This is a genomic window from Leucobacter sp. (genome assembly GCF_053528595.1).
The window spans coordinates 1-55,341 of sequence record NZ_JAIVPF010000085.1 but is presented as its reverse complement, the minus strand read 5'-3'; the positions used below and the strand labels follow the sequence as shown (position 1 = coordinate 55,341).

General features: G+C 71.9%; 48 protein-coding genes and 1 tRNA gene. 12 read left to right on the top strand and 37 right to left on the bottom strand.

Annotated features, from left to right (window positions below; all coding sequences use genetic code 11):
• Position 1 precedes the first annotated feature (1 nt).
• Genes ACWKZU_RS17170 through ACWKZU_RS17160 form a run of 3 tightly spaced genes read left to right on the top strand, consistent with a single transcriptional unit; the run spans position 2 to position 2,704 of the window.
• A complete protein-coding gene (locus tag ACWKZU_RS17170) occupies positions 2-979 on the top strand; it encodes a branched-chain amino acid ABC transporter permease (protein WP_449283550.1) in 978 nt (325 codons plus the stop codon).
• Positions 972-1,940: an ABC transporter ATP-binding protein gene (locus ACWKZU_RS17165; protein ID WP_449283549.1), complete on the top strand. Its 969-nt coding sequence runs from the start codon at positions 972-974 to the stop codon at positions 1,938-1,940. Before ACWKZU_RS17170 ends, ACWKZU_RS17165 begins: the two co-directional genes overlap by 8 nt.
• A complete protein-coding gene (locus ACWKZU_RS17160) occupies positions 1,937-2,704 on the top strand; it encodes an ABC transporter ATP-binding protein (RefSeq protein WP_449283548.1) in 768 nt (255 codons plus the stop codon). The genes ACWKZU_RS17165 and ACWKZU_RS17160 overlap by 4 nt, the downstream gene beginning before the upstream one ends.
• Positions 2,705-2,807: 103 nt before the next feature.
• On the opposite strand, the gene ACWKZU_RS17155 is transcribed toward ACWKZU_RS17160, so the two are convergent.
• The 6 genes from ACWKZU_RS17155 to ACWKZU_RS17130 form a co-directional block, all read right to left on the bottom strand.
• Entirely contained in the window at positions 2,808-4,100 is a 1,293-nt protein-coding gene (locus tag ACWKZU_RS17155; RefSeq protein WP_449283547.1) for an ABC transporter substrate-binding protein, read from the bottom strand.
• 229 nt (positions 4,101-4,329) lie between these two features.
• Entirely contained in the window at positions 4,330-8,064 is a 3,735-nt protein-coding gene (locus ACWKZU_RS17150; RefSeq protein ID WP_449283546.1) for a chromosome segregation SMC family protein, read from the bottom strand.
• Positions 8,065-8,132: 68 nt separating this feature from the next.
• Positions 8,133-8,687, bottom strand: a complete 555-nt coding sequence (locus tag ACWKZU_RS17145) for a TetR/AcrR family transcriptional regulator (protein WP_449283545.1) — start codon at positions 8,685-8,687, stop codon at positions 8,133-8,135.
• A gap of 29 nt (positions 8,688-8,716) precedes the next feature.
• Positions 8,717-9,115: a DUF4260 family protein gene (locus ACWKZU_RS17140; RefSeq protein ID WP_449283544.1), complete on the bottom strand. Its 399-nt coding sequence runs from the start codon at positions 9,113-9,115 to the stop codon at positions 8,717-8,719.
• A 97-nt stretch (positions 9,116-9,212) separates the two neighbouring features.
• The gene (locus ACWKZU_RS17135) at positions 9,213-10,388 is read right to left on the bottom strand and encodes a hypothetical protein (protein WP_449283543.1); all 1,176 of its coding nucleotides are present in this window, start codon (positions 10,386-10,388) and stop codon (positions 9,213-9,215) included.
• 155 nt (positions 10,389-10,543) lie between these two features.
• Complete coding sequence (locus ACWKZU_RS17130; RefSeq protein ID WP_449283542.1) at positions 10,544-11,119, bottom strand: GNAT family N-acetyltransferase; 576 nt, start codon at positions 11,117-11,119, stop codon at positions 10,544-10,546.
• A 57-nt stretch (positions 11,120-11,176) separates the two neighbouring features.
• Here ACWKZU_RS17130 and ACWKZU_RS17125 point away from each other — a divergent pair, with 57 nt between their 5' ends.
• On the top strand, positions 11,177-11,713 hold the full coding sequence (locus tag ACWKZU_RS17125; RefSeq protein WP_449283541.1) for a DUF1697 domain-containing protein: 537 nt from the start codon (positions 11,177-11,179) through the stop codon (positions 11,711-11,713).
• A 152-nt stretch (positions 11,714-11,865) separates the two neighbouring features.
• Here the strand turns inward: ACWKZU_RS17125 and ACWKZU_RS17120 are convergent, their stop codons facing one another.
• The 13 genes from ACWKZU_RS17120 to ACWKZU_RS17060 form a co-directional block, all read right to left on the bottom strand.
• The gene (locus ACWKZU_RS17120; RefSeq protein WP_449283540.1) at positions 11,866-13,068 is read right to left on the bottom strand and encodes a hypothetical protein; all 1,203 of its coding nucleotides are present in this window, start codon (positions 13,066-13,068) and stop codon (positions 11,866-11,868) included.
• 132 nt (positions 13,069-13,200) lie between these two features.
• The gene (locus ACWKZU_RS17115; RefSeq protein WP_449283539.1) at positions 13,201-14,643 is read right to left on the bottom strand and encodes a DUF6138 family protein; all 1,443 of its coding nucleotides are present in this window, start codon (positions 14,641-14,643) and stop codon (positions 13,201-13,203) included.
• 136 nt (positions 14,644-14,779) lie between these two features.
• Complete coding sequence (locus tag ACWKZU_RS17110; protein WP_449283538.1) at positions 14,780-15,802, bottom strand: NAD(P)H-dependent amine dehydrogenase family protein; 1,023 nt, start codon at positions 15,800-15,802, stop codon at positions 14,780-14,782.
• Between the two features lie 150 nt (positions 15,803-15,952).
• A complete protein-coding gene (mutM, locus tag ACWKZU_RS17105; RefSeq protein ID WP_449283537.1) occupies positions 15,953-16,939 on the bottom strand; it encodes a bifunctional DNA-formamidopyrimidine glycosylase/DNA-(apurinic or apyrimidinic site) lyase in 987 nt (328 codons plus the stop codon).
• Positions 16,940-16,944: 5 nt separating this feature from the next.
• Positions 16,945-17,607 carry a ribonuclease III gene (gene rnc / locus ACWKZU_RS17100; RefSeq protein ID WP_449283553.1) on the bottom strand — a complete coding sequence of 221 codons (663 nt, stop codon included), beginning with the start codon at positions 17,605-17,607 and terminating at the stop codon, positions 16,945-16,947.
• Between the two features lie 61 nt (positions 17,608-17,668).
• The gene (gene rpmF / locus ACWKZU_RS17095) at positions 17,669-17,872 is read right to left on the bottom strand and encodes a 50S ribosomal protein L32 (RefSeq protein ID WP_017885009.1); all 204 of its coding nucleotides are present in this window, start codon (positions 17,870-17,872) and stop codon (positions 17,669-17,671) included.
• A 13-nt stretch (positions 17,873-17,885) separates the two neighbouring features.
• The gene (locus ACWKZU_RS17090; protein WP_449283536.1) at positions 17,886-18,470 is read right to left on the bottom strand and encodes a YceD family protein; all 585 of its coding nucleotides are present in this window, start codon (positions 18,468-18,470) and stop codon (positions 17,886-17,888) included.
• Entirely contained in the window at positions 18,470-18,964 is a 495-nt protein-coding gene (coaD, locus tag ACWKZU_RS17085) for a pantetheine-phosphate adenylyltransferase (RefSeq protein WP_449283535.1), read from the bottom strand. Before coaD ends, ACWKZU_RS17090 begins: the two co-directional genes overlap by 1 nt.
• A gap of 10 nt (positions 18,965-18,974) precedes the next feature.
• A complete protein-coding gene (locus ACWKZU_RS17080; protein WP_449283534.1) occupies positions 18,975-19,667 on the bottom strand; it encodes a response regulator in 693 nt (230 codons plus the stop codon).
• Entirely contained in the window at positions 19,664-21,079 is a 1,416-nt protein-coding gene (locus ACWKZU_RS17075) for a sensor histidine kinase (protein WP_449283533.1), read from the bottom strand. Before ACWKZU_RS17075 ends, ACWKZU_RS17080 begins: the two co-directional genes overlap by 4 nt.
• Positions 21,080-21,128: 49 nt before the next feature.
• Positions 21,129-22,070 (bottom strand): ABC transporter permease subunit, encoded by a 942-nt coding sequence (locus ACWKZU_RS17070; protein ID WP_449283532.1) that lies wholly within the window; start codon positions 22,068-22,070, stop codon positions 21,129-21,131.
• 43 nt (positions 22,071-22,113) lie between these two features.
• Positions 22,114-23,019, bottom strand: coding sequence for an ABC transporter ATP-binding protein (locus tag ACWKZU_RS17065; protein ID WP_449283531.1), 906 nt, complete (start codon positions 23,017-23,019; stop codon positions 22,114-22,116).
• 134 nt (positions 23,020-23,153) lie between these two features.
• Positions 23,154-25,340, bottom strand: a complete 2,187-nt coding sequence (locus tag ACWKZU_RS17060; protein ID WP_449283530.1) for an ATP-dependent DNA helicase RecG — start codon at positions 25,338-25,340, stop codon at positions 23,154-23,156.
• A gap of 85 nt (positions 25,341-25,425) precedes the next feature.
• On the opposite strand from ACWKZU_RS17060, the gene ACWKZU_RS17055 reads away from it, so the two are divergent.
• Positions 25,426-26,025 carry an RsmD family RNA methyltransferase gene (locus ACWKZU_RS17055; RefSeq protein WP_449283529.1) on the top strand — a complete coding sequence of 200 codons (600 nt, stop codon included), beginning with the start codon at positions 25,426-25,428 and terminating at the stop codon, positions 26,023-26,025.
• A gap of 148 nt (positions 26,026-26,173) precedes the next feature.
• On the opposite strand, the gene ACWKZU_RS17050 is transcribed toward ACWKZU_RS17055, so the two are convergent.
• A complete protein-coding gene (locus tag ACWKZU_RS17050) occupies positions 26,174-27,643 on the bottom strand; it encodes an NAD-dependent succinate-semialdehyde dehydrogenase (RefSeq protein WP_449283528.1) in 1,470 nt (489 codons plus the stop codon).
• A gap of 35 nt (positions 27,644-27,678) precedes the next feature.
• Positions 27,679-29,016, bottom strand: coding sequence for a 4-aminobutyrate--2-oxoglutarate transaminase (gene gabT / locus ACWKZU_RS17045; protein ID WP_449283527.1), 1,338 nt, complete (start codon positions 29,014-29,016; stop codon positions 27,679-27,681).
• Positions 29,017-29,193: 177 nt separating this feature from the next.
• Here gabT and ACWKZU_RS17040 point away from each other — a divergent pair, with 177 nt between their 5' ends.
• The gene (locus ACWKZU_RS17040) at positions 29,194-30,780 is read left to right on the top strand and encodes a PucR family transcriptional regulator (protein ID WP_449283526.1); all 1,587 of its coding nucleotides are present in this window, start codon (positions 29,194-29,196) and stop codon (positions 30,778-30,780) included.
• A gap of 23 nt (positions 30,781-30,803) precedes the next feature.
• Here the strand turns inward: ACWKZU_RS17040 and thiL are convergent, their stop codons facing one another.
• On the bottom strand, positions 30,804-31,799 hold the full coding sequence (thiL, locus tag ACWKZU_RS17035; RefSeq protein WP_449283552.1) for a thiamine-phosphate kinase: 996 nt from the start codon (positions 31,797-31,799) through the stop codon (positions 30,804-30,806).
• 46 nt (positions 31,800-31,845) lie between these two features.
• On the opposite strand from thiL, the gene ACWKZU_RS17030 reads away from it, so the two are divergent.
• Complete coding sequence (locus ACWKZU_RS17030; RefSeq protein ID WP_449283525.1) at positions 31,846-32,328, top strand: DUF3515 family protein; 483 nt, start codon at positions 31,846-31,848, stop codon at positions 32,326-32,328.
• A gap of 94 nt (positions 32,329-32,422) precedes the next feature.
• Here the strand turns inward: ACWKZU_RS17030 and ACWKZU_RS17025 are convergent, their stop codons facing one another.
• The 7 genes from ACWKZU_RS17025 to ACWKZU_RS16995 all read right to left on the bottom strand — a co-directional run bounded on the left by ACWKZU_RS17025 (position 32,423) and on the right by ACWKZU_RS16995 (position 40,425).
• On the bottom strand, positions 32,423-33,535 hold the full coding sequence (locus ACWKZU_RS17025) for a D-alanine--D-alanine ligase family protein (RefSeq protein WP_449283524.1): 1,113 nt from the start codon (positions 33,533-33,535) through the stop codon (positions 32,423-32,425).
• Positions 33,532-34,653 carry an NAD(P)H-dependent glycerol-3-phosphate dehydrogenase gene (locus tag ACWKZU_RS17020; protein ID WP_449283523.1) on the bottom strand — a complete coding sequence of 374 codons (1,122 nt, stop codon included), beginning with the start codon at positions 34,651-34,653 and terminating at the stop codon, positions 33,532-33,534. The genes ACWKZU_RS17025 and ACWKZU_RS17020 overlap by 4 nt, the downstream gene beginning before the upstream one ends.
• The gene (locus ACWKZU_RS17015) at positions 34,650-35,426 is read right to left on the bottom strand and encodes a lysophospholipid acyltransferase family protein (protein WP_449283522.1); all 777 of its coding nucleotides are present in this window, start codon (positions 35,424-35,426) and stop codon (positions 34,650-34,652) included. Before ACWKZU_RS17015 ends, ACWKZU_RS17020 begins: the two co-directional genes overlap by 4 nt.
• A gap of 68 nt (positions 35,427-35,494) precedes the next feature.
• Positions 35,495-36,823 carry a UDP-N-acetylglucosamine 1-carboxyvinyltransferase gene (murA, locus tag ACWKZU_RS17010; RefSeq protein WP_449283551.1) on the bottom strand — a complete coding sequence of 443 codons (1,329 nt, stop codon included), beginning with the start codon at positions 36,821-36,823 and terminating at the stop codon, positions 35,495-35,497.
• A 92-nt stretch (positions 36,824-36,915) separates the two neighbouring features.
• A complete protein-coding gene (gene leuD, locus ACWKZU_RS17005) occupies positions 36,916-37,518 on the bottom strand; it encodes a 3-isopropylmalate dehydratase small subunit (RefSeq protein ID WP_449283521.1) in 603 nt (200 codons plus the stop codon).
• A 3-nt stretch (positions 37,519-37,521) separates the two neighbouring features.
• Positions 37,522-39,078, bottom strand: a complete 1,557-nt coding sequence (gene leuC, locus ACWKZU_RS17000; RefSeq protein WP_449283520.1) for a 3-isopropylmalate dehydratase large subunit — start codon at positions 39,076-39,078, stop codon at positions 37,522-37,524.
• 294 nt (positions 39,079-39,372) lie between these two features.
• Positions 39,373-40,425, bottom strand: coding sequence for a TerC family protein (locus tag ACWKZU_RS16995; RefSeq protein WP_449283519.1), 1,053 nt, complete (start codon positions 40,423-40,425; stop codon positions 39,373-39,375).
• Positions 40,426-40,844: 419 nt separating this feature from the next.
• Between ACWKZU_RS16995 and mgtE the strand changes: the two genes are divergently transcribed.
• From mgtE to ACWKZU_RS16975, 4 genes are all read left to right on the top strand, one after another.
• A complete protein-coding gene (mgtE, locus tag ACWKZU_RS16990; protein ID WP_449283518.1) occupies positions 40,845-41,930 on the top strand; it encodes a magnesium transporter in 1,086 nt (361 codons plus the stop codon).
• Between the two features lie 100 nt (positions 41,931-42,030).
• The gene (locus ACWKZU_RS16985) at positions 42,031-42,807 is read left to right on the top strand and encodes a TIGR00645 family protein (RefSeq protein WP_449283517.1); all 777 of its coding nucleotides are present in this window, start codon (positions 42,031-42,033) and stop codon (positions 42,805-42,807) included.
• A gap of 40 nt (positions 42,808-42,847) precedes the next feature.
• Positions 42,848-42,929 (top strand) — tRNA-Leu (locus tag ACWKZU_RS16980).
• Between the two features lie 77 nt (positions 42,930-43,006).
• On the top strand, positions 43,007-44,923 hold the full coding sequence (locus tag ACWKZU_RS16975) for a heavy metal translocating P-type ATPase (protein WP_449283516.1): 1,917 nt from the start codon (positions 43,007-43,009) through the stop codon (positions 44,921-44,923).
• Between the two features lie 16 nt (positions 44,924-44,939).
• Here the strand turns inward: ACWKZU_RS16975 and murD are convergent, their stop codons facing one another.
• From murD to rplS, 8 genes are all read right to left on the bottom strand, one after another.
• Positions 44,940-46,289, bottom strand: a complete 1,350-nt coding sequence (gene murD / locus ACWKZU_RS16970; RefSeq protein WP_449283515.1) for a UDP-N-acetylmuramoyl-L-alanine--D-glutamate ligase — start codon at positions 46,287-46,289, stop codon at positions 44,940-44,942.
• Positions 46,279-47,625 carry a hypothetical protein gene (locus tag ACWKZU_RS16965; RefSeq protein ID WP_449283514.1) on the bottom strand — a complete coding sequence of 449 codons (1,347 nt, stop codon included), beginning with the start codon at positions 47,623-47,625 and terminating at the stop codon, positions 46,279-46,281. Before ACWKZU_RS16965 ends, murD begins: the two co-directional genes overlap by 11 nt.
• 118 nt (positions 47,626-47,743) lie before the next feature.
• On the bottom strand, positions 47,744-50,839 hold the full coding sequence (locus tag ACWKZU_RS16960; protein WP_449283513.1) for an aminotransferase: 3,096 nt from the start codon (positions 50,837-50,839) through the stop codon (positions 47,744-47,746).
• Positions 50,840-50,990: 151 nt separating this feature from the next.
• Positions 50,991-51,596 (bottom strand): RdgB/HAM1 family non-canonical purine NTP pyrophosphatase, encoded by a 606-nt coding sequence (rdgB, locus tag ACWKZU_RS16955; RefSeq protein ID WP_449283512.1) that lies wholly within the window; start codon positions 51,594-51,596, stop codon positions 50,991-50,993.
• Positions 51,593-52,354, bottom strand: a complete 762-nt coding sequence (gene rph / locus ACWKZU_RS16950) for a ribonuclease PH (protein ID WP_449283511.1) — start codon at positions 52,352-52,354, stop codon at positions 51,593-51,595. Before rph ends, rdgB begins: the two co-directional genes overlap by 4 nt.
• A 23-nt stretch (positions 52,355-52,377) precedes the next feature.
• Entirely contained in the window at positions 52,378-53,040 is a 663-nt protein-coding gene (locus ACWKZU_RS16945) for a ribonuclease HII (RefSeq protein ID WP_449283510.1), read from the bottom strand.
• Complete coding sequence (lepB, locus tag ACWKZU_RS16940) at positions 53,037-53,753, bottom strand: signal peptidase I (RefSeq protein ID WP_449283509.1); 717 nt, start codon at positions 53,751-53,753, stop codon at positions 53,037-53,039. The genes ACWKZU_RS16945 and lepB overlap by 4 nt, the downstream gene beginning before the upstream one ends.
• A 147-nt stretch (positions 53,754-53,900) precedes the next feature.
• Positions 53,901-54,248, bottom strand: a complete 348-nt coding sequence (gene rplS, locus ACWKZU_RS16935) for a 50S ribosomal protein L19 (RefSeq protein ID WP_087015500.1) — start codon at positions 54,246-54,248, stop codon at positions 53,901-53,903.
• Positions 54,249-54,468: 220 nt separating this feature from the next.
• On the opposite strand from rplS, the gene ACWKZU_RS16930 reads away from it, so the two are divergent.
• A complete protein-coding gene (locus ACWKZU_RS16930; RefSeq protein WP_449283508.1) occupies positions 54,469-55,113 on the top strand; it encodes a hypothetical protein in 645 nt (214 codons plus the stop codon).
• Positions 55,114-55,341 lie beyond the last annotated feature (228 nt).

The window sequence follows — 55,341 nt, the reverse complement described above, 5'->3', positions numbered from 1 at the left end:
GATCGACCTGCTGCAGAGCATCCTGCAGACCGCAATCTCACCCACCACCGCTGCGTTCGTGCTGGCGGCGATCGGGCTCAACATCCACTTCGGCTTCACGGGGCTCATGAACATGGGCCAGGCGGGGTTCATGCTCATCGGCGCATACGGATTCGGCGTCTCGGTGTCCTTCTTCGGACTCGGCTTCTGGCCCGCGCTCCTCATCGCGATCGCCGCCGCGCTCGTCTTCGCCCTGATCCTCGGCATCCCCACGCTGAAGCTCCGCGGCGACTATCTCGCGATCGTCACCATCTCGGCCGCCGAGATCATCCGCATGACCGTCAAGCTCGCGGTGCTGCAGGATGTCACGGGCGGCCCCAGCGGCATCCCCGGTCAGCGGTACCGCCCCGTGTTCACCGAGTTGTCCCCCCTCCCGGAGGGGCGGACCTCCATCCTCGGGCTCGAGTACGCGAACACCGGCGTCGACGACTGGTGGACCAGGATCGTCGCGTGGGGACTCGTGGCGCTGTGCCTGCTCGTCACCTGGCTCCTGATACGCAGTCCCTGGGGTCGTGTGCTCAAGGGCATCCGCGAGGACGAGGACGCCGTGCGCAGCCTCGGCAAGAGCTCCTACGCCTACAAGATGCAGGCGCTGATGCTCGGCGGCGTGATGGGCGCGTTCGGCGGCATCGTGATGGCGCTGCCGGCGGCCATGCAGCCCGACTCCATGGGCAGGCCCACCACGTTCAACCTGTGGATGATCATGCTGCTCGGCGGAGCCGCGACGATCTTCGGGCCGCTCCTCGGCAGCATCCTCTTCTTCGTGGTCCGGCTCCTGCTCACGAGCCTCGCCGGAGAGTTCATCCCCGGCTCGCTGCTGACCTCCCAGCAGACCGAGCAGCTGGCCTGGATCCTGATCGGCATCTCGCTGATCCTGCTGGTCGTGTTCAGACCACAGGGCATACTCGGGAACAAGAAGGAGTTGTCGTTCAATGTCTGACGATCAGAACTACCCCTACGACCGGCAGGCCCTCCGCACGACGCTGCGCACGCTCGAGCAGGTCCCCGGCGTCGCCAAGCCCGATCCGATCCTCACGGTCGACCGCGTCGAGCGCCGCTTCGGCGGCATGACCGCGGTCAGCGTCGAGCACCTCGAGGTGCAGCGCGGTGCGATCACGGCGCTGATCGGACCGAACGGTGCCGGCAAGACGACCTTCTTCAACCTCATCACCGGCTTCGACCAGCCCTCGAACGCGCAGAAGCTCATCGGCGGCGGCGACGCGAAGTGGTCCTTCAACGGCAAGGATCTGCGTCGCACCGGCGCCTCCCAGGCGGCGCGCGCCGGCATGGTGCGCACGTTCCAGCTGACGAAGGCGCTCAGCCGGATGACGGTGATGGAGAACATGCTCATCGGCGCCAACAACCAGCCCGGCGAGAACCTGTTCGTGGGTCTCATCAAGCCGCTCTGGGCCGCGCGCGAGCGCGAGAACGTCGAACGCGCCGAGGAGCTGCTGACCCGCTTCAAGCTCGACGCGAAGAAGAACGACATGGCGGGCGATCTCTCCGGCGGCCAGAAGAAGCTGCTCGAGATGGCGCGCGCCCTGATGTCCGATCCGGCGATGGTGATGCTCGACGAGCCGATGGCGGGAGTCAACCCCGCCCTCACCCAGAGCCTGCTCGATCACATCCAGGCGCTCCGCGACGAGGGCACCACCGTGCTCTTCGTCGAGCACGACATGCACATGGTGCGCCACATCAGCGACTGGGTCGTGGTCATGGCCCAGGGCGAGATCATCGCCGAGGGCCTGCCCGAGGACGTCATGAACAGCGCTGCGGTGATCGACGCCTATCTGGGCGCCCACCACGACAAGGACCTCGGGGACGACGACGAGCTCACCACCGGGGTCATGCGCGCGATCGCCACCGAGGTGGCCGAAGAGGTTGAGGAGGAGACGCGATGACCGACTCGAATCTGGTGGTGAAGGCCGACGACGTCGTCGCGGGCTACCTGCCGGGCATCAACATTCTCAACGGCTGCACCCTCGAGGCGTACCGGGGCGAGCTCATCGGCATCATCGGCCCCAACGGCGCCGGGAAGTCGACCCTGCTGAAGGCGCTGTTCGGGCTCGTGAACATCCGCTCGGGCAGCGTCACGCTCGACGGCGAGGACATCACCAACGCCCCGACCAACCAGCTGGTGCGCAAGGGCGTGGGATTCGTGCCCCAGACGAACAACGTGTTCCCGTCCCTCAGCATCGAGGAGAATCTGCAGATGGGCCTCTTCCTGAAGCCCAAGGAGTTCGCGGGGCGCGCCGCGGAGATGTGGGAGCTGTTCCCGATGCTGGCCGACCGCCGCAAGCAGCGGGCCGGATCGCTCTCGGGCGGCGAGCGGCAGTCGGTGGCGATGGCGCGGGCGCTCATGATGGATCCCAAGGTGCTGCTGCTCGACGAGCCGAGCGCCGGCCTCTCCCCCGTTCGCCAGGACGAGACCTTCATCCGCACCCGTCAGATCAACAAGACCGGCGTCACGATCATCATGGTCGAGCAGAACGCCCGTCGCTGCCTGCAGATCTGCGACCGGGCCTATGTGCTGGACCAGGGCCGCAACGCCTACGACGGGCCGGGACGCGAGCTGGCGAACGATCCCAAGGTGATCGAGCTCTACCTCGGCACGCTCGCGACCGACGTGGAGGCGGCGGCGTCCACACACGAGCAGGAGCAGTAGCCGCGCGGGACCGGCGCGAGCGGCGGATGCCGCACGAGCGCCGGCTCCCGCGGACACGAAGAAGGCCGGTCCGAATGGACCGGCCTTCTCTGCGCTGCGAGATCTAGTTGGTCTCGCCCTCGACCGCCTTCTGGAAGACGGGGTTGTTCGAGGAGTCGTACTTGTAGATGCCGATGAACGCGGACGAGGGATCGTTGTTGTCGTTCAGGGGGCCGGTGCCCGCCTTGCCGACGTAGTGGATGTCCTGGCCGTCCTCGAGCAGCGTCTTGCAGTCGGCGAAGGTGGTGCACTCCTCGCCGCCGTCGGCGCCCGAGACCGCGTGCAGCTGCTCGCGGATCGAGTCGGCGTCGGTGGCGCCGGCCTTCTCGGCCGCGAGGGCCACGAGCATCACGAGGTCGTAGGCCTCGGGAGCGTAGGTGAAGCTCTCGAGGTCACCGCTGTACTCGGCGGTGTAGATCTCCTTGAGCTGCGCCTGGAACTCCTCGTTCGACTGCGCACCGGGGATCGAGCCCTGAGCGCCCTCGAGAGTGCCCTCGGGGAACTCCTCGCCGTAGCCGTTCGCATTGCCGTCGACCAGGTAGAACGAGGAGGTGTCGATCCCCTGGTTCACGGCCTCGGGCACGATCTGCTTGAACTGATCGTAGGTGACCACGACGATCGCCTCGGCGCCCGAGTCCTTCACCGCGGTGATCTCGGAGGCGAAGGAGGTCTGCTCGGTCGGGAACTCGTTGCCGTCGCCCTTGCCGCCGTAGACGACCTCTGCGCCGCCGGCCTCGACGGTCTCCTGGATCACGTCGCGCAGGCCCAGTCCATAGGGGTCGTTGAAGGTGAGGAACGCCACAGTGCCCTTGCCGTCGGCGAGGATCTGGTTTCCGAGCGCGTCACCCTGCACGGTGTCCGGCGGAGCCGTGCGGAAGTAGTTCGGGCTGATCCCGCTCAGGTCCGCAGCCGTGTTCGAGGGCGACCCCTGGAGGATGCCGGCCTCGGCGATCCGGTCGACGACGTGCGCGCTGCGGCCGGAGCCCATCGCGCCGAGCACGAACGCCGGGTCGGCGGCGATAACGTCATCGGCGCCCTTCTCGACGACCGTGAGGTCGGTCGCGTCGCCCTCATTGCCCTCGGCGACGACCTCGATCGGCTGGCCGAGCACACCGCCGGCGGCCTCGACATCCGCCAGGGCCTGCGCGATGCCCGCCTGCACCGGAGGCATCAGGAAGCCGAGCGACCCCGTCTGCGGCAGGAGCGTTGCGATCTTCAGAGCCTCGGTGCTCTGCTCGCCGCCACCCTCGGTGGGTCCCGGCTCCTCGGAGCCGCTGGACGAGCATCCCGACAGCACGAGCGCCGCGCTCGCCAGCAGTGCGAGCGCACCGGCCGTCTTCTTGGTGTAAACCTTCATTGGTTACGCCTTTCTCACATATGACAGACGCTCCACCGATGGAGCGCTAGAACCGAGACTATCCCTCCCCATACACTCCGATGCGCTCAACAGCACCGGCGCAACAAAGTTGTTAGAAAAGTCGGTCGCGGGGCCGTGGGCAATCGACAAACCCGGTCCTCCGGGCGGGCGATCGACGGGCTCGGCCCGCCTCGCGCCCGGTCGACCCCGCGCTCAGCGGCCCCGGTGCTCAGTCGTCCTCGCGGGCGATCCGCTGGCCCACCACGGCCGAGATCCCGTCCTGGCGCATCGAGACCCCGTAGAGCGCGTCGGCGATCTCCATCGTGCGCTTCTGGTGCGTGATGACGATCAGCTGGGAGTTCTCGCGCAGCCGCTCGAAGACCTGGAGCAGTCGCCCGAGGTTGGCGTCGTCGAGCGCCGCCTCGACCTCGTCCATGATGTAGAAGGGGCTCGGGCGCGCCTGGAAGATCGCGATGAGCCACGCGACGGCGGCGAGGGATCGCTCCCCGCCCGACAGCAGCGAGAGCCGTTCGACCTTCTTGCCGGCGGGCTTCACCGCCATGTCGATGCCCGTGTTCAGCAGGTCGTCGGGATCGCTGAGCGCGATCTCCCCCGCCCCGCCCGGGAAGAGGATCGGGAACACCTCCGCGAACGCGGCCTTCGTGTCCTCGAACGCCGCGGCGAAGATGCCCTGCATCTTCTGGTCGAGCTCCTCGATGATCGAGAGCAGGTCGGCTCGCGTCTTGGCGAGATCGGTCAGCTGGTCCGCGAGGAAGCGGTGCCGCTGCTCGAGCGCCGCGAACTCCTCGAGCGCCAGCGGGTTGATGCGCCCCAGCTGCGTCAGCTGCCGCTCGGCCCTCGCGAGGCGCCTCTCCTGCTCCGCGCGCACGAAGGGCACGGTCTCGGAACCACCGTCATCCGGCGCGGAGCGGAGCGGAGTCACAGGATCCGCCTCCTGCTCTCCCGCAGCGGTGATCCCCAACTCCGCAGCGAGCTCGGCCTCGAGCGCGTTCGCGTACTGCGGCTCGGGATCGGGGAATCCACCGCCGTCCTCCTCCGCGCGTCGCGCGTCGGCCGAGCGCGAGGACGCGCTCGGCGCCGTCGCCGCGCGAAGCGCTGCTTCGCCTTCGAACGGCCTGACGGGGATCGGCACGTCCGGACCGTACTCCGCGATGAGCACGTCCTCGACGAGGCCCAGCTCGTTGCCCGAGCGCTCGAGCAGGGCGGAGAGCTGCAGCTTGCGCTCGTAGCTCTTCAGTTCGGCGCCGTGCACGCGCTCGGTCAGCGCCTGCAGCTGCTGCCGCAGGCCCGACTCCTCCGAGCGCAGCAGGGTGAGCTCCTGGCTGTGCTTCGCCCGCTCCTGCTCCGCGTGCTGCTGCGCGAGCCGCGCCTCGGCGAGCGAGCGGTCGCAGGCGTCGAGGATCGCCGGGAGCAGCCCCGCGACGCGCTCGGCCTGCGAGACCTGGCGCGACCTCAGCACGGCCCGGCGGGCGGCCTCCTCGGCGGCGCGGCGCTCGGCCTCGAACTGCTCGGCCAGCGTCTCCCGGTGGGCGGCGCCCGCGCGGGAGCGCTCGCGCGCGGTCTCGAGCGCGAGGCGCGCCTCCATCTCGGCGGCGCGTGCCCGGTCGAGCTCGGCGACCAGGCCGTCGCGCTGGCTCGCGTCGAGGATCGGCCGGGGCTCGGCCTCGGCCTCGGCGTGGGCCTGGGCCGCGCGGGCCGCCTCCTTCGCCGCCTCCGCCGCGGAGTCTGCCACGGCCGCGATCGCCTGCCGGGCGCGCTCGGCCTCCGCCTGGGCCGCCTCGGCGCGCGCCGACAGCCGGTTGCGCTCCTTCGACAGCTCGGCGAGGCGGGCGTCGGCCGCGCGCAGCTCGGCGTAGGCCTGCTGGGCGTCGGTCTTCGCGCGGGCCGCCTCCGCCCGCAGCTCCGCGAGCTCGGCCTCGGTCTCGGCGATCCGCTCGGCCACCGCTGCCCGGCGCTGCTCGGCCTGCTCGAGCTCCGCGGTGAGCTCGATGCGCGAGGGCGCGAGACCCGATCCGCCGCTCAGCGTGTGCTCCGTGAGCACGTCGCCGTGCGCGGTGACGACGGTGAAGCCGACCCCGGGGAGCCGCGCCCGCAGCTCGTCGGCGGCAGCCACCGCGTCGGGCAGCTCGTCGGCGATGTAGCTGCGCGCCAGCACGCCGCGCACACCGTCGGGGGCGTCGAGGAGCACCTCGGCGACGCGGGTCAGCCCCGCGATCTCGGGGGCATCTGCGGGCGCCGAGCCGTTGCGCGCGATGACCGCCCGCATCCGGCCGAGATCCCGCTCCCGCGCGACGGCGACCGCCGTCTGGGCGGCGGTCTCGGTCTCCGCCAGCAACGCGTCGGCGAACACGCCGAGCGCGGCGCCGACGGCCGCCTCGTAGCCCTCGCGCACCCGCACGCGGTCCGAGATCCGCTCGCCGATGCCGCCGAGCCCCTCGGCGAGCAGTGCCCCCGACGCGTCGCGCTGATCCAGCGAGCGCGTCAGCGCGCTCACGCGGGCCTCGAGCCCCGCCCGCTCCTGCTCCAGCTCGTGCAGGCGATCCCGCGCCTCGTCGCGCCGCTGCTCGCTTCCGCCCTGCCGCTCCTGGGCCGCTCGGTAGGCGTCGTCGAGGCCGGTCTCCGGGGTCTCGCCGATCTCCTCCCTGGCCTCGAAGTCGGCGAGCTGCTGCCGCGCCTCCTCGGCCCGGGACTCGGCCTGGGCGACGGCCTGCTCGCGGCGGGCGACCTCCTGGGCCACCGTGGCGCGCTTCTGCTCGGCGGCCTCGGCCCGCCCGCGCAGCTGCGAGAGCTGCAGGTCGTGCTTCGACACGAGCTCGCTCTGCGCGGCGATGTGGTCGTCGATCGCGTCGAGCGACTGCTGCGCCTGCCGTGTCGCCGCGCCCGCCCGCTGCCAGGTGCTCTCGGCCTCGGGGATGAGCGCCTCGAGCCGCGCGGACTCCGCGGCGGCCTCGTCGACGGCCGTGCGGCTGATGCGGTTCAGCTGCTCCGGGGCCTCGGCCTGGGTGGCGAGGAAGGTGAGCCGCTGCTGGGTCTGCGCGTACAGTCCGCGCAGCTTGGACTGCACGGACTCGAGCCCCATCGTGACGCGCCGCGCGGCGTCGAGCTCGTCGCTCTGCTGATCCTGCTCGAGCCGCTGGATGCGCAGCTGCTTCTGCTCCACCTGCTCCTGCAGCACGATGCGCTCGGAGTGCTGCTCGGCCTCGTCCTTCGCGAGGTCGTCGAGCTCCCGGCGCAGCCTGAACACGTCGTCGGCGAGCAGGCGGGCCTTCGCGTCGCGCACCTCGGCCGCGATCCCCTGCGCCTGCTTCGCGACCTCGGCCTGCCGCCCGAGCGGCTTCAGCTGCCTGCGGATCTCGCCCGCGAGGTCGCCCAGGCGGGTGAGGTTCGTCTCCATCGCCTCCAGCTTGCGCAGCGTGCGCTCCTTGCGGCGGCGGTGCTTCAGGATCCCGGCGGCCTCCTCGATGAAGCCGCGGCGGTCCTCGGCGGTCGCCCGCAGCACCGCGTCGAGCTGGCCCTGGCCCACGATCACGTGCATCTCGCGGCCGAGGCCCGAGTCGCTCAGCAGTTCCTGCACGTCGAGCAGGCGGCATCCCTCGCCGTTGATCGCGTACTCGCTCGAGCCGTTGCGGAAGAGGGTGCGGCTGATCGTCACCTCGGAGTACTCGATGGGCAGCGCGCCGTCGCTGTTGTCGATCGTGAGCCGCACCTCGGCACGCCCGAGCGGGCCGCGCGTGGACGTGCCCGCGAAGATGACGTCCTCCATCTTGCCGCCGCGCAGCGTCTTGGCGCCCTGTTCGCCCATCACCCAGGCGAGCGCGTCGACGACGTTCGACTTGCCCGAGCCGTTGGGTCCGACGATCGCGGTGACGCCCGGCTCGAACTGGAAGGTGGTCGGCTGGGCGAAGGACTTGAAGCCCTTGAGCGTGAGGCTCTTGAGATGCACGCCGCCGCCTTTCCGTGTTCGAGTCGCTGCCGTCGGGTCTCCGGGTTCCCTCGCCGATCCCTACGACTTTACCCGGAGAGCGTGGCGGAGAGCGTGCGCCAGGCCGCATCGAGGTCGGTTCCGGCCGGGAAACGTCCGGCGATCTCGAGCGAGACGAGTCCGTGGGCCGCGGCCCAGGCGAGCCGCGAACGGGGGTGCCCGCCCTCGGATCCCTCGCCCCCGGATCTTTCGCCCTCGGATCCCCCGCCCTCGGATCCCTCCCCGAAGAGACGCAGCGTCGCCGCCATCGCCGCCCGCTCGGCCCCGGGCTCGAGCAGCGCGCGGTCGAGCGGGCCGTCGGTCGCGAGGCGGTACAGCTGCGGGGCGTCGAGCGCCACCGCGCGGTAGGCCGCGGCGAAGGCGGCGACCGACGGCTCGGCGGCGTCGAGCGCCGCGGCCAGGCGCCGGAACCAGCGCGAGATCAGTGCGTGCCGCAGATCGGCGGCGCCCGCGAAGTGCTTGTAGATGCTCGGCGGCTTGATGCCCGCCTCGCGCGCGAGCGCGTTCACGCCGAAGCCGGCGAGCCCCTCTCGCTCGAGCACCCGCTCGGCCAGGTCGAGCAGCTGCTCGCGACGCGCGGCCATGCGCCTGCCCCGCTCCGGATCCCGCCGCCTCAGCCGAGCCGGTAGCCGACCGGGATGATGCTGCCGTCGGGCGCCCGCAGCCCGAAGCCGAGGGCGCGATCCGCCGCGATGTGCACGAACCAGGCGACGCCGGCCAGCACGATGGGCCAGAACCCCCCGTCGAGGGCGCCGGTCACCGCGAAGACGATCAGGCCCACGACCAGCAGCACGATGGGATAGGTCATCGTGTGCAGCGTGTTGTAGAGGCGCACCCGGCTCGGCTTCAGCCGTCCTTCGCCAGCGAAGGCGCCGATGAGCGCCAGGTCGGGGAACAGTCCGAAGAACACCGCGACGAGCGTCGCCCACCATCCCCAGAAGACGCAGCACAGCACGATGACCGCGAACCAGACGAGGGCGCTCATGCCCCAGCTCACACGCATGAAGTTCATATGGCTAATGGTATTAGCTCAAGGCGGCGAGCGCCAGCGGCCAGCGCCGGCGGCGAGCAGGGGCGTCCTCGCGTGGCGCAGCCCGACGGGGCCCTCCTCATTCCTCGGAGATCTCCTCTCCGCTGCGGGCGTCGAAGCTGCGCGAGCTGTCCTCGTAGGTGCCCTCGATGCTCGCCTCGATGACGAGCCGACCGCCCTGCGGCCGAACGCCGACGTTCGAGACCGAGGCCCCGGGCGTCTCGGCGTAGACCCTCCCCAGCGCGTCCCGCACCGCATCGGGGTCGATCTCGTCGACCGTGAAGCGGCCCTCCGTGCCGGAGAGCACCGACGTCCACGACAGGCTCAGCACTCCGCCGCGGAACGCGTAGACGTCCTCCCCCTTCGGATCCGTCGTCGAGTAGGCGGCGATCGAGTAGTAGCCGTCGAACATGTACAGATACACGAGATCCCGGTCCCCGAGCTCCTCGCGCAGCTCCGCGAGATCCAGGTCGAGCTGCGCCGAGTCCCAGGTTCCGTGGACCTCTCCGGTCAGCCGCTGCGGCACCTCGGCGGCGACGGTCGTGAAGCGCTCGAAGCCTCCGAAGACGTACTGCACGGACAGCACGGCGCCGGTGGCGAGACAGGCCGCGACGAGCAGGAGGTTGAGTGCGGTGCGCCCTCCCGAGGCCGGACGTTCCGCCGCCGCGCCCGCCCCGTCCCCCGCCCGATCCGGCCGCGACGCCGGCGCGGACGGCGCGGGCACGCCGTCGTAGCGCTCGGGCGCCGCTCGCAGGGCGGCCGCCCATTCGAGGTCGGGAGCGGGATCCAGGCGCGGTCCCGGCGGGGTACCGGACTCCGCCGCCAGCACGACATAGCGTCCCGTGAAGAAGTTCGGCAGCTGGCCCATCGTGATCAGCTGGGAGAACGTCTCCGCACGCGCGTCGCCGCCCTCGGGGAAGACGGTTACCGTGAACTCGTACAGGTGGTGGAAGTTGCGGACCGTCACCCCCAGCTCGCGCAGCGACTCGATGCGTGCGATCTGCCGGGGCGCGTCCGACGCGGGCGGGTGCTCGGGCTTCAGGCGCGCGAGCGACCCGAGCGATCCGCCGTTCGGCGCCCGCACGCCCATGAGCAGCGCGAACGGCAGGATCAGGGCGGACGACACGGTGCCGAGCACGAACGGCAGCACGGCCCGTTCGGTCCAGCCCAGCACGAAGCCCAGCACGCCGACGAGCGTCGCCCCCGCTCCCACCCAGAACACGATCAGCATGGCCCGTCGAATCCACTTCCCCATGCTGCCAGCATAGGCAAGCGGCGCGACCGCGTCGGTGCGACCGGACGAGACCAACGGCGAGCGCGATGGCCGCGGCGTTGATCTCGCCCGATCCCTCGCACCGCTCCCTCGAGCCGATCGAACCGCCGTATCCGCGACGGCTTCCGTCCCGGCGCTCAGGAGAGTTCGCGTCGCATGACCACCCGGGGGAATCCCTCGAACACCGAACGGCTCTCGGCGACCTTGGCGAAGCCGGCGCGCTCGAACAGGCGACGGGTGCCGGCGTAGGCCATCGTCTGGCCGATGCGCGCGCCGTCGGCGATGTCGACCGGATAGCCCTCGATCGCCGGGGCGCCGGAGTTCCGCGCGTGATCGACGGCCCCCGCGATCAGCGCGTGCATGACCCCCCGCTTCCGGTATCCGGGTCGCACCCGGAAGCACCACAGCGACCACACGCCGTCGTCGTCGACGTGCGGGATCACCCGGCTCCGCGCGAAGCTCGTCTGCGCCTTCGGGTGCACCGCGGCCCACCCGACGGGCTCGTCGTCGAGGTACGCGATCACCCCGGGAGGCGGATCCTGCGCGCACAGCCCCCGCACCCGCTCCGCCCGCTCGGCGCCGCGCAGGGCGTTGTTCTCCTTGCTGCCGATCCGATAGCTCAGGCAGAAGCACACGTTCGAGGTGGGCTTCCTGGGGCCGATGAGGATCGCGACGTCCTCGAAGACGGTGGCCGGCCGAACGACGATGTCCATGCCACCAGTGTGGCAGAATCGCCGGGAGCATCGCCCCCGGCGCGCTACCCTGGACGGGTGAGCACCCCCGAGCGGCGCATCGTGCTGATCCGCGCGGTGAACGTCGGCGGCACCGCGAAGCTGCCGATGGCGGAGTGGCGCGCACTCGCGCAGGCGCTCGGCGCGCGCGAGGTCTCGACCTACATCGCCTCGGGCAACATGGTGTGCACGATCGACGGCGACCCGGCGGCGTTCGACCGCGCGCTCGAGGTCGAGGTCGAGACCCGCTTCGGCTTCCATCGCGAGGTCATCAGCCGCACCCGCGACGAGCTCGCCGCGGCGCTCGAGGCGCACCCGTTCGAGGTCGTCGAGCCGAAGCTCTCGTACATCTCGTTTCTCACGGGACGGCCGAGCGCGGAGGGCGTCGAGGCGGCGCGGCGGCTCGATACGGGAGAGGATCGCTGGGAGCTCGTCGGACGCGAGCTGCACCTGCGCTACGCCGACGGCGCGGGCAGGCCGCAGCTCAAGGAGCCGCAGCTGATGCGCGCACTCGGAGCGACCGGCACGTCCCGCAATCTCAACACCGTGCGCAGGCTCATCGATCTGGCCGCCTAGGGCATCCGCCGGCCGCCCCGCCCGGGCGCGGCCGGCGGGCTCGGAGCGCCTGATCCCGCGCGCCCCTCACGCGGCGAGCGGCGCGAGCGGCCTGGGGTCTCGATGCGTCAGGGGCGCCCCCGGTCTCAGCAATGTCGTACGGCAGTCGTCGGTCATGGCTTCTCACCCGCGTTCTCGAGCACGATGCGGGCGTGGGTGCGGATGACCTCGAACGCCGAGGCGAGGGCGGCGCGGGCGACCGGGATCTCGGCGGGCTCGAGCGTGCAGAAACCGTGGCCGGGCTTCAGCTCCTCTGCGAAGGCCGGCTCGAGCTCGGGGTGCTCGCGCAGCACGGTCTCGAGCGGGGCGTAGTCGAGCGGGCGGTGGGCGCCCCGGTCGCGGAAGGAGCGGAGCGGATCGCCGATCCCGCGCGCCACCACCTCCTCGGGCAGCTCGGAGACGCGCGCGAGGATCAACCCGGCCCGGTCCATGCGCGCGAGCGCCGAGGCGGCCCAGGCTCGCGCGTTCAGCTCCGCCTTCTCCCGTCGCATGAGCCCGTCGAGCGCCTGGACGACCTCAGGCGTGTCGATGTTGATCTCGGCGAGCAGCTTCGCGGCTGTCACGGCGCCTCGCGGGTGCTCCTCGCCCCGCACGACCCGCACCAGCGCCGGCAGCGCAACCTCGCCGCACGCCACCAGCAGACCCTGGTGCTCGCCGACGAGCGGCCCCCGATAGCTCGGTGCGACCGCCTCGGGCAGCAGCTCGGCCGCACGCTCCTCGACGGGCAGCGCCGCGAGCCGCCGGCGCTCCTGCTCGGCGGCGTCATACTGCGGGAAGTGCTTCAGCAGTTGCACCCTGGTGAGGCTCAGCGGCACGAGGTCGCCCGCCTCGTCCTCGGCGATCGCGATGAAGTGCTTGCCGGTGAGACCCTCGGACACGAGCTCCTTGCGCGCCAGCTTCGCAGCTCTCGGGAAGCAGTGCAGGAAGCGGTCGTAGGCGCGCTCCCACTGCTCGAACCCGCCGCTCCGCGACGCCGCAGCCTGCACCCCCGCTGCGAGCGCCTGCTCCGGCTCCCCCGGTTCGAAGGAGTGCACGAGGTCGGGCCCCGACCAGCGCAGCGATCCGTCCAGATCCTCGCCTCCCCCGTGGCGTGCGGCGTAGGCCGCGACGACCTCCGCCAGGGACTCCTCCGTGCCGACGGTGACGACCGGCCAGTAGATCACCGACCCGTCGCCGTAGAACTCGTGGAACATCGCCCCGTAGACGCGCTCCTCGGGGTTCCGCTCGCGCACCGCGCGCACCGCCGCGACCAACTGCGCTGCTGCGGCCGCCTCGATCGCCTTCCAGTCGGCGCCGCTCTTCTCTCGCTCAGCCATTGCTGCTCCGATCTCGATTCCGCAGCGCGGGCTGCGGTGGAAGGCCCGCCCTCGCCGAGCGTATCTGCACCGGCGACGAGTCCAGCCCGGTCGTCGGCTCGCTCACCCGGCGAACCGCATCGACTTCGCGCATCACTCCCCCTCGGTCCCGGCTGCGAACACCCGCTCGTAGAGCGGGCGCAGCCCCTCGGGCGCCGCGTCGATCACATTCGCACCGACGCGCCCCGAGGCATCGCGCTGCTCGGCGGCGTCGCCCCAGATCGCGGAAAGGGCATGCCGCCAGGCGTAGCCCTCGACCGGCACGCCCTCGAGGTTCGCGCGCAGCGCGGCGATCCCCGACGCCTCGCCTCGCGCCCCGCCCGCGGCCGCCTCGCGCACCGCGAGCAGCGCCTCGAGGCTCTCGCGGTTTGCGATCATCGCCGGGTAGGCCCTGCGATGCCGCATGTGCTGGATGTTGCCCGCGCACGCCACGAGGTAGGCGACGCCCAGAGCGGTGAAGCCGTGCGCGTCGAGGTGCGCCTCCACGAACCTGGCCTGCAGCTCCTGGTGCTCGCCGTCGACCTCGCGCAGGTAGTCGAGCACGAGCGGGGCGTAGTCGCCGCTGCCCGCGGCGGCGGACGCCAGGCCGAGCGCGAACACCGCGAAGCTGCCCGGCATCGCGCAGTGCTCGTCCTCGAGGTTGTCGTACCACTCGTCCTCGCGCATCGCGGCCCGAGCGTAGCGCTCGATCGCCGGCCACAGCGCGGGATAGGCCGCGGCACAGGCGAAGAGCTGGTTGACGCCCTTCTTCGGCAGACCCGCGATCGGCAGGTGCTGCTTCGTCGGCCCGCGGAACTCGATCGAGAAGGATCGGGGGAAGTCGGTCGTCTCGAGCAACCGGGCGAGATAGTCGAGGATCGCGGCATACGCTGCTTCGCCCTCCTCTTTCACCGTGAGGCGGATCACGGCGAGGGCGTCGTTCGCCTTCGCGGTCACACCCGCGGTTTCGCCCTCGCCCGCGAAATGCGCGAGCTCGGCGGGCAGTTCCCCCGTGCCGTGCTTCTTGAGCCGCGCGGGCAGCGTGCTGCCGAGCTTCGCCACCCAGTCGAAGATGCGGTTCGCGCTGACGGAGGCGTAGCTGGGGCCGTGCTTGAGCTCGCCGATCGCGACATAGCAGGCGAACTGGAAGAAGGCATCGGGCAGGTGGCTCGTGTCGGCGTCCGGCCTCAGCTGCCAGTCCTGGTTCCAATCGCTGCCGAGATTCTCGAAGTAGGGGTCACGCAGTCGCCTCTCGACCCACCGCTCGAGCGTGTAGTCGATATCGTTCCACCCGAGCAGCACCCGCATGCGCTCGGTGAATGCGCGAGCCTGCTCGTAGTCGAACTCGCCGGCGGGCACGAGCCCGATGCCGAACTCGAGCACGGCGGTACCGAGGATCCCCTGACCGTCGACGACGAATCCCATCGGGTAGTCGCCGTTCAGGCCCCGCGCGCGCAAGGTGCCGTCGTTCACCCGCTCGACCGCTCGGTCGAACACGGGTCGTACGCTCTCGTCCTGCAGCGCGTCGTCGAAGATCAGGTAGTTTCGCTGGTTCACGGCTCGGGCTCCTTCAGCCTGGGATCCCCACCCCGCACACACTCTATGGCATTTCGATGGGCGATAGGGCGCCGGCCCGCATACGCGTGCACGGGTGAGACGATCACCCCCGATGTGCTGCGGGCGGCGCGCGAATTCAGGCGAGGTGACTCGCGATCGGTCCCGCCATGTACCGCAGCCTCGGCAGTTCCGCGACCGACACGTAGCCCGGCTCGGCGTTCAGCACCTGCGGTATGCGGTTCACGAGCGTCGCGCAGGTGGTGAGGTGCGTCGGCAGCACCCGGTTCTCGAGATCGAGCGCGGGTTCACCGCTCAGCACCCAGGAGTTGCTGTCGGCCTCGCCCGGCGAATACACCTTTCCGGTCATCTCCATGACGAGCCGCGGGCCCTCTTCCGTGGTCACGACATCGATATCGGTGAACCCGATCACCCGACCGGCCGGCACGGTGGTGTCGAGTGCGGCGCAATACATGTCCTCGGCCGCGAACACGGGCTCGGTCTCGGTCGTGGAGTCCTCGACCGTCAGCCCGCTCGCCGCGGCGACGGCGTGCAGGCTGTTGCGGCCGAACGTGGGCGGGCGCTCCGCGGTGCCGAGCCAGGCCGCGAACTCCTCGGCGGTGTCGCCCACCTGCTGGTCGCGTGCGAGTTCGGGTCCGAAGTCGTCGACGTTCCACGAGGCCTTGCCGTGCACCTCATCGATGCGGTGCGCGGTGCCCATGAGCGTGGCGACGAGCTGGACCCAGTAGCCGTCCTGGTGACCCGAGCACGTGTAGGTGACGCCGTTCTCGCGCGCGACACGGTCGATCTCCGCGGTGTCTTCCGGGCTCGTGTGCCACGAATAGAGGTTCTCCTCGGCGAGCGAGATGACATTCGCACCGTGCCGCAGGCAGGTGAGCACCGGTTCCTTCACATCCTCCATGTAGCTCGCGATCGTCATCACGACCAGATCGGGCTTCGTGCGTGCGAGCACCTCGTCGATGCCCGCCTCGACCACCACCCGGGCAGCGTCGCCGCCCAGCGACGCGACCTCGCCGAGCGTCTTTCCGACGGTGCTCCGCGCGACCGCGCCGACGATCTCCGCATCTCGTTCGAGCAGCATCCTCGCGATGATGCTGCCCATCGCCCCGACGCCGAACATGACCACGGTGGGCTTCTGCATCGTTCGAACTCCCTTGTTCACGATCGTGACTCGACCCTACTCATCCGGCATCGAAAAGGGAATAGCGCAAGGGTGGATCCCGCGACTCGCAGGCTCGCGCAGGATGACCGAGGGTGATGCTCGCGCAGGATGACGGCGAGCGAAGAGACGCTACCGCCGCCGCTGGCACTTCGGGCAGAAGTGCGAGGAGCGCCCGCCGATCACGATGCGCCGGATCAGCGTGCCGCAGCGTGGGCACGGCTGCCCGGTGCGACCGTAGGCGTTGAGCGAGTGCGCGAAGTACCCCGCCTGGCCGTTGACGTTGACGTACTGCTCGTCGAAGCTCGTACCGCCCTCGGCGAGCGCCTGTGCGAAGACCTCCCGCAGGCGCAGCAGCAGCTCGCGCGCCTTGCGCGGGCCCAGGGCGCGCCCCGGGGTCTCGGGGTGCAGCCGTGCCCGCCACAGCGCCTCGTCGGCGTAGATGTTGCCGACGCCGCTCACGAGCCCCTGATCGAGCAGCAGCTTCTTCAGGCCGGAGGCGCGGGAGCGCAGCGCGGCGAGGAAGGCCTCGTCGTCGAACGCGGGGTCGAGGGGATCCCGCGCGATGTGCCCCGCCTGCCCCGGCACCGTTCCTCCCCCGACGGCCGGCGTGAGCGCGTCGAGGGCGAGGGAGCCGAAGAGCCGCTGGTCGGCGAAGTCGAGCCGCAGCTCGCCGTGGGCGGGGTGCTCGATCCAGAGCCGGATGCGCACGTGCCGATCGTCCGGCGCCTCGAGGGTGCGCAGCAGCAGCTGACCGCTCATGCCGAGGTGCGCGAGGAGAGCCTGGGAGGGCGCGGGCCGCGAGGTCTCGACCCGCTGCACCCGCTCGGCCGGCGGGGCCACCGGGATCCACAGGAACTTGCCGCGCCGCTCCGGCGCCGCGAGACGCAGCCCCGTGACCCGTCGCTCGAAGTCGGCGGCGCGCGCCGCACCGGCGGCCGCGGTCAGGGTGACGCCGTGGCCGCCGAGCCCGTCGTCCCCCGGCCGCCCGTCGAGGCCGAGCGGCAGGTGCCGCTTGAGGGCGCGGGGATCCCGCACCTCGGCTCCGATGACCCGGGCGCCGTCGACGGCGGGCGCCAGGCCGGCGCGCACCACCTCGACCTCGGGCAGTTCCGGCACGGCGGCTACTTCCCGTCGCGGGCGCGCAGCTGCTCCACCGCGTCGCGCGCGGCGGCCAGCTCGGCCACCTTCTTGCTCGTGCCCCTGCCCACGCCGGTCGCCCCGTCGAGGGTGACGCGCGCGGTGTAGCGGCGGTCGTGATCCGGGCCGCTGCCGGTGGTCTCGTAGGGCGGGTGCGGCAGCCCGCGCCGCGCCGCCTCCTTCTGCAGGGACGTCTTCGGGTCGAGCGACACCGTGAAGCGCTCCGGGTCGGCGAGGAGCGGCGCGATGAGGTCGAGCACGAAGCGATCGGCGACCGCGGGACCCGTCGACAGGAACACCGCGCCGATGGTCGCCTCGACGGCGTCCGCCAGGATCGAGTCCTTGTCGCGGCCGCCGGTGAGCTCCTCGCCCCGGCCGAGGCGCAGCGAGGCCCCGATCCCGAGTCCGCGCGCCACCTCGGCGAGCGCGACCGTCGAGACGAGCGCGGCGCGGCGCTTCGCGAGCTCGCCCTCGCTCAGCTCCGGATAGTCCCGGTAGAGCTTGACCGTGACGGCCTGGCCCAGGATCGAGTCGCCGAGGAACTCGAGACGCTCGTTGTGGGGCGCGCCCCCGTGCTCGTAGGCCCAGGAGCGGTGCGTGAGCGCGAGCTGCAGCAGCCCGGGATCGACGGAGAGCCCGAAGGGCACGAGAAAGCCGCCGGGCTCGCCCTGCGGCGTTCCCGACGGCTCTCGAGAGTTCGACGCCAACTTACGCGTCGGCGACCTTGCGGCCCTTGTACTCGAGGAAGAGGGCGTTGCCCTGCGAGTCCTCGACCACGCGGGCGCGGTGCGGGAGGCTGTAGACGGTGCGGCCGTTCTCGACGGTCTTCACCAGCTTCGGGGCCTCGGCCTTCCACGCCGAACGACGGTGACGGGTGTTCGAACGCGACATCTTGCGCTTGGGAACAGCCATGATGCTCTCTTTCCTACTTGCTTACGGACCCGGGAGTCTCACCCGAGCCAGGTTCTTCTTCAGCCTCTGCCGGAGCATTCTCGGCGCTGCTCGCCTCGAAACCGGCCAGCGCCGCCCACCGCGGATCGATATCCGCGTCGGGCACCGCCGCAGCCTCGGCCTCGCGCAGCTCACCGGACTCGGGATCGAGCCCCGGACAGTCCGGGCGACACACAGGCTGAAACGGTAGTGCGAGCACTACCGCGTCTCGGAGCGGGGGTTCAAGATCCACGTGATCACCGTGAACCCCGTACTCGTCGGCCTCCGTAGGAGTATACGCGAAAAGCTCCTGAAACTCGACTTGAAACGGCGTGGTGAAGACTTTCAGGCAACGACCGCACTCCGCGTGCACCGTCGTGCGCACCTCTGCGGTCACGAGGACCCCCTCGTGCACCGATTCGAGCCGCACGTCGAGATCGATCCGCTCGCCCTCCGGCACCCAGGCCAGTCCCTCGCCCAGCTTCTCGGGAGTCCGGAGCTCGTGCGAGCGCTCCCGCATCTCGCCCGGGCGGTGCAGCAGATCGCGGACGCTCTCCTGGAACACGCGCGCTCCCGGCATCAGACGGGCCTCGTCTTGTCGAGGAAACGGCCGACGGCCGGCGGCACGTACGGGCTCACGTCGCCGCCGAGCGAGGCCACCTGGCGCACGAGCGTGCTGGAGACGTGGGCGTGGGCGGGATCGGGCAGCATGAACACCGTCTCGACGCCCGCCAGGCTGCGGTTCATGAGCACCATGGGCGTCTCGTAGGCCACATCGATCTGGGAGCGGATCCCCTTCACCAGCACCGAGGCACCCACCTCCGTGCAGTAGTCGACCAGCAGTCCGACCGACCACGATGCGACGAGGATGTTCCCGGGCATCTCCGGGTCCTCCTCGATCGACTTCTGGATCAGGCCGACGCGTTCGCTGATCGGCAGCATCGCGTCCTTGCCCGGGTTGTGGACGACGAGGACGTGCACCTGGTCGAACACCCCCGCTGCACGGCGGATGACGTCGAGGTGCCCCAGGGTGACCGGGTCGAAGGACCCGGGGACGACGGCGATGTTGCTCATGCGCTCTAGCCTACAGCCCGTGCTGCTTGGCGAAGATCACCGCGTGCACCCGATCCCGCAGCTGCAGCTTGGCCAGCACGCGCCCGACGTGCGTCTTCACGGTCGACTCCGAGAGGAAGAGCTCCGCACTGATCTCGGCGTTGTTCCTCCCCTCCGCGATGAGCCGCAGCACGTCGAGCTCGCGCTCGGTGAGCGCGCCGAGCACCTCGTCGGGCGCGGGATCGTCGGCCGCGGCCGCCCCGATCCCCGGCGCTCCCCCGGCCTTGATCTGCTCGAGCAGCCGCCTCGTCACGCTCGGCGCCATCGCGGCGTCTCCGGCGGCCACGCGCCGGATCGCGTCGACGAGCTCCGTCGGCCGCGCATCCTTGAGCAGGAAGCCGCTCGCCCCCGCCCGGATCGCCCCCGTGGCGTACTCGTCGAGGTCGAAGGTGGTCAGCACCACGACGCGCGTCTCCGGGAACCCGGCCACGATCCGCGCCGTCGCATCGATGCCGTTCATGCCGGGCATGCGCACGTCCATGAGCGCGACGTCGCAGCCCGATCCATCGGCGCGCAGGCGGGCGAGCTCGGCGAGCGCCGCCTCGCCGTCCGACGCCTCCGCCACCACGTCGACCCCCGGCTCGCCGAGCAGCACCAGCCGGAACCCGGTGCGGATCAGCTCCTGGTCGTCGACCAGCATCACCCTGATCTGCTCGTCGCTCATGCGCGGTCCTCGCTCTCCGTCGTCGACTCGTTCGTCGCGCTCGTCGCGCCCGTCTCGTTGGTCTCGCGCGCGTCGGCATTCACCGGCAGCACCGCCCACAGCCGCCAGCCGCCGCCGGCGGACGGATCCACCGGGCCGGACTCGATGCTGCCGCCGAACACCCGGGCGCGCTCCGCGAGCCCGGCGAGGCCCCGGCCCGATCCCAGGCCCGCCACGGGGGTGGGCGCCCCGGGCGGCGTGCCGTAGTCGCGCACCTGCACCACCGTGCGGTCTGGCTGGCGCATCACCGTCACCTTGGCCCGGGCGCCGGTGCCCGCGTATCGCAGCACGTTGGTGAGCCCCTCCTGCACGACGCGGTAGACGGCCAGGTCCTGCCCGCGGTCGCCGCTCGCCTCCCCCGACACCTCGAGCGACACCGCGATCCCCGCGTCGACGAAGCCGCGCACCAGCCCGGGCAGGTCCTGCACCCCGGGCTGCGGCACGAGATCTGCCCGCCCCTCCGGCGAGTGCAGCGCGCCGAGCAGCCGGCGCATCTCGGCGAGCGCGGTGCGGCCGGTCTCGGCGCTGCGCCGCATCGCGTCCGCCGCGTCGTCGGGAGCCGCCGCGGCGGCGCGGGCGGCGCCCTCCGACAGCGCGATCATCACCGACACGGAGTGCGCGACGATGTCGTGCATCTCCCGGGCGATGCGGGATCGCTCCTCCGCGACCGCGAGCCGCGCCAGCTGGTCCCGCTCCCGGGCGAGCTGGTGCGCCCGGTCGATGATCGCCTGCAGGTAGCGGCGCCGGTTGCCCAGGTTGATGCCGAGCACGACGATCGCGAGGTACCAGATCGCGGTCATGACGCTGATCGCGATGAACTCGCCGATACTGCCGGCGCGCCCCGTCTCGGTGAAGAGCACGCTGCCCGGTGCGGAGTCGCCCCCGGCGGCCGCCCCCACGAGCGATTCCAGCCCGTAGCTCAGCAGGCTCGCGCCCAGCGCGATCCCGAAGCCGAGCCAGCCGGCGGCGACGCTGCGGTAGACCGGCACCGCGTAGAGCATGAACAGCAGGGCGACGCCGGTCGCGAGGCTCAGCGCCCCCTGCTCGCCGAACATCGCCAGCACCGTGACGATGAGGCCCGCGAGCGGATAGCGGCGGCGGAAGAGCAGCGCGGCGGCGACGGCGAGGATGCGCAGCACGGCGACGGGCCACCACGGCCACTCCAGGGAGCCGGGGATCGCGAACCAGGGGCCGTCGCCGTCGAGCGGCGCCGCGGCGCCCACGAAGTCGATGAACAGGCCGAGCAGACAGCCGATGAAGTACCAGACGACGATGAAGACGTCGACCGCGAGCGGGTGCGCGGCGAGCGCCCGCCGGAGGACCCCCGGCGGGCGCGGGAGGCGCACCTCCCCCTCGTTCGGCTGCTGGGTCACCCTCTCAGCCTATCCTCGCGACCGCGGGCCCGGATCGACGGCACCCGGCTCAGCGGGCGTCGCGGCGCTGGAAGGCGAGGGCCGCGGGGGCGACCGCGATCGCCGCCCAGCCGACCATCGAGACGAGCGCGAGCCAGTAGCCCGGGCCCGCGGGCGCGGCGGCGCCCTCGATCGTCGCCACCTCCGCGAGCGTCGACTCGGCGATGCCCTGCGAGAGCGTACTGCCGAGTTCGGCCGGCAGGTACGCCGAGACGGTCGGGACCCACTCCCAGCCGGTGAGCGTGAGCAGCTGGAACGCGATCGGCAGCACGAAGGTGAGGCCGGCCACCACCGCGATGCCGCCCGCGGTCGAGCGCAGCAGGCCGGCGACGCCGAAGGCGAGCAGGGCGATCAGCACGAGGTAGGCGACCGTTCCGAGCGCCCCCGAGATCACCGCGGTCGAGCCGATCTGCGCCGCGGCATCGGGCAGGAAGGCCACCGCTATCCCGAGACCGCCGAGCACGAGGGCCAGCGCCGTGATCGCGGCGATCGCGGCCGTCACCAGCGCCTTCGCGGCGAACACCGGCGAGCGCCTCGGCACGGCCGTGAGCGTGGAGAGGATCATGCCGCTCGAGTACTCGCTCGAGATGGCGAACACCCCGAGCACCCCGAAGACGAGGGCGAGGAAGGGAGCGGTGAACGTCGACACGATGAGCAGGTAGGTCTGCAGGCCCGCCGGATCGGAGCCGACCATCGCGCCCTCGCCGCCGATGTCGCGGCTCCAGAGCAGCGCGATCATCGCGCTCAGGCCGAGGCCGAGGAGCACGGTGATGAGCAGCGTGAGCCGGATGCTGCGCAGCGAGGTGAGCTTGATGCGCTCCGAGCGCAGCACGCCCGCGAAGCTCAGGCGGTACTGCGGGGTCGGGCGGGGCCCGCGCGCCGGGCGCGCGGAGGCGGCCGGGGTCGCGGGCTCGGGCGCGCGGCTCGCGTCGATGACGATGGTGGAGTTCATGATGCGTTCCTTTGCTGGGAGGTCGGTTCGGGGATGGCGGGGGTCACGCGGCCTGGTACTCGACCTGCTCGCGGGTGAGGGCGAGGTAGGCGTCCTCGAGGCTGGAGGCGACGGGGCTGAGCTCGTGCAGTTCGATGCCGAGCTGCGCCGCGGCGCGCCCGATCTCGGCGGCGGCGATGCCGCTCGCGGTGAAGCGCTCGTCGTCCTCCGGCTCGAGCTCGACCCCGGCGATGTTCAGCAGGGCGGCCGCGAGGCGCGCGGCCTCGGGGCTGCGCACCGCGACCCGGTCGCCGCCGCCGCGGGTGAGGATCTCGGCGATCGGGGCGTCGGCCACGACGCGGCCGCGGCCGAGCACGATCACGTGGTCGGCGCTCTGCGCCATCTCGCTCATGAGGTGGCTCGACAGCAGCACCGTGCGGCCCTCGCCCGCCAGGTGGCGCAGCAGCCGGCGCACCCACAGCACCCCGTCGGGGTCGAGGCCGTTGACGGGCTCGTCGAGGATCAGCACCTGCGGATCCCCGAGCAGCGCGGCCGCGATCCCGAGCCGCTGCCCCATGCCCAGCGAGAAGCCGCCCACGCGCTTGTTCGCGACCGCGGCGAGGCCGGTCTGCTCGAGCACCTCGTGCACCCGGCGGTCGGGGATGCCGTGCGTGGCCGCGAGCGCGGTGAGGTGGCTGCGGGCGCTGCGCCCGGGGTGCACGCCCTTCGCGTCGAGCAGCGCGCCCACCTCGGAGAGGGGGGCCGCCGCGTCGCGGTAGCGGTGCCCGTTCACCGTGACAGTACCGGCGCTCGGGCGGTCGAGCCCGACCGTCAGCCGCATCGTGGTCGACTTGCCGGCGCCGTTGGGGCCGAGGAAGCCGGTCACCTGGCCGGGGCGGATGGTGAAGCTGAGGTCGTCGACCGCGACCTTCTGCCCGTAGTGCTTGCTCAGGCCGCGTGCCTCGATCATGGGTCTCTCCTCGCGTTCGCACTCGCCGGGTTTCGGCGATGGTTCCACGCTAGGAGCGCACGGGTGCCCGGCGGATCGGCCCCCGGTGCTGTCCGGGATGGTACCTGGGTACCGTGTTCTCCGAGGATCCCGGGCTAGGACTTGGCGAGGTTGTCGAGGTGGCCGGCCTCGTGCTCGCGCGCGATCAGCGCTGCCAGCCCCGGCGCCTCGCGCAGCTCGGGATCGCGTTCGAGCAGCTCCGCGGCCAGCTCGCGGGCGCGGATGATGAGTTCGCCGTGCTCGGCGACGCGCAGCAGGCGGAGCGTCGAGCGCCCGCCGGACTGGGCGGTGCCCAGGATGTCGCCCTCGCGGCGCAGCTCGAGGTCGATCTCGGCCAGCGCGAAGCCATCGGAGGTGCTCGCCACGGACTCGATCCGCTCGCGGGCGACCGTGCCCTGCTCGGCGGTGGTCATGAGCAGGCAGAGGCCGGGGTGCTCGCCCCGGCCGACGCGGCCGCGCAGCTGGTGCAGCTGCGAGATGCCGAAGCGATCCGCGTCGCGCACGATCATGATCGAGGCGTTGGGCACGTTCACGCCGACCTCGATGACGGTCGTGGCGACGAGGATCCCGATCTCGCCGGCCGCGAAGGCCCGCATCACGCGGTCCTTGTCGGCCGAGCTCATGCCGCCGTCGAGGCCCGCGATCTCCACGCCGGCGAACTCGGGACGCCGGCGCAGCTCCGCGACCGTGTCCTCGACGTTGGCGAGCGGACGGTCGGCGGACTCGGGGTCCTCCTCCAGCTCGGGATCGGCGTTGCCCGCCGAGATCGCCGGGCAGACGACGTAGACCTGGCGGCCCGCGGCGAGATCCTCGGCGGCGCGCGCCCAGACCCGGGCGGCCCGGCCCGGCATCTCGAGCTCGGGCACCGTGAACGTCTCGATGCCCTGGCGGCCCCGGGGAAGCTCGCGGATCGTGAGCACCTCGAGGTCGCCGAAGGCGGTGAGCGCGACGGTGCGCGGAATGGGGGTCGCGGTCATGGCGAGCACGTGCGGCTGGCTGCCCTTGCGGCGCAGCGCCTCGCGCTGCTCGACGCCGAAGCGGTGCTGCTCGTCGACCACGATGAAGCCGAGGTCGTAGAACGCGACCCCCTCGCTGATGAGTGCGTGCGTGCCGACCGCGATCCGCGCCGTGCCGGAGGCGAGCGACAGCAGCGCGCGCTTGCGCTCGCCCGCCGGCATGCGCCCGGTCAGCAGCACGGGGTTGAGCTCGGCGGCGAGCTCCGGGCCCAGCGCCTCGGTGATGGAGCGGAAGTGCTGGGCCGCGAGCACCTCGGTGGGGGCGAGCAGCGCGCTCTGGCCGCCGGATCCGGCCACCTGCAGCATGGCCCTGAGCGCGACGAGGGTCTTGCCCGATCCGACCTCGCCCTGCAGCAGCCGGTGCATCGGGTGCGGCGCCGCGAGCTCCGCCGAGATGGTCTCGCCCGCGCGGCGCTGATCCCCCGTGAGCTCGAAGGGCAGTGCCGCATCGAATCGGGCGAGCGGGCTCAGCCCCTCCGCGTCGCCCGGGCCGAGGGGGCGCGGAGTGCTCGCCTCGAGGCCGGCGCGGCGCCGCCGATCGAGCAGCGCGAGCTGCAGTTCGAACGCCTCGCGGAAGAGCATGCTGTGCCGCGCCGCGCGCCAGTCGGCGTCGCGCTGCGGGCGGTGGATCAGCTCGAGGGCGCGACCGATCTCGACGACGTCCTCGGACTCGCGCAGGGCGGCCGGCAGCGGATCGGGCACCGGCCCCAGCGCGTCGAGCGCGAGCTCGACGGCGCGCTGCAGGGTCCAGCTCGGCATCTGCGCCGTCGCCGGGTAGATGGGCACGGGCGTCTCGGCCCAGGCCTTGGCCGCTGCCTCGTCGAGCTGCTCGCCGCCCGGCGCCTCGTCGCGGTTCTCGAACAGCTCGTACTCGGGGTGCTGCAGCTGCAGCTGGCCTCGGTACTCGCTCACCTTGCCCGCGAAGATGCCGCGGCGCCCCGCGACGAGGTCGCGCACGCGCCACTGCTGGTTGAAGAAGGTGAGCGTGAGCGTGCCGGTGCCGTCGGTGATGCGCGCCTCGAGCAGGCTGCCGTTGCGGCGCTGCATGCGGCGCTCCCGCACGTCGAGCACCTGCGCGACCACGGTGATCTGCTCCCCCAGCGGCAGGCCGCGCAGCGGGGTCAGCTCGCCCCGGCGCGAGTACCGCCGCGGGAAGTGGAGGAGCAGATCGCCCACCGTGCGCATCTCGAATGCGCGCTCCAGCGGTTTCGCCGTGCGCGCCCCGACGACCCCGTCGAGGGGTGTGTCGAGGGTGGCGCGGGTCATGCCTCCAGCGTAGCGGCGACCCCGGACGCCCGCGCGAGCTCCCCCGAGGCGCACCGCCCGGGTCCGGGCGCGCTACCCTCGTGGAGTGACCAGAGTAATCTCCGGGATCGCCGGATCCCTGCGCCTCGAAGTGCCCAAGTCGGGTACCCGGCCCACGAGCGACCGCGTGCGCGAGGCGATCTTCTCCGCGCTCGAGTCCTGGGGCCTGGTCGAGGGCTGCCGGGTGCTCGATCTCTACGCGGGGTCCGGCGCGCTGGGCCTCGAGGCCGCGAGCCGCGGGGCATCCGAGGTGGTGCTCGTCGAGAAGCACCCCGGCGCGGCGCAGGTGGCGGGGCGCAACGCCCGTACGGTGCTCGGCGCGTTCGACCGGGCCGCGGCGGCCGGACCGGCGCCCCGCATCGAGGTGGTGCGGCAGTCGGTGCAGGGCTACCTCGACGGAGCGCACTCGGGGCCGCGGGATCCCGGGCCGCTCTGGGACGTCGCGCTGCTCGATCCTCCCTACGACCTCGGGGAGGCCGAGCTCACCGCGAACCTCGCGGCGCTCGTGCCGCTGCTCACCCCCGACGCGGCCGTGCTCGTGGAACGCAGCAGCCGCTCCCCCGAGCCGGGCTGGCCCGCCGGCCTCGCCCGCGTGCGCGAGAAGCGCTACGGCGAGACCGCCCTGTGGTGGGCGGAAATCGCTTAGAGGCAACGCAACGCGTTGCGCGATTTCTGCCGCCGACAGGCGGCCCGCGCAGCGCTGAGGCGCTCGGAGCCCGCGCAGCGGCGCTGAGGGACTCCGAAGGCCCGGGACCCCCTCGAGAGGGATCCCGGGCCTTCGCGATGCGCCGCGCCTAGGAGCGCGGGATCAGGGTGTACTTCGTGGAGAGGAACTCGTGGATGCCGTCGAAGCCGCCCTCGCGGCCGACGCCCGACTGCTTGACGCCGCCGAACGGGGCCGCCGCGTTGGACACGAGGCCGGTGTTGAGGCCCATCATGCCGGTCTCGAGCTTCTCGATCATGCGGTGGCCGCGAGCGAGGTTCTCGGTGAACACGTAGCTCACGAGCCCGTACTCGGTGTTGTTCGCGATCTCCACGGCCTCGTCCTCGGTCGAGAACCGGATGATCCCGAGCACCGGCCCGAAGATCTCCTCGCGCATGATCGCCGCCTGCGGGCTGAGCTTGTCGATCACGGTCGGCTGGAAGAAGTGGCCCGGGCCGTCCACGATCTCTCCGCCGGTGACGATCGTGCCGCCGGTCTCCACCGCGTCGGCGACGAGGCGGGCAGTGTTGGCCACGGCCTTCTCCTCGACCAGGGCGCCGATGTCGTTGCCCTCGTCGGCGCCTCGGCCGATCGACATGGCCGCGACCTTCTCGCCCACGCGGCGCGCGAACTCGTCCGCGACCGACTCGTGCACGATGATGCGGTTCGCGGCGGTGCAGGCCTGGCCGATGTTGCGGAACTTCGCCAGCAGCGCGCCCTCCACGGCCTTGTCCAGGTCCGCGTCCTCGAACACGACGAACGGCGCGTTGCCGCCGAGCTCCATCGAGGTGCGCAGCACGTTCTGAGCCGCCGCCTCGAGCAGCTTCACGCCCACCGGCGTGGAGCCCGTGAACGACAGCTTGCGCAGGCGCGGATCCGACAGCAGCGCGCTCGACTGCGCGCTCGACTTCGAGGTCGGCACGACGTTGACCACACCCGCGGGCAGGCCGGCCTCCTCGAGCAGCTGCACGAAGTAGATCGTGGTCAGCGGCGTGAGGGCTGCGGGCTTGATCACCGAGGTGCAGCCCGCAGCCAGCGCCGGGGCGATCTTGCGGGTCGCCATCGCCAGCGGGAAGTTCCACGGCGTGATGAAGTAGCAGGGGCCCACCGGCAGGTGCGACACGACCATGTTGCCGGTGCCCTCCGGGTTCGGACGGTAGTCGCCCTGCACCCGCACGGCCTCCTCCGAGAACCAGCGCAGGAACTCGCCGCCGTAGACGACCTCGCCGCGGGCCTCGGCGATGGGCTTGCCCATCTCCATGGCCATCAGCAGCGCGAACTCCTCCTTGCGCTCCATCAGCAGATCGAAGGCGCGGCGCAGGATGTTCGAGCGCACGCGGGTGGGCGTGTTGCCCCACTCCTCCTGCGCCTCCACCGCGGCGTCCAGCGCGCGCACCGCGTCCTCGACCGTCGCATCCGCGATCGTCTTGATGACCTCGCCCGTCGCGGGATCGGTCACATCGAACGTCGCGCCGGAGGTCGAGGCCTCCCACTTGCCGCCGATCCCGAGACCGCTCTCGACGCGGTCGAGCAGCTCCTGCTCATTGGGCTTGAGTGCCATGTCTGGTGTCCTTTCGTGACGACCGACTGCGTCGGTCAGTTGGCGGCCAGGGCGTCGGCGACGATCTGCAGGCCCTCGCGCAGCAGCTCGTCGGAGATCGCCAGCGGCGGGAGGAAGCGGATCACGTTGCCGTAGGTGCCGCAGGTCAGCAGGATGACGCCCTGCTCGCCCGCGCGCTTCGCGATGGCGCCGGTGAGCGCCGCGTTCGGAGTCTTCGAACCGGACTCCACGAGCTCGATCGCCTGCATCGCGCCGCGGCCGCGGATGTCGCCGATGCGGTCGTCGCTCTTCGCCAGCTCGCCGAAGAACTCCTCGATGATGGCGCCGATCTCGCGGGCGCGCTCGGTGAGGTTCTCCTGCTGGTAGGTCTCGATCGTGGCGAGCGCGGCGGCGCAGGCGATCGGGCTGCCGGCGTAGGTGCCGCCGAGGCCGCCCGCGTGCGCGGAGTCCATGATCTCGGCGCGGCCGGTGACCGCGGAGAGCGGCAGGCCGCCCGCGATGCCCTTGGCCGTGGTCACGAGATCGGGGACGACGCCCTCGTGGTTCGCGGCGAAGAGGTCGCCGGTGCGGGCGAAGCCGGTCTGCACCTCGTCGAGGATGAAGACGACGCCGTTGGCGGTCGCCCACTCCTGCAGCGCGGGGAGGAAGCCCTCGGCCGGGGCGATGAAGCCGCCCTCGCCCTGGATCGGCTCGATGATGATCGCCGCGAGGTTCGATGCGCCGACCTGCTTCTCGATCTGGGTCAGCGCGACCTGCGCCGCCTCGGCGCCGGAGAGCCCGTCGCGGAAGGGGTAGGAGGTGGGCACGCGGTAGACCTCGGGGGCGAAGGGACCGAAGCCGTCCTTGTAGGGGATGTTCTTCGCGGTCATGCCCATCGTGAGGTTGGTGCGCCCGTGGTAGGCGTGGTCGAAGACGACGACGGCGTTCTTCTTGGTGTAGTGGCGGGCGATCTTGATCGCGTTCTCGACGGCCTCGGCACCCGAGTTGAAGAGCGCGGAGCGCTTCTCGTGATCGCCGGGGGTGAGCTCGTTGAGCTTCTCGGCGACCTGCACGTACCCGTCGTAGGGGGTGACGGTGAAACAGGTGTGCGTGAACCGCCGCACCTGCTCGGTCACGGCCTTGACGACGGCCGGGGCCGAGTTGCCGACGCCGGTCACCGCGATGCCGGATCCGAGGTCGATCAGCGAGTTGCCGTCGACGTCGACCATCACTCCGCCGCCCGCGGCGACGATCGAGACGGGGAGCGCCACGCCGACGCCGGCGGCGACCGCGGCGTTCTTGCGGGCCAGCATCTCCTGCGACTTGGGGCCGGGGATGCTGGTGACGAGCTTGCGCTCCTGCGGAAGCGAGGGACCGCCGATGACATCGACCATGATGATTCTCCTTGCCTGGGCCTGCGCCCTGAGACTCGATTGAACCCGCGCCCACGCGGCGCGGATTCGGATGATTCCGGATCAGCCTAGTCCGTGACCCCCACGGCGCTTCGTGCCACAATGGAGTAAATCTGCCGAGACTTTCGACAGAGTGGCTACACCGAGTCCGGGAGGACCATGGCAGAGGCACAGGGCCGCCCGGCAGCGTCCGAGAGCGCGACGCTCCCCCAGCCCACGATCGCGCTCGGCGAGCTGCTGCACCAGTACCAGCTCAGCCTGGTGCTCATCGCGGGATCCTCCGAGCACGCAGCCGACCGCGCCGTGCAGTGGGTGCACGTGAGCGAGCTCGAGGATCCCACGCCGTTCCTCCCGCCGCGCACGGTGCTGCTCACCACGGGCGCGCGATTCTCGGCCGTGGGCGATCAGGAGGACGCCGACGCGTACGTGCGGCGGCTGATCGATGCGGGCGTCACCGCCCTCGGCGTCGCGGTCGGCCTGCACTTCGACCGCGTGCCGGCCCGCATCGTGTCCGCCTGCGACCGGCTCGGCCTGCCGCTCTTCCGCGTGCCGTACGACACCGCCTTCATCGAGATCGTGCAGACCGCGGCCCGCCTGCTCGACGCCCGCGCCCGCGAGCGCGACCTGTGGGCGCTCGAGTCGCAGCGCGCCGTCGCCGCCGCGTCGCTGCACCGCGACGGGCTCGGGGCCGCCGTGCGCGAGGCCGCCGCCCGGCTCGGGCGCTGGGTCTGCGTGACCGACCGCTCGGGGCGCATCATCGAGTTCGCGCCGCGGGCCGCCCGGGCCGAGATGCAGCCCGAGTGGCTCCGGCGCGAGACCAGGCGCCTCATCGAGCGCGGCGTCAGCGCGGGCCGCATCGGCTCCGACGAGGGGTTCGGCATCCAGATGCAGGCGCTCGGCCGGCAGGGCCGCGTGCTCGGGGTGCTCGTGGTCGAGGATCACGGCGCCCCCGACACCGCTGAGCGCACCCTCATCGGTCTCGTCGCCGCGATCGCGACGGTGCAGCTCGAGCACCGCAGCGGCATCGACGACGCGCAGTCGGCGCTGCGCGAGGCGATCGTGCGGCTGCTGCTGGCGAAGGATTTCGCGCTCGCCGAGGCCCTCAGCCGCGGCGCGCTGTCCCGGCTGCCGCGCGGGCCCGTCGTGGTGGCCCGCTACCCCGCGGCCGAGCACCCGGACCCGGCGCTGCTGGAGGATCTGCACTCCTTGGACGCGGGGAGCCCGGGCCTCATCACGGCCTCGCACGGCGGCTCCGAGCTCATCGTCGGCGAGACCCGGCACCTGCCGGCGATCCGCCGCCTCCTCCTCTCCCACCGGGTGCCCTCCGGCATCTCGGAGCGCGGCACCCTGCAGCGGCTCGGGGAGCTGCTGGGCCAGGCCGACCGCGCGCTCGCCTACTCGCTCGCAAGCGGCGCGGAGGCCCCCGTCGACTACCTGCCCGCGCTGCACGACGGCGTGCTCCACCTGCTGAGCACGCACCCCGAGGGCCGCCGGCGCGCCGAGGGCCTGCTCGCCCCGATCCGGCACCACGACCGGCGCCACGACGACACCATCGAGGAGAGCCTCGCCGCCTGGCTCGCGCACCACGGACAGACGAGTCCCGCGGCCGCCGAGCTGGGGGTGCACCGGCACACCCTCAAGGCGCGAGTGCAGACGGCGGCCCAGCTGCTGCAGGCCGACCTCGACTCCCCCGACACCCGAGCCGAGCTGTGGGCGGCGCTGCGGCTGGCCACAGCCGCGGACTAGCCGCAGCCCCGAGCCCCTCGCGGCTACGACCCCGGCGGCCGCACCGTGTAGGGGTCCCAGCCGCGCGGCTCGATCGCCGCGTCGTCGAGCAGCACCCCCGATCCCTCGCCCACCGCGCCGATCGGCCGGAAGCCGTCCGGCAGTGCGGCGCTCGCGGGGAACGTCGCCAGCAGCCCGTGGTCCTCGCCGCCCGTGAGCATCGCCTCGACGGACACCCGCACCCCGTGCTGCTCGCCGAAACCCGACTCCAGCAGGGCGCCGTCGAGCCGCACCCGCACGCCGCCGGCGCGCGCGAGCCGGTGGGCGTCGATCGACAGCGAGTCGGAGACGTCCATCATCGCGCTCGCCCCGGCGCGCGCCGCGACCGGGCCGAGCGGGATCGGCGGCGCCGGCGCGAGCTGCGCCGCGAGCGCCTCGGGGTGCCGCGCCCAGAGCTCGGCCAGGGTGCGGTCGTGCGCGGTCCCATCGGGCTCGGCGGCCTCGGCGAACAGCAGCGAGAGGCCCAGCCCCGCGAGACCGAGCTCGCCCGCGTAGGCCACGACATCGCCGGGCCGCGCACCCGAGCGGAGCACCGGGGCGCGGCCGTCCAGCTCCCCGATCGCCGTCACCGCCGCGGTCACGGCGTGCGCCCGTCCGAGGTCGCCGCCGATCACGCCGCAGCCGGGCGCGAGCGTGCGGCAGGCGGCGTCGAGCCCCTCGGCGATGCGCTCGAGCAGGGCGACCGGCGTGTCGTGCGGCACCGCGAGGGCCAGCGTGAGAGCGGTGGGCACGGCGCCCATGGCGGCGACGTCCGAGAGGTTCGTGGCCGCGAGCTTCCACCCCAGCTCGAAGCCGTCGTGCCACGCCAGCCTGAAGTCGGGGCCCTCGATCATCGTGTCGGTCGTCACCACGGCGTCGCCGCGCACGCGCAGCACCGCGCAGTCGTCGCCCGGCCCGAGCACCGCCGCCCGAGCCCCGCTCAGGCGCGCCAGCACCCGACCGAGCACGCCGTTCTCCCCCAGCTCGCCCACGGTCTGCATCACCCTCCCAAACTAGTGCACAGGAGCGCCTCGCTAAGCTGGCAGCGTGAAGTCTCCCGTTCTCCGGATCCTCGCGCTGACCGCCGTGCTCGCCGGCGCGACCTCGCTGCTCACCGCCTGCGCGGGCGACGTGCCGATGGAGGCCGCCGAGAACGCGAACGACCCCGCGTGCGCCGACGTCATCGTGCGGCTGCCCGCACAGGTCGCCGGCATGGATCGACGCACCACCAATGCGCAGTCGACCGGCGCCTGGGGCAACCCCGCGGCGGTGCAGCTGCAGTGCGGGATCGAGCCGAGCGGCCCCACGACCGACAGCTGCGTCAACGTCAACGGCGTCGACTGGATCGTGGACGACTCGGCCGCGCCGATCTACCGCTTCGAGGCCTACGGCCGCTCACCCGGGCTCGCGGTCTTCGTGGACTCCGATCAGGTCAGCGGGACCGAGGCCGTGCTCGACCTGGGAGCGGTCGCGCAGCAGCTGCCCCAGCTGCGCCAGTGCACCAGCCTCACGGACACGCTCGATCTCTAGGCCGGGCGCGGCAGCGGTCGTTCTGCGCGCGGCGAAGCCGGTCGTGCCGCGCGAATCGCACGCACGCAGGATGGAGAGATGACCCCCTCCGCGCTCAGTACGCGGGTTCCCGCGCGATCGCCAGCTCGATGAGCTCCGTGATGAGCTCCGTGTATCCGAGCCCGGACTCCTCCCAGAGGCGCGGGTACATCGAGATCGGGGTGAATCCGGGAAGCGTGTTGATCTCGTTGAGCACGGGGCCGTCCGCGGTGAGGAAGAAGTCGATGCGCGCGAGCCCGGCGCACTGGGTGACCTCGAAGGCGAGCACGGCGGCCTCGCGGATCGCCGCGAACTCGTCCTCCGTCACCTTCGCGGGCAGCTCGAGCTCCACGCCGGCGGCGCCGAGGTACTTCGCGTCGAAGTCGTAGAAGTCGCGCCCGGTGAACACGATCTCGCCGATCACCGAGCTGGTGCGCGGCGCGGCGTCGCCGCGCCCCTCCAGCACCGCGATCTCGACCTCGCGGCCGGTCACGCCCGACTCGATCAGCACGGTGCGGTCCTCGGCGAAGGCGGTCTCGAGCGCGGCGGGGATGCCGGCCGTCTCGGTCACCCGGCTCACGCCGACGGACGACCCGGCGCGGGCGGGCTTCACGAACAGCGGGTACCGCAGCCCCTCGTCGAGGCGCTCCGCCAGGTACGGATCCCGAGCCAGCTGCTCGCGGGTCACGGTGCGCCACGGCGCCACCCGGATCCCCGCGTCGGCCAGCACCGTCTTCACCGCGTGTTTGTCCATGCACAGCGCGGATCCGAGCACACCGCTGCCCACGTACGGCAGGTCGACGAGGTCGAGCATGCCCTGCACGGTGCCGTCCTCGCCGTAGGGCCCGTGCAGCATCGGCAGCACCGCGTCGACGTGCCCGAGCGTGCGCAGCGAGCCGGCCTGGTCGATCACGGTGAGCGCACGGGTCGCGGTCGACGCCGGCCACAGCACCCGCGTGCCGTTGTCGCGCACCTCGGGCAGAGCGCCCGCCTCGAGCCGGTAGCCCTCGAGGTCGCTCTCGTGCATCAGCACGGTCGCGCCCTGCCGGGTGATGCCGACGAGGATCACCTCGAATCGGGAGCGGTCGATCGCGCGGAGCACGCCGGCCGCGGTGACGCAGCTGATGCCGTGCTCGCTCGACCGGCCGCCGAACAGGAGTGCGACGGTGCGCTTGGCGACGGTGTTCACGCGGGGGTTCCCTTCAGTCGGTCCAGCAGCCGGCGCCAGCGGCCGGGCTCGGGCCCCGCGAGGCTGAGCTCGGGCTGGGGCACGTCGTCCTCGGTCGCGAGGTGCGGGCCGAGGTTCTTCGGCGCCATGGTGCCGTTCAGCACCATCTGCACCTGCTCGACGATCGGCATCACGATGCCGCGCTCCCGCGCCAGCTCGAGCACGGGGTGCACGGAGGTGATGCCCTCGGCCACCTGCTGCATCTGCTCCCGCGTCTCCTCCTGCGTGTACCCCTGGCCGATGAGCCGGCCGGCGGTGTTGTTGCGCGAGAGCGGCGACTGGCAGGTCGCGATGAGGTCGCCCAGGCCGGCGAGTCCCGAGAGCGTGGCGGGATCCGCCCCCGACGCGACGGAGAACTCCGTCATCTCGGCGAGGCCGCGCGTGATGATCGCGGCCTTCGTGTTCTCGCCGTAGCCCACGCCGTCGACGATGCCGATGGCGAGCGCGATGAGGTTCTTCAGCACGCCGCCGAGCTCGGTGCCCACGACGTCCGTGTTGACGTAGGTGCGGAAGTAGGGCGCCGACGCGGCCGTGGCGATCTCCTGCGCCACTCCCAGATCGGCGCAGGAGGCGACGGCTCCGGTGGGCTGCTCCTTCGCGATCTCGAGCGCGATGTTGGGGCCCGAGACCACGGCGATGCGCTCGGGGCCGACGTCCAGCGCATCCGCGATGACCTCCGACATGCGCATCGTGGTGGTCTTCTCCACGCCCTTGACCAGGCTCACGAGCACGCTGCGGCGATCGAGGTAGGGTTCGAGGTCGATGAGGTTCTGACGCAGGGTCTGGCTCGGCACCGCCAGGAACACCAGGCGGGCCCCCTTGAGCGCCGCCCCCAGCTCGCTGGTGGCCTTGAGGTTCTTCGGCAGATTGATCCCGGGCAGGTACTGGCTGTTGCGCTTGGCGACCTGGATCTCGTTCGCCACCTCGGGCCGCCTGGCCCACACGGTCACGTCGCAGCCGGCGTCGCACAGCACCTTCGCGAAGGTCGTGCCCCAGCTGCCCGATCCGATCACCGCGACCTTGCGCCCGCGGTTGCGCGACCGGTTGCCCGTGACCACGGGGATGGGTTTGGTACTCAAAAGCGTCCCGTCTCGCTCTGCTGATGCTTGCTGGGGTCCCACCGCTCGGCGGGGGGCTTCTCGTCGCGCAGCTCGGCGAGCAGGGCGGTGATCGCGTCCATCAGCAGGTTCGTCGCCTCCGCGATCACCTTCTGATCGGGGTGGCGGCCGCTGAAGCGGCTGAGGTCGAGCGGTTCGCCCACCGCGACGTGGATCGTCTTGCGCGGGATCGGGTGGATGCGCTTCGCGTACCGCGGCATGAGGCGCTGCGTGCCCCAGTGCGCGACCGGGATCAGCGGGATGCCGGTCTCGAGCGCCAGGCGCACCGCGCCGCTCTTCCCCCGCATGGGCCAGAGGCCCGGGTCGCGGGTGAGCGTGCCCTCGGGGTAGACGATCACGCCGGCCTCCCGCTCGATGAGCGCACCGGCGGCTCCCATCGGGCTGCCGTCCGCCCGGCGCACCCGGGTCGCACCCTCGCGCTCCACCGGGATCTGCCCGGAGGAGCGCAGCAGCCACCCCAGCACGGGCACCTTGAAGAGGCTCGCCTTGGCCATGAACCGTGGCAGGCGTCCGAGGTGCCAGACCGCCGCACCCATCGCGATGGGGTCGATCTCGCTGTAGTGGTTGGGCGCCAGGATGAACGGCCCGGTCTGCGGCAGCCGCGACTGCGGGGTGAAGCGGTAGCGCACCATGAGCGACCACAGCGGCAGGATCAGCCCTGCGAGCAGCCAGAACACGGAGGGACGTCGTTTCTCCGCCGAGGAGCGGCTTCGGAGCTTCACCGTGTCAGTCATACTCACATTATCCCGGAGCCGCGCCCCCGGAGCGGCATGCCGTTCCGGGAGCGCGCGGTCGAAATCTCTCAGCTCTCGAAGATGAAGTCGGCGCCGAGCTGGCGGAGCTTCTCGATGAAGTTCTCGTAGCCGCGCGAGATGATGCCGAGGTTGGTCACCTTGGTCTGGCCCTCGGCCGTCAGGCCCGCGATGAGGTAGCTGAATCCGCCGCGCAGATCGGGCACCTCGATCTCGGCGCCGGTGAGCCGGCTGGGGCCGGCGATCACCGCTGCCTGCTCGAACTCGCGGCGGTTCACGCGCCGGTGCTCGTCGTGCAGTCCGTCCTTGTAGACCTGGATCTCGGCACCCATCTTGTTGAGCGCGTCGGTGAAGCCGAAGCGGTTCTCGTAGACGGTCTCGTGAATGGTCGAGACGCCCTGCGCCTGCGTGAGGGCCACCACGAGGGGCTGCTGCCAGTCGGTCATGAAGCCGGGGTGCACGTCGGTCTCGATGGTGACGGGCTTCAACTCGCCGCCCGGGTGCCAGAAGCGGATGCCGTCGTCGTGCACGTCGAAGTCGCCGCCGACCTTGCGGAACACGTTGAGGAAGGTCATCATCTCCTCCTGCTTCGCGCCGCCGACGAACACGTCACCCTTGGTCGCGAGCGCCGCGGAGGCCCAGCTGGCGGCCTCGTTGCGGTCGAAGATGGCGCGGTGGTCGTAGCCCCGCAGCTCGTCGACCCCCTCGATGAAGATGACGCGGTTGGGCTCGACCGTGATGATCGCCCCCATCTTCTGCAGAATGCAGATGAGGTCGATGATCTCGGGCTCGATCGCCGCGTTGCGCAGCTCGGTCTGCCCCTTGGCGAGCACTCCCGTCAGCAGCACCTGCTCGGTGGCGCCCACCGACGGGTAGGGCAGCTCGATGCTGGCGCCCGTGAGCCCGTCGGGGGCCGTCAGGCTGATCCCGCTGGGCAGCTTCTCCACGACCGCGCCGAACTTGCGCAGTGCGTCGAGGTGGAAGTCGATGGGCCGGTCGCCGATGCGGCAGCCGCCGAGATCGGGGATGAACGCCTCGCCGAGCCGATGCAGCAGCGGTCCGCAGAAGAGGATCGGGATGCGCGACGAGCCGGCGTGGGCGTCGATGTCGGCGTGGTGCGCCTGCTCGACGTTCGAGGGGTCGAAGTGCCACTCCCCGGGGTCCTCGCCGCGGGTGATGAGCACGCCGTGCAGCGCGAGCAGGCCGGCCACCACACGGATGTCCGAGACGTTCGGCACGTTGCGCAGGATGCTCGGGGTCTTGCCGAGCAGCGCCGCGACCATCGCCTTCGGCGCCAGGTTCTTGGCGCCGCGCACCTCGATGCGCCCCCGCAGCGGGCGGCCGCCGTTGATGATGATCTCGTCCGAGGTCAGGCCCACGCGGGCGCCCGCCTTCTCGGCGTCCTTCTTGAGGCCCCGGTCGGCGAGATCCTCGGCGCTCTCGGAGATCTCCGTGTTCACCTGCTTGTCGTTCACGCGGCCTCCACCGGGGTCGTCGTCGGCATCCAACTGGGACGGCGCGCCTCGAAGTCCGAGATCGCCTGCTCGTTGCGCAGCGTCAGCGAGATGTCGTCGAGACCCTCCATCAGGCGCCAGCGGGTGTAGTCGTCGATCTGGAACGGCACCGTGAGCTCGCCCACGGAGACCGTGCGGTCCTCCAGGCTGACGGTCAGCTGCACGCCGGGATCGGCGTCGATCGCCGCCCACAGCTGCTCGACGTCCGCCTCCTCGACCTGCGCGGCGAGCAGTCCCTGCTTACCGGAGTTGCCGCGGAAGATGTCGGCGAAGCGGGGCGAGATGACCACCTTGAAGCCGAAGTCGCGCAGCGCCCACACGGCGTGCTCGCGCGACGAGCCGGTGCCGAAGTCGGGGCCGGCGACGAGGATGCTGGCGCCCCGGTACACCGGCTGGTTCAGCACGAAGTCCCCGTCCTGACGCCAGTGGTGGAAGAGCGCGTCCTCGAAGCCGGTCTTGGTGACGCGCTTCAGGAACACCGCGGGGATGATCTGGTCGGTGTCGACGTTCGAGCGTTTCAGCGGCGCGGCGACACCCGTCATCGTGATGAACTTGTCCATGGTTCAGGCCTCGACCTTCTCAGCAGCGGGCATGATCGGCAGGCGCCGGCGCACGGGGGCCTCGTCGGCGGAGCGCGGCGGCGCATCGTGGGTGATGCCCCTCGCCTCGTCCTCCTGCAGGTCCCACGGGCTCGACAGAGTGCCGCGGATGGCGGTCGCCGCCGCGACGAGCGGCGACACGAGGTGCGTGCGGCCGCCCTTGCCCTGGCGGCCCTCGAAGTTGCGGTTCGAGGTCGACGCGCAGCGCTCGCCCGGGGCGAGCTGATCCGGGTTCATGCCCAGGCACATCGAGCAGCCGGCGAAGCGCCACTCGCCGCCGAACTCCTCGACGATGCGGTCGATGCCCTCCATCTCGGCCTCGAACCGCACGCGCGCCGAGCCGGGGACCACCATGAGGCGCACGCCGTCGGCCTTCTTCTTGCCCTTGATGATGCTCGCGAAGGTGCGCAGGTCGTCGAGGCGGCTGTTGGTGCACGAGCCCATGAAGACGGCGTCGACCGGGATCTCCTTCATCGGGGTGCCGGCCGCGAGGTCCATGTACTCCAGCGCGCGCTCGGCGGCGGCGCGCTCGTTGGGGTCCTCGATCTCGGCGGGGTTCGGCACGCGATCGCTCAGCAGCACGCCCTGACCCGGGTTCGTGCCCCACGTCACGAACGGCTCGAGCTCGTTCGCGTCGATGAACACCTCCCGGTCGAAGACGGCGCCCTCGTCGGTGGCCAGCGTGCTCCAGTACGCGACCGCGGCGTCCCAGTCGGCGCCCTGCGGGGCGTGCGGGCGGCCCTGCACGTACTCGAAGGTGATCTCGTCCGGCGCCACCATGCCGGCGCGCGCCCCGGCCTCGATCGACATGTTGCAGATGGTCATGCGGCCGTCCATCGAGAGGTTCCGGATCGCCGAGCCGCGGTACTCGAGCACGTAGCCCTGGCCGCCGCCCGTGCCGATCTTCGCGATGACGGCGAGGATGATGTCCTTCGCGGTCACGCCGGGGCGCAGCTCGCCGTCGACGTTGATCGCCATCGTCTTGAAGGGCTTCAGCGGCAGCGTCTGCGTCGCCATGACGTGCTCGACCTCGCTCGTGCCGATGCCGAAGGCCAGCGCGCCGAACGCGCCGTGCGTCGAGGTGTGGCTGTCGCCGCAGACCACGGTGATGCCCGGCATCGAGAGGCCCAGCTGCGGCCCGACGACGTGCACGATGCCCTGCTCCTTGTCGCCCAGCGGGTGGGCGCGCACGCCGAACTCGGCGACGTTGTTGCGCAGCGTCTCGATCTGGAGGCGGCTGGTCGGATCCTCGATCTGCTTCGTGATGTTGACCGTGGGAGTGTTGTGGTCCTCGGTCGCGATCATGAGGTCGACGCGGCGCAGCGGCCGGTCGGCCATCCGCAGGCCGTCGAAGGCCTGCGGGCTCGTCACCTCGTGGATCAGGTGGAGGTCGATGTAGATGAGATCCGGCTCGCCGTTCTCGCCCTTGACGACGACGTGGTCGTCCCACAGCTTCTCGGCGAGGGTGCGGGGCCGCTTCGTCTCCTCGGACGTGGTCCCGGCAGCGTTGTGATCGCTCATGTGATGGCTTCTCTTCTCAGTCCCTGTGTCAGTGACACGTGTTCTTCAACACCGCATCGCGCGAAAATATTCGATTCCCGGCGCGGTGGATCGGCCATGCGAGAACTCCGCGGCGGGTGGCCGATGGGCTAGACCCCGCCGCGGCTGTGAAGAAGCTGTCGCCGCGAACGCATGCGGACGAGTCTACCACTCGGCCGCTCCACACTCCCGTGAGCCCGCTCGGGCCGCCGCGGGGCCCGTCCGGCGATCGTCGCGCGATCCGTCACCGTCGCGCGACCCATGCCCGCCGCGCGGTCAGTGATGCCTCGGCGACGCCCCGGTGTCCTCGCGGCCCTCCCGCTGCTCGGCCGCACCGAGGTGCAGGCGCTCGCCCTTCGCCCGGGCGTCCCGGCGCATCTTGGCCACGCTGGCGATGGTGGAGACCGCCATGGCCGCGACGATGAAGCCGAGCGAGAGCCAGATGTCGACCTCGGGCACGGGCACATGCTCGCCGCCGTTGATGAAGGGGAGCTCGTTCTCGTGCAGCGCGTGCAGGATCAGCTTCACGCCGATGAACGCGAGGATCGCCGCGATGCCGTACTTGAGGTACTCGAGCCGGTCGAGCAGTCCGCCCAGCAGGAAGTAGAGCTGGCGCAGCCCCATGAGCGCGAAGACGTTGGCGGTGAACACGATGAACGGGCTCTGCGTGATGCCGAAGATGGCCGGGATGGAGTCGAGCGCGAAGAGCAGGTCGGTCGCCCCGAGCGAGATCAGCACGAGCAGGAACGGCGTGAACATGCGCTTGCCGTCGACCGTGGTGCGGAGCTTGCCGCCGTCGTAGTCGTCGCTGAAGGGGAGCATCCTCTTCGCGAGGCGAACCGCCAGTCCCTCGCCCTGGTCGTCGTGCCCGCCCGGCTTGACCTGCTGCCAGGCGGTCCAGATGAGCCAGGCGCCGAAGATGAAGAACACGGCGATGAAGCGCTCGATGATCGCGGCGCCGGCGAGGATGAACAGCCCGCGGAAGATCAGCGCCAGGATGATGCCGATCATGAGCGCGCGCTGCTGGTAGGCGTGCGGCACCTTGAAGCTGCCGAGGATCAGCACGAACACGAACAGGTTGTCGATCGAGAGGCTGTACTCCGTGAGCCAGCCCGCCAGGAACTCGGTGCCGTGCTGCACGTCTCCCAGCAGGAACATGCATCCGGCGAAGATGAGCGCGAGCAGCACGTAGAAGCCCACCCACAGGCTCGCCTCGCGCATGCTCGGCACATGCGGGCGCTTGATGATGAGCAGCAGGTCGATGCAGAGGATCGCGATCAGCACGATCATCGATCCGATCTCGAACCAGAGCGGGAGCACAGAGGTCACAGAGGTCCACTTTCCTTCGGCGGGCGCAGGGTGCGCGAGGTGCCGAAGGTCTCTTCCCGGCAGCGCTCTCGCGACGCCGCGCCCGCACCGGCCGCGCGGTCGGCGCGCAGCGTATTGACGACACGGGCGAAACGGAATACTCCCCTTCGCGGCCACCATCATACCCCGTGCTACAGTGTGCGCGGGACGACGCACGGCACCCGTCGCCGATGCGCAGATCCGCGATCCGCGATCCGTCCCCAGGTCGTCCAGCGAAGCGAGGTGAGCCCCATGTCCAGTGACAGTTGCAGTCACCAGCCGGGCATCGCGCTCGCCTCTCCGCTCAGCCCCCGCTAGGCGGGACCGGCGCGCGCCCGGCTCCACACGTCTCCGGAGCCCGCGCCGTTCGCGCGTGCGCTCCGTCCCGAAGGAGTGCCGCCATGACCACCCAGCCGATCCGCACCATCGACCGCCTCGCCGGAACGATCGAGCAGCAGCTCGCGAGCCGCGACTCCGCCGCGCCCGCCGAGGCCGGCCTCCCGCCGACCGCCGGACCCGTCGTCTCCCCGCCGCACGGCATCGGCCGGTGGATGACGCCGGGAGGCGTCTCGACACGCGCGACCCTCACCGCGCGCCAGACGCTCGACCGCGTGCGGGAGCGGCTCGGCGACGCGGAGACCGTGTACACGATCCCGGTGCTCGACGACGCGCGGCGCGTCGTCGGCGTGACCAGCCTGCGCGATGTGCTCGGAGCCGAGGCCGAGGCGACGGTCGAGACGCTGATGCGGCCCGCGCACACGGCGGAGGCCGACGACGACGCCGAGCTCGTCGCCCGCCGCTGCACGGACCTCTCGCTGCTCGCCATGCCGATCGTGGACGGCGAGCGCCGCCTCCTCGGCATGCTCGCGATCGACGCCGCGGTGAGCATCCTCGAGCGGGAGGAGAGCGAGGACGCCGCGAGGCAGGGCGGCGCCGAGCCGCTCCGCCGCCCCTACCTGGCCACACCGGTGCGGTCGCTCGTGCGATCCCGGGTGGTCTGGCTGCTCGTCCTCGCCGTGGGCGCCACCCTGACCGTGCAGGTGCTCTCCGCGTTCGAGGCCACGATCGACCGGGTCACGGCGCTCGCCCTGTTCGTGCCGCTCCTCATCGGCACGGGCGGCAACACCGGCAACCAGGCGGCGACCACCGTCACCCGGGCGCTCGCGCTCGGCGACGTGCGCCCCCGCGACCTCGCGCGGGTGCTCGCCCGCGAGCTGCGCACGGGGGCCGTGCTCGGGCTGCTGCTCGGATCGATCGGCTTCGCGATCGCGGGCTTCGTCCACTCCCCCGGCATCGGCGCCGTGATCGGGCTCACCCTGCTCGCGGTGTGCACGATGGCCGCTGCGGTCGGCGGGTGCATGCCGCTGCTCGCGCGGGCGGTGCGGGTCGATCCGGCGGTGTTCTCGAACCCATTCATCTCGACCTTCGTCGACGCCTCGGGCCTCGTCGTCTACTTCATGATCGCCCGCGCCGTCCTGCACCTCTAGCGCGCCGGGGAGTCCGCGCCGCCGCGCCGCCGCGGACTCCCAGCGGAGGCGGACCGGGCTCCCGCTAGCATTTACCCAGACCAGAAGCGAAAGGACGCCCGTGATCGACCGTTCAGCACCGCCGATCGAACGCAGCACCGCGAGGGGGCCCGGCGCGGCCTCGCGCACGCTCGCCGGATTCATCTTCGCGAGCCGCTGGCTGCAGGCGCCGCTCTACCTCGGCCTCATCATCGCGCAGGCCGTCTACGTGGTGCTCTTCTTCGTGGAGCTCTGGCACCTGGTCGAGAACGCGATCCTCGAGGGCCACATCAGCGAGACCGAGGTCATGCTCAGCGTGCTCGCGCTCATCGACATCGTGATGATCGCGAACCTCCTGATCATGGTGATCATCGGCGGCTACGAGACCTTCGTCTCGAAGATCCGCGTCGAGGGCCATCACGACGAGCCCGACTGGCTCTCCCACGTCAACGCGAACCTGCTCAAGGTCAAGCTCGCGATCTCGATCATCTCCATCTCCTCGATCCACCTGCTCAAGACCTTCATCGAGGTCGGCCGCATGGACGACGGACGGGTGCTCGACGCGAACGACCGCGTCATCTACTCCTCCGAGGGCGTGATGTGGGAGGTCGGGATCCACCTGGCCTTCATCGTGTCGGCGCTCGCCCTCGCCTGGATCGACAAGATGAGCCATCATCACCCCACGACGAAGCGCGAGGAGGTCACCGCGGGCTCCATCGAGGCCGAGCTCACGGAGCCGGAGCCGGAGCCGGTGCGCTCGGCAGCCCCTGCGACCGGCGCCGGGACCGAGGCGGGTTACGTCACGGTGCGCCTGCCGGCCGGCACCAGCCTGCCCGAGGGCGCGCGCATCGTCGACTGAACGGGAGCGGTAGGCTGGTGCGGTGCTCTTCTGGCACCGCGCGCGAGTGGCGGAATTGGCAGACGCGCTGGATTTAGGTTCCAGTGTCCTCGGACGTGGGGGTTCAAGTCCCCCCTCGCGCACGCGAACGCGTCCGGCGCACCCGTCGACGCGGCACGCCCGCGGTGCAGCGCGCCCGCCGGTCTGCCAGGCTGGGAGCATGACCCGAGCGCGCGCCGCCATCTCGGCCTATCCTCTGGTATTCGCGACCCTGGCGGTGGCCGCGGCCGGCCTGATCCTGCTCGCCACCCCCGCGCGCGGCGCCGCCCCCTGGATCGTCGGCGGCTACGCGCTGGCCGTCGCGGCGTGGGAGGCGGTCGGCATGATCCGGCAGCTCCTGAGGGGCCGCGCGGGACTGGACGTCCTCGCGGTGACCGCGATCACGGCGGCGGTGCTCGTCGGCGAGCCGTGGGCGGCGCTCGTGGTGGTGCTGATGCTCACCGGCGGCGCGGCGCTCGAGGACTACGCCGAGCACCGCTCGAAGCGGGAGCTCACGGCGCTGCTGCGGAAGGCTCCTCAGCAGGCCACCCGGCTCTCGGGCGACGGGGCGGGCACGGGGCCGCCCGGAGCGGCGGGGGCGGCCACCGAGGAGGTGCCGGTCGAGACGATCGGGGTGGGCGACCTGCTGCTCGTGCGACCGGGTGCGCTCGTCCCCGTGGACGCGGTCCTGACCTCCGAGCACGCGGTGTTCGACGAGTCGTCGCTCACCGGCGAGAGCCTGCCGGTGGAGCGCGCGGCGGGAGAGCGCGTGTCCAGCGGCGCGGTGAACGGCGCGACGGCGGTCGCCATGCGCGCCGTCGCCGTCGCGGCCGACAGCGAGTACCAGCAGATCGTGCGGCTGGTCGAGCGCGCGGCGGGCAGCCGGGCGAGGGTCGTGCGCCTCGCGGATCGGTACGCGGTGCCGTTCACGGCGCTCTCGCTCGTCATCGCGGGCATCGCGTGGGCGGTCAGCGGCGACCCCGTCAGGTTCGCCGAGGTGCTGGTGGTGGCCACGCCGTGCCCGCTGCTGATCGCCGCCCCGGTCGCGTTCCTCGGCGGCATGAGCCGAGCCGCGCGATTCGGGCTGATCGTCAAGGGCGGGGGCACTCTCGAGCAGCTCTCGCGCGTCCGATCGGCCGCGTTCGACAAGACCGGCACCGTCACGACCGGCCGGCCCGTGCTCGATCGCATCGTGCCCGAGCCCGGATTCGGCGAGAACGAGGTGCTGCAGCTGGCCGCGTCCGCCGAGGTGTACTCCTCCCACGTACTCGCGGGCTCGGTGATCGCGGCCGCGAAGCGGCGCGGATGCGCCCTGCTCGAGGCCGCTCGCGCGGAGGAGGCCGCCACCAACGGCGTCGCCGCCGTGCTGGCGATCGGCGTCGAGGGCGCCGCGACGGTGCGGGTGGGCAAACCCTCGTGGCTGCGCGGGTACTCACCGGGCCTGGCTCCCGTACCGCTGGAGCCCGGGGAACTGGCGATCTACGTCGCGATCGACGACCGGTTCGCGGGCGCGATCGTGATGCGCGACCGGGTGCGGGATGAGGCGGCCGGCGTGTTCGAGGAGCTGCAGCGGCTCGGGATCGAGCGCACGCTCATGGTGACCGGAGACGTGGCGGCCACAGCCGCACCGATCGCGGCGGACCTCGGCATCGGCGAGGTGCACGCCGAGTGCCGCCCGGCGGACAAGGTGCGGATCGTGAGCGAGGTGCGGCCCCGGCCGCTCGTCATGGTCGGCGACGGCCTCAACGACGCTCCGGTGCTGGCGGCCGCCGACGTCGGCTTCGCGATGGGCGCCCGCGGCGCCACCGCGGCGAGCGAATCCGCCGACATCGTGAACCGCTACGATAGCCTCGCCGGGCTGCCGCGCGCCGTGCGGATCGGGAAGGACACGGTCCGGATCGCCCTGCAGAGCATCTGGCTCGGCATCGTCATCAGCGTCGGCCTGATGCTCGTCGCCGCCCTCGGGTTCCTCCCGGCGCTCGCCGGCGCCTGGCTGCAGGAGGCCGTCGACCTCGTCGCGATCCTCGGCGCGCTGCGGGCGATCGGACCCCGCTCGGAACGCCTGCGCCGGGATGCCCGGGCACGGAGCCGGGTCTGACGCGCGGCGTCCGGCGTCAGACCCGCTGCCCGGCCTCCGCCGCGGCCCGGAACACGGCGGCCCGCGCCTCGTAGTCGGCGAACTCGTCGAAGCTGGGGGCGCCGGGGGAGAGCAGGATCACGTCGCCCGGCTCGGATCCGGCGCGCGCCCGCGCGAGCGCGTCGGCGAAGCCGTCGGCCAGCTCCATGCGCGGCACGCGCGGCACCCGCCGCTCGCCCTCGGCGACGAGCCGCGCGCCCGCGGGCCCGGTGCCGATCACGCGGACCGGGAAGGCGTCGCCGCGCTCGGCGAGGTAGTCGATCAGGGGTGCGAACGGCAGGTCGCGCTCGGCTCCGCCTGCGATCAGGGTGACGCGCGAGCCGGCGTAGGCGGTGAGCGCCGCGACGACCGCCTGCGGGGCCGTGGCGAGGCTGTCGTCCACCCAGACGAGCCCGTCTCCGGAGGCGATCACCTCGAGCCGGTGCCGCAGCGGCGCGAAGCCGCGCACCGCGTCCAGCGCCCGCGCGCGGTCCGCGTCGGCCAGCCCGGTGAAGGCGTGCACCGCCGCGAGCGCGAGCGCCGCGTTGGCGAGGTTGTGCGCGCCCCGCAGCCCGAAGTCCTCGGCCGAGATCTCGCCCGCGCCGTCCCAGACGAGGCGGTCCTCGTGCGCGCGGATCCCGAGCTCCGCGGGGGTGATCACGCGCGTGCGCTCCCCCGCGCGCGCGGTGGCGAGTGCGAAGAGCTCGTGCTCGCGCGACGGCACCACCACCGTCTCGGGGCCGTGCGCCACGAGGTTGAGCTTGTCGGCGACGTAGCGCTCGTAGCCGCCGTGCCACGGCAGGTGCTCGGGGTACAGCGAGGTGAGCACGGCGACCCGGGGCGACGCCGTCAGGTCCGAGGCCTGATAGCTGGACACCTCGGTCACCGCGGCCTGCACCTGCGGATCGAGGTCGCCGGCGACGGCCACGCCGACGTTGCCGGCGAGCACCGCCCGGTAGCCGAGCGCGTCGAGCACGTGGCGCACGAGCGTCGAGGTGGTGCTCTTGCCCTTCGTGCCGGTCACCGCGATCACGCGCTCCGCGTTGTCGTTCAGCCAGAGGTCCATGAGCGAGGTCAGTCGCGCGCCGCTCTCGGCCAGGCGCAGGAAGTCGGGTGAGGTGCGCGGGATCCCCGGCGACTTCACCACGACCTCGGCCGCGAGCAGGCGCTCGAGCGCCGCGTCGCCGTCGACGGCCGCGTGCCGCAGGTCGTCGGGCGCGGAGCCGCCGCCGGTCACCGCGATCGTCGCGGGGATCCCGCGGCGCAGGAGCTCCGCGTGCGCGGCGCGGCCCTCGCGGCCCGCACCCCAGATCACCACGTCCCGGCCGGCGAGCTCGTCAAATCGCACGGGCCACGCCCTCCAGCTCGGGCGACAGGAAGTGCTCGCCCGTGTGCCACGCGAAGACGGCCTCGCGCTCGGCCGCGGTGGCCGACACTCCGGCGATCTCCGGGCGGCCGAGGAACGGGTGGCCGCTCCAGTCGTCGCGCTCGCGCACCAGGGACAGCGCGACCCGGCACTCGTCGGGCTCGCCCACGCACTCGAACGGTTTGACCAGCCCGTCGGCGCCGAACAGCTCGAGGAAGCCCGTCAGCTGCTCCTCGTCGGCGAACAGGTCCCTCCCGCCGAAGATCGCGAGCAGTTCGTCGCGCCCGATGAACGGCGCGAGCATCAGGAAGATGAAGCGGCACTTCGGGCAGTCGCCGCACCACGTCGCCGAGGCGCCGTGGATGCGGAAGGCCCGGTTGCAGCTCGTGAAGACCGGGTGGTAAGCGGTGAGCGTCGCGAAGCGGCGCGCGATCCGGATCTCGTTGATGGGCCGCAGCAGCGACACGTAGTCCGGAGCCCCGGCCGGCAGCGTCTCGCGCAGCAGCCGCTCGAACTCGATGCCCTTCGACCACTGGTGGTTGATCACGCGGCCCGCCCAGGCGAAGTTGCCGTACGAGGATCCCGCCTCGTTGCTGAACACCACGCCGTCGTAACCGAGCGCGAGGGCGGTGAGCACCGCGATGAGCGAGTTGACCGCGGTCACCGGGACGTGGCCGTTGGGCGCTCCGGCCGCGTTCAGCGCGAAGAGCTCGGGATCGAGCCGGCGGCGCACCTCGTGCAGCGGCAGCCGAGCCACCTCGGCCGTGCGCGCCATCGGCGGCTGGGTGTTGACGGCGAAGAGGCCCACGTCGAAGCCGGCGCCGCGCAGCGACTCGATCGAGACGATCGAGTCCTTGCCGCCGCCGACGGCCACGAGCAGGCGCCGCGGGCCGCCGGGCGCGGCCTCCGCCGCGGATCCCCCGCTCGAGACGGGCGACGGCAGCACGGGGGCCTCCACCTCGGTCGAGAGCACCTCGGGCATCCCGTTGACGAAGGCGAACTCGCCCATGCCGCCGCCGATGAGGTCCGTGACGAAGGCGCGCTCGGCGCCGGTGAGCCCGCCCGGCACCGCGAGCACGGCGGGCGCGAAGGCCTTGAAGTAGCTGAGCGAGGCCGCGAGCGACAGCAGCCGCAGCACGCCGTCGACGACCGCCGCCGGTGCGCGATCGAGGGCGGCCGGCAGTTCGATGGTCTCGGTGAACTCGGCGACGACGTCGGAGCCGGCCCGCGCCGCGTACCGCAGCCGCACGGTCGCGCCGTGCAGCTGCGGCTCAGCGCACTCGAAGCGGGTGACGGACGGGTGGAGCGCTGATGCCATGATCCAGCAGTCTACCGCGCGGTCCCGGAGAAACGCCGGTCGACGGAGCGGAGCGGAGTCGGAACCGAGAACCTCCGGGTTTCGGCCCGCTCCGCCCGCTCCATCGGCGATGCGAAGGCTACCAGCCCTCGGCGAGCACCCGGTCGAGCGCGGCGACCACGAAGTCGGCGCTCTCCGGGGTGAGGCACAGCGGCGGCTTCACCTTCAGCACGTTCGACCGCTCCGAAGTGGTGAGCACGACGACCCCCAGCTCCTTGAGCCGCTCGCAGATCGCCGCGGCCTCCTGCGTCGCGGGCTCGAGCGTCGCGCGATCCCGCACCAGCTCGACGCCGAGATACAGGCCCTCGCCGTGCACCGGCCCGATGATCGCGTGCCGCTCCGCGAGCGCCGCGAACCCGGCCCGCAACCGCTCGCCCACGACCCGCGCGTTCTCCTGCAGGCCCTCCTCGCGCATCGCGTCGAGCACCGCGAGGCCGACCCGGCACGACAGCGGGTTGCCACCGGTCGAGGCGAAGAACTGGCCCTGCGAGGCGAGCGCGTCGGCCACCCGCTTCGAGGTGATGACGCCGCCGATGGGGAACCCGTTGCCCATCGGCTTCGCGATCGTGATGAGGTCGGGCACGACCCCCGACTGCTCGAAGCCCCAGAAGCTCGACCCCATGCGCCCGAAGCCCACCTGCACCTCGTCGGCGATGCACAGGCCGCCGGCCTCCCGCACGCGCTCGTAGACCTCCGCGAGGTATCCCTCCGGCAGCAGCACGCCGCCCGCGTTGCCGAGCACCGACTCGCAGATGAAGCCCGCGACCGGGCGGCCCTGCTCGGCCAGGAACGCGAGGTCGGCGGCCAGATCGTGGGCGTAGGCGCTCCCGACGCTCACGTCGTCGGCCGCGCCTCGATACGTGCCGCGGAAGCGGTTGGGCACGTCCGCGACGTGCACCCAGTCGGGCCGGTTCTCGAGCGCGTGGGGGTTGTCGTAGGCGCTCGTGGTGACGGCGTCGCTCGCCATGGTCCAGCCGTGGTAGGCCTCGCGCAGGGCGACGACGGTCCTGCGGGTCGTCGCCGCCTGGGCCAGACGCAGAGCGAGGTCGACGGCCTCCGAGCCGGAGTTCACGAGCAGCACCGTGTCGAGCGCGTCGCGATCCGGGCCGCCCTCGCGCGCCGCCGGAGGCAGGAGCGCCAGCAGGCGCTCGCTGTACTCGGCCAGCTCGCGGTACAGGAAGCGCGAGTTGGTGTTGAGGATGCGGATCTGGCGGTTCACCGCGTCGGCGACGCCCGGGTGCCCGTGCCCCAGCCCGGTGACGTTGTTGACCACGTCGACGTAGGCGCGGCCCGTGGTGTCGATGAGGTGGTGGCGCCAGCCGCGCTCGATCTGCATCGGGCGCTCGTAGTACCGCTCCTGCGCGCTCGCGAAGATGCGTTCGCGGCGCGCGAGCTCGTCGGCGGCCTCGTCGCGCTGCGCGAGCGACGCGAGGTTCAGCATCGCGGACGGATCGCGGGTGAGGCGCGACCACGCGGGCACGCGCTCGGGGGACACGAGCTGGGTCCGCCCCGGATCGGGCACGTCGAGGGAGAGGATCGGCGGGGCCGCCCCGTCGATCGCGTCGGCGCGGCACAGGGCGACGGCGACGGCCCGGAGATCCGCCGCTGCCGCCAGCGCCGCGATCCGGGATCCCGGCTCGACGGCGTCTCCCTCGGAGCACTCGGCGCGCACGCCGTCGACCGAGAGGAACCATCCGTTGCGCAGGTCGAGCAGCACACCGCGGTCGGTGGCGACGGCGACCGAGCCGGCGACCGGCGCGGTCACCGCGAGCTCCTCGCCGGGAGCGACGACCGCCTCCGTGCCGATGGGCCAGGTCTCGGCCGCGACCGCCGAGTCGATCGCGGTGCGCGTGAGGCGGTAGACCCCGTAGGGCAGCACGGCGGCGGCCGCGCCGCTCGCGAGGGCGTCCGCGACGAGCCGGTCCTCGGCATCGTCGCTCAGCCACCTTCCCGCGTCGAGGGCGTCGCTCTCCACGCCGGGATCGAGCATCGCGACCTCGCCCCCGAGCTCCGGCAGCAGGGAGCGCAGAGGCAGCACCCGCCGCTCCCGCAGCTCGTGGAAGGAGCGCCCCTCCCCGGCCAGCTCCTTGAGACCCGCCGGCATCGGCACCCCCAGCAGCCGCAGCCCGGTTCCCTCCGCGACCCCGGCGAATCCGAGCCGCGCCAGCACGTGCTCGGTCATCTCGGCGAGCGGCAGCGCGGTCGCGGCGTCGAAGATCGCCTGCTCCCCCGCGATGCGGTCCCGCGCGTACTCGTTGCCGCCGTCGATCTCGAGCTGCCGCCAGCCGCTCGCGACGAGGATCGCGCCGCGCAGCACGACGAGCGGCCACACGGCGCGCGCTTCAGCCGCCGACAGGGGCGCATCGCGGTGGAACGCGGCGATCGTGTCGAGCACGCGCAGCGGGCGCTCGGGCTCGTGGTGCAGCATCGACGAGGCCGTCACCGCGAGTTCGGCCACCCGCCAGCCGTAGGCGAGGTCGCCGAGGTCGAGCACCGTGTGCGGGTGCAGGCGGGTGTCGTCGCCCCGCAGCCCCGTCACGTTGTCGTCGGTGAGGTCGCCGTGGATCGCCTGCAGGGGCAGCGCCTCCGCGACGAGCCCCAGCGCGGCCCGCGCCTCGTCGGCCGCCGCGAGCACGCGCTCGCGCAGCTCCTCGTCGGCGATCGCGGGGGCGAGCTTGACCGTCTCCGCGTGCGCGACGTCCATCGTCCACATGTGCTCTCGGGCGAGCCCGGGGTGTTCGAGCCCCGCGAGCGCGTTCACCGAGGCGGCGGCCAGAGCTCCGAACTGCGCGAGCACCGCGGGGGCGAAGTAGCCGACGTCGACCATCGGCTCGCCCGGCGCGAACTCGCTGCGCCGCACCGCGAAGCCGTGCGCGCAGCGCTGCGTGAGCGCGCCGTCGAGCCCGGGCAGCACCGCCGGCACCGGCACGCCTGCGGCGCGGTAGGCGTCGAGGGCCGCGTGCTGCGCGTCGCGGGCGTCGTCGCCGAAGACCGGGTTGTCGACGCGCAGCACGCTGCGGGTCCCGTCGGGTTCCTCGAGCACGAAGTTGCGGTCCTGGTTGCTGCCGAGCTCCCGCGCCGTGGCCTCGATGCCGTAGCAGGCGCGAGCGATCACGATCGCGTCCGCCTCAGAGATATCCGGGCGCACGAGGCCGCCCGACTGCTGTTCCGTCATCGTCGTATCTCCATCTCTGGATCGAAATGATGTCACTCGTGTGTTGGATGCCGCATCGCGATCGCGGGGCACTCGGGCTCGGGCTCAGGGTCCTCACAAGCCGACGTTTCGGGGCCTCCGGGCGCTCGGACCGGGGGCTCGGACGGAGGGATCAGACGAGATCGCGGATCGCGGGGGCGAGCGTGCCGAACGCGCGGGTGCGATGCGAGAGCAGGTCCTTCTCGGCGGCGGTGAGCTCCGCCGCCGAGCGCTGCTCGCCCTCGGGGCGGAAGATCGGATCGTAGCCGAAGCCGCCCTCGCCGGCGGGCTCGCGCAGCACGCTGCCCTGCCAGACCCCGAGCTCGCAGATCTCCTCGCCCGGCCCGTCCTCCGACGGCGGCAGCGCCAGTGCGGCCGCGCACACGAAGCCGGCGGCGCGGTGCTCGTCGGCGATGTCGGTGAGCTGCCACAGCAGCAGCTCGACGTTCGCGCGATCGCTGCGCGCGGGGCCGCCCCAGCGCGCCGAGAAGATCCCCGGGCAGCCGCCGAGCACGTCGACGGCGATGCCGGAGTCGTCGGCGATGGCGGGGCGGCCGGTGTGGGCCGCGGCCGCCCGCGCCTTGAGCAGCGCGTTCTCCTCGAAGCTCAGCCCGTTCTCGACCGGTTCCGGGCCGTCGTAGCCGATGAGCTCGATGCCGGGGATGAGCGGGCCGAGGATCCGGCGCAGCTCCTCGAGCTTGTGGGCGTTGTGCGAGGCCAGCACCAGCGTCTGCGTCATATCCGTGCTCCCGGCTCTCCGCCGCCCAGCACGTCCCGCTGCAGCTCGGCGAGCTCGGCGGCGCTGGCGAGCGCGAGGTCGAGCAGCCGGTCGAGCTCGGCGCGCTTGAACGGCGCCCCCTCGGCCGTGCCCTGCACCTCCACGAAATCTCCGGCCCCGGTCACCACCACGTTCATGTCGGTCTCGGCGCGCGAGTCCTCCACGTAGGCGAGGTCGCTCAGGGGCACGCCGTCGACGATGCCCACCGACACCGCGGCGACGCTGTCGACGAGCGGCTGCGCCTTCTTGGCGATGTGGCCCTGCGCCCGCGCCCACTCGACCGCGTCGGCCAGCGCGACGTAGGCGCCCGTGATGGACGCGGTGCGGGTGCCGCCGTCGGCCTGCAGCACGTCGCAGTCGATGACGATGGTGTTCTCCCCCAGCGCCTTCGTGTCGATGACGGCGCGCAGGCTGCGGCCGATGAGACGGGAGATCTCGTGCGTGCGGCCGCCGATGCGCCCCTTCACCGACTCGCGCTGCATGCGCTCGTTCGTCGACCGCGGCAGCATCGAGTACTCGGCCGTGACCCAGCCGGTGCCCTTGCCCGCCAGCCAGCGGGGCACGCCGGGGGTGAACGAGGCGGTGCAGAGCACCCTGGTAGCGCCGAAGGAGATGAGTGCGCTGCCCTCGGCCTGGGCGCTCCAGCCCCGTTCGATGGTCACGGGGCGCATCTGCGCCGGGGAGCGCCCGTCGGCGCGTGCGTCTGCTGTCGAATTCACCAGACCAGACTATCGCGCGGGGCTCACGTCCCCGGCTTGATCCAGGTGCGGCGATGCAGCTCGGTCGGGCCGTGCCTGGCGATCCCGTCGTAGTGGGCGCGGGATCCGTACCCCTTGTTCGAGGCCCACCCGTACTCCGGGTGCGCCTCGTGCGCCTCGCGCATCACGGCGTCGCGCAGCACCTTGGCGCGCACGGAGGCCGCGGCCACGCTCGCGCACGTGCGATCCGCGCCCACGCGCGTGCGCACGTCGAGCGGGTTGCGCAGCGCCGGCGACAGCCAGTCGTGCGAGCCGTCGAGCAGGATGACCGCACGGTCGACCGGCACCCCGGCCGCGTGCAGCTCGAGCAGCGCCCGCCGGGCGGCCTCGCCCAGCATGGCGCCGATCCCGCGGGCGTCGATCTCCTCCGCACTGCCGAAGCCGACGGCGCCGGGACCCCACTCCCGCACGAGCGGCGCCAGCGCCTCGCGCCGCTTCTCGCTCAGCAGCTTCGAATCGCGCAGACCCTCGGGAAACGCGTCGGCCCCCGCCCGCACGGCGTGGACCCCGACCGCGACCGGACCGGCCACGGCTCCCCGCCCCACCTCGTCGATCCCGATCACGAGCGTCGCCCCGGCTTCGAAGCACTCCCGCTCGAACGCGAGCGTCGGATCCTTCGACGGCGCGGCGACCGGGACGCGGGTCACTGCCGGGCCTCCTCGACCCCCGTGAACGTGCCCTCGGGGGTGCCGAGCCAGGTGAAGCGGTTCAGCGGCCAGTTGAGCAGGAAGGCCCGGCCCACGATCTCGCTCTCGGGCACGAAGCCCTTGCCCGGCTGCTCCTGGTTGTACCGCGAGTCCTTGCTCTGGTAGCGGTTGTCGCCCATCACCCACACGGAGTCCTCCGGCACGGTCACGTCGAAGTCGATCTTGGACGCCCGCTCCTCGCCCGGCGGGATCACGATGTACGGCTCGTCGAGCGGGATCCCGTTGACCGTCACGCGGCCCTCGGCGTCGCAGCACTGCACGCGGTCGCCGCCGACCCCGATCACCCGCTTGACCACGTACTCGTGGCTCGTATCGGCCGCGAGGCCCACCGACTGCAGCACCTTCTCGAAGCCCTGGGGCGGTTCGGCGCTGCGCGGCAGCAGCCAGCCGCCCGGATCCTTGAACACCACGATGTCGCCCCGCTGCACCGGCACGAGCTGCGGCACCAGCTGGTTCACGAGGATGCGGTCGTTGACCTTGAGGGTCTGCTCCATCGAGACGGAGGGGATGTAGAAGCTGCGCACCAGGAACGTCTTCAGCAGGAAGGAGACGAGGAACGCGACCAGCAGGATGACGACGAGATCGCGCAGGAACCCGAGGAGCCCGCTTCGACGGGACCGCCGCGGGGCCTCCGGCGTGTCGGCTTCGCTCATGAGCACTCCCAAGATTCGTTCTCCGAACGGCGCGCATCGCACCCGCTCGACGGTTCCATAGAGACACCTCAGGCTCCCACCCATCGCAGGAGGGAGCCTGAGAGTTGCACAGGCTTGTCGTGCTAAGCCCGTGCGGAGGCGGGACGCTCAGGCGTCGCGCTTCTCCTTGATCTTGGCCTTCTTGCCGGTGAGGCCGCGCAGGTAGTAGAGCTTGGCGCGACGCACGTCGCCGCGGGTGACGACCTCGATCTTGTCGATCGCGGGCGAGTGCACCGGGAACTTGCGCTCGACGCCCACCTGGAAGCTGATCTTGCGCACGGTGAACGTCTCGCGGACGCCCTCGCCGTGGCGCGAGATCACGACGCCCTGGAACACCTGGACGCGCGAGCGGTTGCCCTCGACGATGTTGACGTGCACCTTGACGGTGTCGCCGGCGCGGAACTCGGGGATGTCGCTCTTGAGCGACGCGGCATCGACGTGGTCGAGCTTCTGCATGGTTGTCTACTCTCTGCGCCCGCCGCAAGTCGGGATCGCGGATATCGAAAAGTACTGAGGTCTCGGCTCACGGTTCGTGCGGACCCTCACGGCAGTGCCGCACCGTGGCACAAGGATCAATTATGCCACACTTCGGCACGTCACGGCGCATCGCGGCGGGCGCGCCTCGCGCGGTCCGGCGACCCTGTGATTCCGGACCCGCTCGACGTACCCTGAGACCATGAACGGGCTCCGATTCCTCAGCGTCGCGACGGCCGCACTGGCGATCGCCCCGCTGCTCGGCGGCTGCGCTCCGATGTCGCCGGGAACCGGCTCGCCGGCGAACCCGCCCACCACGGCGCCCGGCCCGTCGCCGAGCCCGACCGAGACGCCGGATCCCGCACCCGGAGAGCCCGCCGAGCCCGTCTCGCTGCCGGCGAGCTGCGACGAGGCGCTTCCGCTCCCCCGGTTGCAGGAGCTCTACGGAGGGGACGCGCGGATCGAGTCGCTCCCGGAGGCGGCAGCGGGACTCCGGGAGCAGACCCTGGAGTACGGCTTCGGGCCGGTCGCCGGCGAGGCGCTCGTGAACGCGGAGCAGTCGATCCAGTGCGTCTGGGGCTACCCCAGCACCGACTTCGTGCTCCAGGTGTACGCGGCGATCCTCGCCCCAGAGGTGCGCTCGGGGCTCGTGGCCGCGCTCGAAGACTCCGACTTCGAGCGCGCGGACGAGGACGGCGTCGTGATCTTCAGCGACTACACGGAGACCGGCATCGCCCCGTTCCGCAAGACCTATTTCTTCCGCGGGGATCTCTGGGTGGCCGAGATGAGCACCGGCCCGCAGCAGTCGCTCGCCGGCCGGGAGCTCTTCGAGCGCCTGAGCCCATGAGGAGCGCGGAGCGGGCGCCTGCCGCGGACTCGCAACCGGTGCTACAACGCGAAGAACCCCCTGGTGACCAGGGGGTTCTCCACTCATTCGTGCGCGAGGGGGGACTTGAACTGATCCGTTCCCCCTCGCACACGAAATCGTGAATCGGCGTTCTGCCGCATGATTCCGCGGTTTCTGCGAGGCCCACCTGTGGATAACTGCACCGCGATTCACAACCTAGCAGCGTCG

What these genes read in the sequence shown, in the direction of transcription:
- ACWKZU_RS17165 (WP_449283549.1), top strand. Translation starts at nt 972, where the DNA reads ATGTCTGACGATCAGAACTACCCCTACGACCGGCAGGCCCTCCGCACG.
- ACWKZU_RS17160 (WP_449283548.1), top strand. Translation starts at nt 1,937, where the DNA reads ATGACCGACTCGAATCTGGTGGTGAAGGCCGACGACGTCGTCGCGGGC.
- ACWKZU_RS17155 (WP_449283547.1), bottom strand. Translation starts at nt 4,100, where the DNA reads ATGAAGGTTTACACCAAGAAGACGGCCGGTGCGCTCGCACTGCTGGCG.
- ACWKZU_RS17145 (WP_449283545.1), bottom strand. Translation starts at nt 8,687, where the DNA reads ATGGCCGCGCGTCGCGAGCAGCTGCTCGACCTGGCCGAGCGGGTGCTC.
- ACWKZU_RS17140 (WP_449283544.1), bottom strand. Translation starts at nt 9,115, where the DNA reads ATGAACTTCATGCGTGTGAGCTGGGGCATGAGCGCCCTCGTCTGGTTC.
- ACWKZU_RS17135 (WP_449283543.1), bottom strand. Translation starts at nt 10,388, where the DNA reads ATGGGGAAGTGGATTCGACGGGCCATGCTGATCGTGTTCTGGGTGGGA.
- ACWKZU_RS17130 (WP_449283542.1), bottom strand. Translation starts at nt 11,119, where the DNA reads ATGGACATCGTCGTTCGGCCGGCCACCGTCTTCGAGGACGTCGCGATC.
- ACWKZU_RS17120 (WP_449283540.1), bottom strand. Translation starts at nt 13,068, where the DNA reads ATGGCTGAGCGAGAGAAGAGCGGCGCCGACTGGAAGGCGATCGAGGCG.
- ACWKZU_RS17110 (WP_449283538.1), bottom strand. Translation starts at nt 15,802, where the DNA reads ATGCAGAAGCCCACCGTGGTCATGTTCGGCGTCGGGGCGATGGGCAGC.
- rpmF (WP_017885009.1), bottom strand. Translation starts at nt 17,872, where the DNA reads ATGGCTGTTCCCAAGCGCAAGATGTCGCGTTCGAACACCCGTCACCGT.
- ACWKZU_RS17090 (WP_449283536.1), bottom strand. Translation starts at nt 18,470, where the DNA reads ATGCCGGGAGCGCGCGTGTTCCAGGAGAGCGTCCGCGATCTGCTGCAC.
- coaD (WP_449283535.1), bottom strand. Translation starts at nt 18,964, where the DNA reads ATGAGCAACATCGCCGTCGTCCCCGGGTCCTTCGACCCGGTCACCCTG.
- ACWKZU_RS17080 (WP_449283534.1), bottom strand. Translation starts at nt 19,667, where the DNA reads ATGAGCGACGAGCAGATCAGGGTGATGCTGGTCGACGACCAGGAGCTG.
- ACWKZU_RS17070 (WP_449283532.1), bottom strand. Translation starts at nt 22,070, where the DNA reads ATGAACTCCACCATCGTCATCGACGCGAGCCGCGCGCCCGAGCCCGCG.
- ACWKZU_RS17065 (WP_449283531.1), bottom strand. Translation starts at nt 23,019, where the DNA reads ATGATCGAGGCACGCGGCCTGAGCAAGCACTACGGGCAGAAGGTCGCG.
- ACWKZU_RS17060 (WP_449283530.1), bottom strand. Translation starts at nt 25,340, where the DNA reads ATGACCCGCGCCACCCTCGACACACCCCTCGACGGGGTCGTCGGGGCG.
- ACWKZU_RS17050 (WP_449283528.1), bottom strand. Translation starts at nt 27,643, where the DNA reads ATGGCACTCAAGCCCAATGAGCAGGAGCTGCTCGACCGCGTCGAGAGC.
- gabT (WP_449283527.1), bottom strand. Translation starts at nt 29,016, where the DNA reads ATGGTCGATGTCATCGGCGGTCCCTCGCTTCCGCAGGAGCGCAAGCTC.
- ACWKZU_RS17040 (WP_449283526.1), top strand. Translation starts at nt 29,194, where the DNA reads ATGGCAGAGGCACAGGGCCGCCCGGCAGCGTCCGAGAGCGCGACGCTC.
- thiL (WP_449283552.1), bottom strand. Translation starts at nt 31,799, where the DNA reads ATGCAGACCGTGGGCGAGCTGGGGGAGAACGGCGTGCTCGGTCGGGTG.
- ACWKZU_RS17015 (WP_449283522.1), bottom strand. Translation starts at nt 35,426, where the DNA reads ATGACTGACACGGTGAAGCTCCGAAGCCGCTCCTCGGCGGAGAAACGA.
- leuD (WP_449283521.1), bottom strand. Translation starts at nt 37,518, where the DNA reads ATGGACAAGTTCATCACGATGACGGGTGTCGCCGCGCCGCTGAAACGC.
- leuC (WP_449283520.1), bottom strand. Translation starts at nt 39,078, where the DNA reads ATGAGCGATCACAACGCTGCCGGGACCACGTCCGAGGAGACGAAGCGG.
- mgtE (WP_449283518.1), top strand. Translation starts at nt 40,845, where the DNA reads ATGACCACCCAGCCGATCCGCACCATCGACCGCCTCGCCGGAACGATC.
- ACWKZU_RS16975 (WP_449283516.1), top strand. Translation starts at nt 43,007, where the DNA reads ATGACCCGAGCGCGCGCCGCCATCTCGGCCTATCCTCTGGTATTCGCG.
- ACWKZU_RS16965 (WP_449283514.1), bottom strand. Translation starts at nt 47,625, where the DNA reads ATGGCATCAGCGCTCCACCCGTCCGTCACCCGCTTCGAGTGCGCTGAG.
- ACWKZU_RS16960 (WP_449283513.1), bottom strand. Translation starts at nt 50,839, where the DNA reads ATGACGGAACAGCAGTCGGGCGGCCTCGTGCGCCCGGATATCTCTGAG.
- rdgB (WP_449283512.1), bottom strand. Translation starts at nt 51,596, where the DNA reads ATGACGCAGACGCTGGTGCTGGCCTCGCACAACGCCCACAAGCTCGAG.
- lepB (WP_449283509.1), bottom strand. Translation starts at nt 53,753, where the DNA reads ATGAGCGAAGCCGACACGCCGGAGGCCCCGCGGCGGTCCCGTCGAAGC.
- rplS (WP_087015500.1), bottom strand. Translation starts at nt 54,248, where the DNA reads ATGCAGAAGCTCGACCACGTCGATGCCGCGTCGCTCAAGAGCGACATC.
- ACWKZU_RS16930 (WP_449283508.1), top strand. Translation starts at nt 54,469, where the DNA reads ATGAACGGGCTCCGATTCCTCAGCGTCGCGACGGCCGCACTGGCGATC.